General features: G+C 72.4%; 48 protein-coding genes and 5 pseudogenes. 28 read left to right on the top strand and 25 right to left on the bottom strand.

The window, feature by feature from the left end; genetic code table 11:
- Positions 1-262: 262 nt before the first annotated feature.
- From OTB19_RS43705 to OTB19_RS26635, 4 genes and pseudogenes are all read left to right on the top strand, one after another.
- Positions 263-484 carry a hypothetical protein gene (locus OTB19_RS43705; protein WP_420716914.1) on the top strand — a complete coding sequence of 74 codons (222 nt, stop codon included), beginning with the start codon at positions 263-265 and terminating at the stop codon, positions 482-484.
- A 50-nt stretch (positions 485-534) separates the two neighbouring features.
- A pseudogene (entE, locus tag OTB19_RS43700) lies at positions 535-717 on the top strand (2,3-dihydroxybenzoate-AMP ligase); the annotation flags it as partial.
- 72 nt (positions 718-789) lie between these two features.
- Positions 790-1,367 (top strand): annotated as a pseudogene (locus OTB19_RS26640) (isochorismatase family protein).
- Between the two features lie 268 nt (positions 1,368-1,635).
- Positions 1,636-2,115, top strand: a complete 480-nt coding sequence (locus OTB19_RS26635; protein ID WP_267801029.1) for a DoxX family protein — start codon at positions 1,636-1,638, stop codon at positions 2,113-2,115.
- A gap of 349 nt (positions 2,116-2,464) precedes the next feature.
- On the opposite strand, the pseudogene OTB19_RS26630 reads toward OTB19_RS26635, so the two are convergent.
- Positions 2,465-2,707, bottom strand: a pseudogene (locus tag OTB19_RS26630) (iron chelate uptake ABC transporter family permease subunit); the annotation flags it as partial.
- Between the two features lie 137 nt (positions 2,708-2,844).
- On the opposite strand from OTB19_RS26630, the gene OTB19_RS26625 reads away from it, so the two are divergent.
- Entirely contained in the window at positions 2,845-3,081 is a 237-nt protein-coding gene (locus OTB19_RS26625; RefSeq protein ID WP_267801028.1) for a hypothetical protein, read from the top strand.
- Positions 3,082-3,144: 63 nt separating this feature from the next.
- On the opposite strand, the gene OTB19_RS26620 is transcribed toward OTB19_RS26625, so the two are convergent.
- The 3 genes from OTB19_RS26620 to OTB19_RS26610 all read right to left on the bottom strand — a co-directional run bounded on the left by OTB19_RS26620 (position 3,145) and on the right by OTB19_RS26610 (position 4,724).
- The gene (locus OTB19_RS26620; RefSeq protein ID WP_267801027.1) at positions 3,145-3,348 is read right to left on the bottom strand and encodes a hypothetical protein; all 204 of its coding nucleotides are present in this window, start codon (positions 3,346-3,348) and stop codon (positions 3,145-3,147) included.
- Between the two features lie 26 nt (positions 3,349-3,374).
- Complete coding sequence (locus OTB19_RS26615) at positions 3,375-4,394, bottom strand: cation diffusion facilitator family transporter (RefSeq protein WP_267801026.1); 1,020 nt, start codon at positions 4,392-4,394, stop codon at positions 3,375-3,377.
- A 156-nt stretch (positions 4,395-4,550) separates the two neighbouring features.
- Positions 4,551-4,724 carry a hypothetical protein gene (locus OTB19_RS26610; RefSeq protein WP_267801025.1) on the bottom strand — a complete coding sequence of 58 codons (174 nt, stop codon included), beginning with the start codon at positions 4,722-4,724 and terminating at the stop codon, positions 4,551-4,553.
- Between the two features lie 296 nt (positions 4,725-5,020).
- On the opposite strand from OTB19_RS26610, the gene OTB19_RS26605 reads away from it, so the two are divergent.
- Both OTB19_RS26605 and OTB19_RS26600 read left to right on the top strand, forming a co-directional pair.
- On the top strand, positions 5,021-7,408 hold the full coding sequence (locus OTB19_RS26605; RefSeq protein ID WP_420716913.1) for an ATP-binding cassette domain-containing protein: 2,388 nt from the start codon (positions 5,021-5,023) through the stop codon (positions 7,406-7,408).
- 100 nt (positions 7,409-7,508) lie between these two features.
- A complete protein-coding gene (locus OTB19_RS26600) occupies positions 7,509-8,201 on the top strand; it encodes an RraA family protein (RefSeq protein WP_267801024.1) in 693 nt (230 codons plus the stop codon).
- A gap of 92 nt (positions 8,202-8,293) precedes the next feature.
- Here the strand turns inward: OTB19_RS26600 and OTB19_RS26595 are convergent.
- Positions 8,294-8,626: pseudogene (locus OTB19_RS26595) on the bottom strand (DUF4394 domain-containing protein); the annotation flags it as partial.
- Between the two features lie 312 nt (positions 8,627-8,938).
- Between OTB19_RS26595 and OTB19_RS26590 the strand changes: the two are divergent.
- Positions 8,939-9,676, top strand: a complete 738-nt coding sequence (locus OTB19_RS26590) for a VOC family protein (protein WP_267801023.1) — start codon at positions 8,939-8,941, stop codon at positions 9,674-9,676.
- Positions 9,677-9,680: 4 nt separating this feature from the next.
- Here the strand turns inward: OTB19_RS26590 and OTB19_RS26585 are convergent, their stop codons facing one another.
- Positions 9,681-11,093 carry an NADP-dependent succinic semialdehyde dehydrogenase gene (locus OTB19_RS26585; protein WP_267801022.1) on the bottom strand — a complete coding sequence of 471 codons (1,413 nt, stop codon included), beginning with the start codon at positions 11,091-11,093 and terminating at the stop codon, positions 9,681-9,683.
- Positions 11,094-11,272: 179 nt separating this feature from the next.
- Between OTB19_RS26585 and OTB19_RS26580 the strand changes: the two genes are divergently transcribed.
- Entirely contained in the window at positions 11,273-12,517 is a 1,245-nt protein-coding gene (locus OTB19_RS26580; protein ID WP_267801021.1) for an FUSC family protein, read from the top strand.
- Here OTB19_RS26580 and OTB19_RS26575 read toward each other — a convergent pair.
- Positions 12,502-12,876 carry a hypothetical protein gene (locus OTB19_RS26575; protein ID WP_267801020.1) on the bottom strand — a complete coding sequence of 125 codons (375 nt, stop codon included), beginning with the start codon at positions 12,874-12,876 and terminating at the stop codon, positions 12,502-12,504. The two genes, OTB19_RS26580 and OTB19_RS26575, sit on opposite strands and share 16 nt — an antisense overlap.
- 195 nt (positions 12,877-13,071) lie before the next feature.
- Between OTB19_RS26575 and OTB19_RS26570 the strand changes: the two genes are divergently transcribed.
- Positions 13,072-13,917, top strand: coding sequence for an alpha/beta fold hydrolase (locus tag OTB19_RS26570; RefSeq protein ID WP_267801019.1), 846 nt, complete (start codon positions 13,072-13,074; stop codon positions 13,915-13,917).
- Positions 13,918-14,080: 163 nt separating this feature from the next.
- Positions 14,081-14,578 (top strand): heme-degrading domain-containing protein, encoded by a 498-nt coding sequence (locus tag OTB19_RS26565; RefSeq protein WP_267801018.1) that lies wholly within the window; start codon positions 14,081-14,083, stop codon positions 14,576-14,578.
- A gap of 58 nt (positions 14,579-14,636) precedes the next feature.
- On the opposite strand, the gene OTB19_RS26560 is transcribed toward OTB19_RS26565, so the two are convergent.
- On the bottom strand, positions 14,637-14,807 hold the full coding sequence (locus OTB19_RS26560) for a hypothetical protein (RefSeq protein WP_266973237.1): 171 nt from the start codon (positions 14,805-14,807) through the stop codon (positions 14,637-14,639).
- A gap of 416 nt (positions 14,808-15,223) precedes the next feature.
- Between OTB19_RS26560 and OTB19_RS26555 the strand changes: the two genes are divergently transcribed.
- A complete protein-coding gene (locus tag OTB19_RS26555; RefSeq protein WP_267801017.1) occupies positions 15,224-15,907 on the top strand; it encodes a DUF4230 domain-containing protein in 684 nt (227 codons plus the stop codon).
- 86 nt (positions 15,908-15,993) lie between these two features.
- Here OTB19_RS26555 and OTB19_RS26550 read toward each other — a convergent pair whose 3' ends face one another.
- On the bottom strand, positions 15,994-16,974 hold the full coding sequence (locus tag OTB19_RS26550) for an ArsR/SmtB family transcription factor (protein WP_267801016.1): 981 nt from the start codon (positions 16,972-16,974) through the stop codon (positions 15,994-15,996).
- A 156-nt stretch (positions 16,975-17,130) separates the two neighbouring features.
- Here OTB19_RS26550 and OTB19_RS26545 point away from each other — a divergent pair, with 156 nt between their 5' ends.
- Positions 17,131-18,321, top strand: coding sequence for an MFS transporter (locus tag OTB19_RS26545; RefSeq protein WP_267801015.1), 1,191 nt, complete (start codon positions 17,131-17,133; stop codon positions 18,319-18,321).
- 15 nt (positions 18,322-18,336) lie between these two features.
- On the opposite strand, the gene OTB19_RS26540 is transcribed toward OTB19_RS26545, so the two are convergent.
- The gene (locus OTB19_RS26540) at positions 18,337-19,317 is read right to left on the bottom strand and encodes a hypothetical protein (protein ID WP_267801014.1); all 981 of its coding nucleotides are present in this window, start codon (positions 19,315-19,317) and stop codon (positions 18,337-18,339) included.
- A 104-nt stretch (positions 19,318-19,421) separates the two neighbouring features.
- Positions 19,422-20,738 carry a M14 family metallopeptidase gene (locus OTB19_RS26535; RefSeq protein WP_420716912.1) on the bottom strand — a complete coding sequence of 439 codons (1,317 nt, stop codon included), beginning with the start codon at positions 20,736-20,738 and terminating at the stop codon, positions 19,422-19,424.
- A gap of 153 nt (positions 20,739-20,891) precedes the next feature.
- Here OTB19_RS26535 and OTB19_RS26530 point away from each other — a divergent pair, with 153 nt between their 5' ends.
- Positions 20,892-22,175, top strand: a complete 1,284-nt coding sequence (locus tag OTB19_RS26530; protein WP_267801013.1) for a pyroglutamyl peptidase — start codon at positions 20,892-20,894, stop codon at positions 22,173-22,175.
- 102 nt (positions 22,176-22,277) lie between these two features.
- Here OTB19_RS26530 and OTB19_RS26525 read toward each other — a convergent pair whose 3' ends face one another.
- On the bottom strand, positions 22,278-22,649 hold the full coding sequence (locus OTB19_RS26525) for an SH3 domain-containing protein (protein ID WP_267801012.1): 372 nt from the start codon (positions 22,647-22,649) through the stop codon (positions 22,278-22,280).
- 135 nt (positions 22,650-22,784) lie between these two features.
- Positions 22,785-23,420: a TetR family transcriptional regulator gene (locus OTB19_RS26520; protein WP_267801011.1), complete on the bottom strand. Its 636-nt coding sequence runs from the start codon at positions 23,418-23,420 to the stop codon at positions 22,785-22,787.
- A 96-nt stretch (positions 23,421-23,516) separates the two neighbouring features.
- Between OTB19_RS26520 and OTB19_RS26515 the strand changes: the two genes are divergently transcribed.
- Positions 23,517-23,699, top strand: a complete 183-nt coding sequence (locus OTB19_RS26515; RefSeq protein ID WP_267801010.1) for a hypothetical protein — start codon at positions 23,517-23,519, stop codon at positions 23,697-23,699.
- Positions 23,696-24,121: a hypothetical protein gene (locus OTB19_RS26510; RefSeq protein WP_267801009.1), complete on the top strand. Its 426-nt coding sequence runs from the start codon at positions 23,696-23,698 to the stop codon at positions 24,119-24,121. Before OTB19_RS26515 ends, OTB19_RS26510 begins: the two co-directional genes overlap by 4 nt.
- 48 nt (positions 24,122-24,169) lie before the next feature.
- Here OTB19_RS26510 and OTB19_RS26505 read toward each other — a convergent pair whose 3' ends face one another.
- From OTB19_RS26505 to OTB19_RS26495, 3 genes are all read right to left on the bottom strand, one after another.
- On the bottom strand, positions 24,170-25,129 hold the full coding sequence (locus OTB19_RS26505) for an aldo/keto reductase (protein WP_267801008.1): 960 nt from the start codon (positions 25,127-25,129) through the stop codon (positions 24,170-24,172).
- A gap of 42 nt (positions 25,130-25,171) precedes the next feature.
- Entirely contained in the window at positions 25,172-25,522 is a 351-nt protein-coding gene (locus tag OTB19_RS26500) for a PRC-barrel domain-containing protein (RefSeq protein WP_267801007.1), read from the bottom strand.
- Between the two features lie 286 nt (positions 25,523-25,808).
- Positions 25,809-25,988, bottom strand: coding sequence for a CsbD family protein (locus OTB19_RS26495; protein ID WP_420716915.1), 180 nt, complete (start codon positions 25,986-25,988; stop codon positions 25,809-25,811).
- A gap of 204 nt (positions 25,989-26,192) precedes the next feature.
- Between OTB19_RS26495 and OTB19_RS26490 the strand changes: the two genes are divergently transcribed.
- Positions 26,193-26,354, top strand: a complete 162-nt coding sequence (locus OTB19_RS26490; RefSeq protein ID WP_053682363.1) for a hypothetical protein — start codon at positions 26,193-26,195, stop codon at positions 26,352-26,354.
- Positions 26,355-26,768: 414 nt separating this feature from the next.
- Positions 26,769-27,158 (top strand): hypothetical protein, encoded by a 390-nt coding sequence (locus OTB19_RS26485; RefSeq protein WP_267801006.1) that lies wholly within the window; start codon positions 26,769-26,771, stop codon positions 27,156-27,158.
- An 81-nt stretch (positions 27,159-27,239) separates the two neighbouring features.
- On the opposite strand, the gene OTB19_RS26480 is transcribed toward OTB19_RS26485, so the two are convergent.
- Positions 27,240-27,809 carry a hypothetical protein gene (locus OTB19_RS26480; protein ID WP_267801005.1) on the bottom strand — a complete coding sequence of 190 codons (570 nt, stop codon included), beginning with the start codon at positions 27,807-27,809 and terminating at the stop codon, positions 27,240-27,242.
- Between the two features lie 296 nt (positions 27,810-28,105).
- Here OTB19_RS26480 and OTB19_RS26475 point away from each other — a divergent pair, with 296 nt between their 5' ends.
- Entirely contained in the window at positions 28,106-29,431 is a 1,326-nt protein-coding gene (locus OTB19_RS26475) for a cytochrome P450 family protein (protein WP_267801004.1), read from the top strand.
- Positions 29,432-29,457: 26 nt separating this feature from the next.
- Positions 29,458-30,567, top strand: coding sequence for an amidohydrolase family protein (locus OTB19_RS26470; RefSeq protein WP_267801003.1), 1,110 nt, complete (start codon positions 29,458-29,460; stop codon positions 30,565-30,567).
- Positions 30,568-30,669: 102 nt separating this feature from the next.
- On the opposite strand, the gene OTB19_RS26465 is transcribed toward OTB19_RS26470, so the two are convergent.
- Positions 30,670-32,277: an MFS transporter gene (locus OTB19_RS26465; protein WP_267801002.1), complete on the bottom strand. Its 1,608-nt coding sequence runs from the start codon at positions 32,275-32,277 to the stop codon at positions 30,670-30,672.
- 188 nt (positions 32,278-32,465) lie between these two features.
- Between OTB19_RS26465 and OTB19_RS26460 the strand changes: the two genes are divergently transcribed.
- Entirely contained in the window at positions 32,466-33,050 is a 585-nt protein-coding gene (locus tag OTB19_RS26460) for a helix-turn-helix domain-containing protein (RefSeq protein WP_267801001.1), read from the top strand.
- Positions 33,051-33,114: 64 nt separating this feature from the next.
- On the opposite strand, the gene OTB19_RS26455 is transcribed toward OTB19_RS26460, so the two are convergent.
- The gene (locus OTB19_RS26455; protein WP_267801000.1) at positions 33,115-35,256 is read right to left on the bottom strand and encodes a D-alanyl-D-alanine carboxypeptidase family protein; all 2,142 of its coding nucleotides are present in this window, start codon (positions 35,254-35,256) and stop codon (positions 33,115-33,117) included.
- 723 nt (positions 35,257-35,979) lie between these two features.
- Between OTB19_RS26455 and OTB19_RS26450 the strand changes: the two genes are divergently transcribed.
- A complete protein-coding gene (locus OTB19_RS26450; protein WP_267800999.1) occupies positions 35,980-36,507 on the top strand; it encodes a hypothetical protein in 528 nt (175 codons plus the stop codon).
- 69 nt (positions 36,508-36,576) lie between these two features.
- On the opposite strand, the gene OTB19_RS26445 is transcribed toward OTB19_RS26450, so the two are convergent.
- Positions 36,577-37,560 carry an aldo/keto reductase gene (locus tag OTB19_RS26445; protein ID WP_267800998.1) on the bottom strand — a complete coding sequence of 328 codons (984 nt, stop codon included), beginning with the start codon at positions 37,558-37,560 and terminating at the stop codon, positions 36,577-36,579.
- Between the two features lie 102 nt (positions 37,561-37,662).
- Between OTB19_RS26445 and OTB19_RS26440 the strand changes: the two genes are divergently transcribed.
- The gene (locus OTB19_RS26440) at positions 37,663-38,244 is read left to right on the top strand and encodes a TetR family transcriptional regulator (RefSeq protein WP_267800997.1); all 582 of its coding nucleotides are present in this window, start codon (positions 37,663-37,665) and stop codon (positions 38,242-38,244) included.
- Between the two features lie 213 nt (positions 38,245-38,457).
- Positions 38,458-39,156: a L,D-transpeptidase family protein gene (locus OTB19_RS26435; protein ID WP_267800996.1), complete on the top strand. Its 699-nt coding sequence runs from the start codon at positions 38,458-38,460 to the stop codon at positions 39,154-39,156.
- Positions 39,157-39,315: 159 nt separating this feature from the next.
- Here OTB19_RS26435 and OTB19_RS26430 read toward each other — a convergent pair whose 3' ends face one another.
- Positions 39,316-40,098, bottom strand: coding sequence for a hypothetical protein (locus OTB19_RS26430; RefSeq protein ID WP_267800995.1), 783 nt, complete (start codon positions 40,096-40,098; stop codon positions 39,316-39,318).
- 499 nt (positions 40,099-40,597) lie between these two features.
- On the opposite strand from OTB19_RS26430, the gene fusA reads away from it, so the two are divergent.
- On the top strand, positions 40,598-42,733 hold the full coding sequence (gene fusA / locus OTB19_RS26425; protein ID WP_267800994.1) for an elongation factor G: 2,136 nt from the start codon (positions 40,598-40,600) through the stop codon (positions 42,731-42,733).
- Between the two features lie 210 nt (positions 42,734-42,943).
- Positions 42,944-43,621 carry a class I SAM-dependent methyltransferase gene (locus OTB19_RS26420; protein WP_267800993.1) on the top strand — a complete coding sequence of 226 codons (678 nt, stop codon included), beginning with the start codon at positions 42,944-42,946 and terminating at the stop codon, positions 43,619-43,621.
- Between the two features lie 69 nt (positions 43,622-43,690).
- Here OTB19_RS26420 and OTB19_RS26415 read toward each other — a convergent pair whose 3' ends face one another.
- On the bottom strand, positions 43,691-44,470 hold the full coding sequence (locus OTB19_RS26415; RefSeq protein WP_267800992.1) for a S1 family peptidase: 780 nt from the start codon (positions 44,468-44,470) through the stop codon (positions 43,691-43,693).
- Positions 44,471-44,641: 171 nt separating this feature from the next.
- Here OTB19_RS26415 and OTB19_RS26410 point away from each other — a divergent pair, with 171 nt between their 5' ends.
- Positions 44,642-45,454: a hypothetical protein gene (locus OTB19_RS26410; protein ID WP_267800991.1), complete on the top strand. Its 813-nt coding sequence runs from the start codon at positions 44,642-44,644 to the stop codon at positions 45,452-45,454.
- A gap of 94 nt (positions 45,455-45,548) precedes the next feature.
- On the opposite strand, the gene OTB19_RS26405 is transcribed toward OTB19_RS26410, so the two are convergent.
- Together OTB19_RS26405 and OTB19_RS26400 are read right to left on the bottom strand one after the other, a co-directional pair.
- Positions 45,549-46,385, bottom strand: a complete 837-nt coding sequence (locus tag OTB19_RS26405) for a DUF1206 domain-containing protein (RefSeq protein WP_420716911.1) — start codon at positions 46,383-46,385, stop codon at positions 45,549-45,551.
- Positions 46,382-46,831 carry an SRPBCC family protein gene (locus OTB19_RS26400; RefSeq protein ID WP_267800990.1) on the bottom strand — a complete coding sequence of 150 codons (450 nt, stop codon included), beginning with the start codon at positions 46,829-46,831 and terminating at the stop codon, positions 46,382-46,384. Before OTB19_RS26400 ends, OTB19_RS26405 begins: the two co-directional genes overlap by 4 nt.
- Before the next feature lie 315 nt (positions 46,832-47,146).
- On the opposite strand from OTB19_RS26400, the gene OTB19_RS26395 reads away from it, so the two are divergent.
- Positions 47,147-47,626 (top strand): GNAT family N-acetyltransferase, encoded by a 480-nt coding sequence (locus tag OTB19_RS26395; RefSeq protein WP_267800989.1) that lies wholly within the window; start codon positions 47,147-47,149, stop codon positions 47,624-47,626.
- Positions 47,627-47,654: 28 nt separating this feature from the next.
- Here OTB19_RS26395 and OTB19_RS26390 read toward each other — a convergent pair.
- Positions 47,655-48,032 (bottom strand): annotated as a pseudogene (locus OTB19_RS26390) (prolyl oligopeptidase family serine peptidase); the annotation flags it as partial.
- Between the last annotated feature and the right edge of the window lie 90 nt (positions 48,033-48,122).

Genomic DNA, 48,122 nt, shown 5'->3' with positions numbered 1-48,122 from the left:
GCACCCCCGAGGACGCACTCGACACCGCCTGCCACCTCCACCTCACCGGTCTCGACACCTGACACGGGCAAGCGCACGCCAAGCCCGACGTCAACCCCCGAAGGATTTACGACGCAGACCACTAAGTACCAGGTGAGACAGAGGAAGGATGGGAATGTCCGCACCGCAGGCGAACGCCACTCCAGGGGATCGACTCCCGGGCGGAGACCGCGGAGACCGCGGCCAAGTTCCGCACCTTCCTCCAGGCCGTGGGGGCGGCGCTGTGACCGCCGCGGCACCCACCTGGCCCGCCGAGTTCGCCGAGGGCTACCGCGCGGCCGGCTGGTGGCGCCGGGAAACGTTCGGCGGCATGCTGCGCGAGCGCGCCGGCGCGCACCCCGACCGGATCGCGATCGTGGACCCGACCGGCGGCCCCGACGGCGGCCGCCGCACCTGGACGTACGGCGAACTCGACCTGCGGGCCGACCGGATGGGGCCGGGCTGACCGCCCGGGGCATCGGCGCCGGGGACAAGGTCGTCGTCCAGCTCCCCAACGTGGCGGAGTTCTTCGAGGTGGTCTTCGGGCTCTTCCGGATCGGCGCGCTCCCGGTGTTCGCGCTGCCCGCGCACCGGCGGACCGAGATCGGTTACTTCTGCTTCTTCACCGGCGCGGCGGCATACGTGATCCCGGCCACGCACGGCGGCTTCGACTACCGCGAACTCGCCGCGCAGGTACGGGAGGACGCCCCCGAGTTGCGGCACGCGTTCGTGACCGGCGGCGACCCGGGCGCCTTCACCGCCCTGTCCGAGGTGCCCCTCGACCCGGACCCCGAGCCGCCGGTCCACGGCCGGCCCGCGCCCCGGGACCTGCAGAACTACTTCCTGTCCTCGTTCGACACCGCGAGCGAGCCCGTCACCGGACTGCTCCGGCAGGTGTCCCGGCTGCGCGAGGAGGCGATCCGGGCCGACGTACCGATCTTCTACACGGCCCAGCAGGGCGGTCAGAGCGCCGAGGAGCGCGGCCTCCAGCAGGACTTCTGGGGGCCCGGCCTGCCCCTCGACCCGGAGGCGGAGGCCATCGCCTCGGCCGTGCCCCCCGGGCCCGGCGACACGGTCCTGACCAAGTGCAAGTACAGCGCGTTCGTCCGTACGGACCTGTTGGAGCGGCTGCGGGCGCTCGGTCGCGACCAGCTGGTCATCACCGGCGTGTGCGCCCACATCGGGGTGCTGATGCGGCGTGCGACGCCTGGATGCAGGACGTGCAGGCCTTCGTGGTCGCCGACGCGATCGCGGACTTCTCGGCGCACGAGCACCGGATGGCGCTCGAATGGGCCGCCGGGCGCTGCGCGTACGTCACCACGACCGACCGGGTCTGCGAGGCCTGGTGAGAACGGGGCCGGTCCGCCCGCGTCCGCTGCCGGGCGCCCCGTCGGCACGGCGCCGCGGTCCGGCCGGCCCCCGTGTCGCATGCCCGGGCGGTCCTGCCGGTCCCGCTGCCGCCCCGGCGCCCCGCCTCGACCGAGAATCCCTCTGACGGACCAGGCAGCAACTTGCCAACTTGGGCGTGCCGGCTGTGCTGCGGCGCGCGGCGGGAGTCAACTTGAGCCACGTACGTCACCCCCACTTCGGGACCCGTCCCCAACCGAAGGAGTCACCGTGAACGACCGTCTCTCCACCGCCCAGCCATACGCGCTGGGTCTGTTCCGGATCGTCACCGGCCTGTTCTTCGCCTGCCACGGCGCCGCCTCGCTGTTCGGCGTGCTCGGCGGCGCCCACGGCGGCGGCACGGTCCCCGTCGGCACCTGGCCGGGCTGGTACGCGGCGGTGATCCAGCTCGTGGCCGGCACGCTGGTGCTGTTCGGGCTCGGCACGCGCAGCGCCGCCTTCATCGCCTCGGGCTCGATGGCCTACGCCTACTTCACGGCCCACCAGCCGAACGCGCTCTGGCCGATCCAGAACAACGGCGAGTCCTCCGCCATGTTCTGCTGGGCCTTCCTGCTCCTGGTCTTCACCGGCCCGGGCGCCCTCGCCGTGGAGCGGCTGCTGCCCTCCCGGACGTCCGTCGGCGCACCGATCGTCTCGCCCGCGTCCGACACCGCCGGCGACGACCGGCGCACCAGCCCCGCCACCGCCTGACCCACCCGGCCGTCCCGCCTGCGGGTTGCACGACGAACGGGCCCGCCCCCTGCGCACGGGGCGGGCCCGTTCGTCGTGCGGGGGGGCGAATCCTGACCCCTGAATGGGAGCGGTTTGGCCTCACGATTGGGTGACAGTGCCGTTGCCGTCGCCCGCGAGAACCCGCTTCTCCCGCGGCACGGTGGTGACCCTGTTCGCCGGCCTGCTTCTGGCGACGGGGGTGATCGCGAGTGTCGGCTACGGCGCACGCGACATCTCGGCGCTGGAGACCGTCAAGATCCTGCTCCACCCCCGCGGCGATCGCCGAGCCGACGAGCGCCAGCCAGAAGAAGCCGCTCGCGTCGCTGACGTCGAGGAAGAGGATGCCGAGGACCACGAACATCGCGGCGCCCTGCTCCACTCCCAGGATGCCCGGATCGGAGAGCGGGTTCATCGTCAGTGCCTGCATCACGAGTCCGGAGGCGCCGAGCGAGGCGCCGACGGCCAGACCGAGGAGGGTGCGGGGGATGCGTTCCGTCCACAGAACGTCGTGGTTGTATCCGCCGCCCCCGGCTACCCGGACGCGCTGAACGCGCCGTGGGCGGTCGAGCACCTGACCCCGCTCCTCGCCAAGGCCGTCCCGGCCAGTAGGCGACGGCCCTCGATCTGTCGCTTTCGGGTCTCGCCGAGACCCTGTGGAGCGGCAAGGCCGGCTACCGCACCCTGTCCGGCCTGCCGCTGGCGGAGGCGATGGTCGACGACGAGCGGCTCGGCGGTTCGGCCCGCGAGGGTGTGGATCGCGCCCGGTGTCGCCGGCGGGTACGACTGGCGGCGCTGAACCAGTTGTGGCTGGCGTCGGCGTTCGGTTCGGGGGTGCGCTCGGAGGCCGCGTTCGCGGAACTCGTCGCGCGCGCCGGACTGTCGGTCCGCGAGCTCACGGACATCGGCTGGGACCACCGCCTGTGGGTGCTCGCCCGGCAGGGCTGATCCCGCGATCGACCAGGACCTGATCCGAGGGACGGCCCTGGGGCCTGATCCAAATGACAGGCCCTAGTCGCGCAGGAAGAGGTCGGCGCTCTCCACCCGTGCCCAGCGGCGCGGTGGGGAGGGCGGGCGCGGGATCTCCCGGCCCTGTTCGCGCCACTGGCGCACGACGGCGTCGTAGATGGGGGTCCCCGAGGGCCGGGCGTGCTCGCCGGTTCGGGGGCTGAGGCCCGGCCAGGGTGCCGGAACGGTTCTTCTCGTCTCGTTCACGACGTACCCAACGACGGGAGGCCGCTTCAGGCAACCCTCGGCCGCGCCCCGACCGGCGTGTGGTCGGTGTGAACGGTCGCGGCGATCAACCGCGGCACGGCGTGCACGAGGGCGTGCTCGGCGGCTTCGGCCAGCTCGTGGGCCTGCACCACCGTCAGGTGCGCATCGACGACGATGTCGGCCTCGGCGCGCAGGGCGTGGCCGATCCAGCGCATCCGGACCTGTCCCACGCCCCGCACACCGCCGACCGAGCGCAGCGCGTTCTCCGCGCTCTCCACCAGGCCGGGGTCGACGCTGTCCATCAGCCGCCGGAACACCTCCCGCGCGGCGCCGAGCAGCACGTACAGGATCGCGACGGTGATCAGCAGCCCGATCACGGGATCGGCGGCCTTCCACCCGGCGGCGGAGCCGGCCGCGCCGAGGAGGACCGCGAGGGAGGTGAAGCCGTCGGTACGGGCGTGCAGGCCGTCGGCGACCAGGGCCGCGGAGCCGATCCTGCGCCCGGTACGGATGCGTTGGCGGGCCACCCACTCGTTGCCGGCGAACCCGACGAGCGCGGCGGCGGCCACCGCCCACAGGTGGGTGACGTCGCGGGGATGCAGCAGCCGGTCGACGGCCGCCCATGCGGCGAGCGCCGCGGAGGCGGCGATGGTCGCCACGATGAGCATCCCGGCCAGGTCCTCGGCCCGGCCGTAGCCGTAGGTGTAGCGCCGGTTCGCGGCGCGCCTGCCGAGCACGAACGCGATGCCGAGCGGGACGGCGGTCAAGGCGTCGGTGGCGTTGTGGACGGTGTCGCCGAGCAGGGCCACCGATCCCGACAGGGCGACGATCATCGCCTGGACGACGGTGGTCGCCGCCAGGACGAGCAGGGAGAGCCACAGCGTGCGCATGCCCTCGCGCGAGGTCTCCATGGCCGTGTCGATCCTGTCGGCCGCCTCGTGGCCGTGGGGGCGGATCAGGTGCGCCAGGCGCCGACCGAGCCCCGCGTGCTCGTCGTGCTCGTGGTCGTGCCGGTCGTGCTCGTGTACGTGCCGATTCCCCTCCATGACCCCACGGTGGCACATCGCACGCATTGCGGCTACAGCCGTCATACGCCCTGTGACCAGGTGCGATTCACTCGCATGTGCGGCCCCGGAGCAGCCACCCACCGGTGCGGTCCCCGGACCCGCGCGGACGGGGCGGACGAACGGCGGGGACGACGGTCAGGACGGTTCTTCCGCGAGGATCCGGTCCGCCGCGTAGTGCGGGCACCGCTCCGCGTGCCAGGTCACCGTCAGGAAGCCCGGGCCCGCCGCGATCGTCCGTGCCACGCCGTCGACGGGCCCGGCCCCGCAGTATCCGCACACGAGTGTTCTCGGAACCGGCAGCTCCACCATGACCGCTTCCTCCCACCGAACCGGCGCGCATCCGAAGCACCCACATTTATCAAACCCGCACACGATCCGGTCGGGTACCGACGGGTAGTGGCCGACTTCCGTACACATCGGCCGGGGGACGCGGGTACGGCGCGTACGAAGGCGAGGCGTCGAGGATCCGCGTGCCCGTGCCACCGATCAGGATCGGAGAAGCGCGGCCCGCCCCGCCGGCCGTAGCGTGAAGGCCACGGGCATCGAGCCCCGCGGGCAGGGAACGAGGCGCCCGGCCCCGATCGACGGATGGAGACACGATAAGCATGGCCAAGAGGACGGACACGCGGTCGTCCGCGCCGCACGACGCCGACAGCCACGACCTGATCAGCGTGCACGGCGCGCGCGTGAACAACCTCAAGGACGTCAGCGTCCAGATCCCCAAGCGGCGGCTGACGGTGTTCACCGGCGTCTCCGGGTCGGGCAAGAGCTCGCTGGTGTTCGGCACGATCGCGGCGGAGTCGCAGCGGCTGATCAACGAGACGTACAGCGCCTTCGTCCAGGGCTTCATGCCGACGCCGGCGCGGCCCGAGGTCGATGTCCTGGACGGGCTGACGACCGCGATCATCGTGGACCAGCAGCGGTTGGGGGCCGACCCCCGCTCCACGGTCGGCACCGTCACCGACGCCAACGCGATGCTGCGCATCCTCTTCAGCCGCCTCGGAAAGCCGTACGTCGGCGGGCCCGGCGCCTTCGCCTTCAACGTCCCCTCGGTCCGGGCCAGCGGGGGGATCACCGTCGAGCGCGGCGCCGCCACCAGGACGGTGAAGGCGACCTTCAGCCGCACGGGCGGCATGTGCGTGCGCTGCGAGGGCCGGGGCAGCGTCTCCGACATCGACCTCGCCCAGCTCTACGACGACTCCAAGTCGATCTCCGAGGGCGCGTTCACCATCCCCGGCTGGAAGTCGGACAGCTGGTGGACCGTGCGGCTCTACGCCGAGTCGGGCTTCCTCGACCCGGACAAGCCGATCCGCAAGTACACCAAGAAGGAGATGCAGGACTTCCTCTACCGGGAGCCGACCAAGGTGAAGGTCGAGGGCGTGAACCTCACCTACGAGGGCCTCATCCCCAAGATCCAGAAGTCGTTCCTGTCCAAGGACAAGGAGGCGATGCAGCCGCACATCCGGGCGTTCGTGGAGCGGGCGGTCACCTTCACCACCTGTCCCGAATGCGACGGCACCCGGCTCAGCGAGGAGGCCCGCTCCTCGCGCATCGACAAGCTCAACATCGCCGAGGCCTGTGCGATGCAGATCAGCGACCTGGCGGGGTGGGTGAGCGGGCTCGACGAGCCGTCGGTGGCGCCGCTGCTCTCGACCCTGCGCGGGACCCTGGACTCGTTCGTGGAGATCGGGCTCGGCTACCTCTCGCTCGACCGCCCGTCGGGCACGCTGTCGGGCGGCGAGGCGCAGCGCGTCAAGATGGTCCGCCATCTCGGCTCCTCGCTCACCGACGTCACCTACGTCTTCGACGAGCCCACGACGGGTCTGCACCCCCATGACATCCAACGGATGAACGACCTGCTGCTGCGGCTGCGCAACAAGGGCAACACGGTGCTGGTCGTGGAGCACAAGCCCGAGACGATCGTGATCGCCGACCATGTCGTGGACCTCGGGCCCGGCGCGGGCGCGGCGGGCGGCACGGTCTGCTTCGAGGGCAGCGTCGAGGAGCTGCGGACCGCGGGCACCGTCACCGGCCGCCACTTCGACGACCGGGCCGCCGTCAAGGACACGGTACGGACGCCCACCGGCACGCTCGAGATCCGCGGCGCGACGACGCACAACCTGTGCGACGTCGACGTCGACATCCCGCTCGGGGTGCTGACCGTCGTCACCGGTGTCGCCGGCTCCGGAAAGAGCTCGCTCGTGCACGGGTCGATCCCCGCCGGCGAGGGTGTGGTGTCGATCGACCAGGGCGCGATCCGCGGTTCGCGCCGGAGCAACCCGGCCACGTACACCGGCCTCCTCGACTCGATCCGCAAGGCGTTCGCCAAGGCCAACGGCGTGAAGCCGGCGCTGTTCAGCGCGAACTCGGAGGGTGCCTGCCCGAACTGCAACGGCGCCGGGGTCATCTACACCGACCTGGCCATGATGGCGGGCGTCGCCATCGTCTGTGACGAGTGCGAGGGGAAGCGGTTCCAGGCGGCGGTCCTGGAGCACCACCTCGGCGGCCGCGACATCAGCGAGGTGCTGGCGATGTCGGTGACCGAGGCGAAGGAGTTCTTCGGGGCCGGGGAGGCGCACACGCCGGCCGCGCACCGGATCCTCGGGCGTCTCGCCGACGTCGGACTGGGCTACCTCAGCCTCGGTCAGCCGCTGACCACACTGTCGGGCGGCGAGCGGCAGCGGCTCAAGCTGGCGACCCACATGGCCGACAAGGGCGGGATCTACGTACTGGACGAGCCGACCGCCGGTCTGCACCTCGCGGACGTCGAGCAGTTGCTGGGTCTCCTCGACCGGCTCGTCGACTCCGGCAAGTCGGTGATCGTGGTCGAGCACCACCAGGCGGTCATGGCACACGCCGACTGGATCGTGGACCTGGGCCCCGGGGCCGGCCACGACGGCGGCCGGATCGTCTTCGAGGGCACGCCCGCCGATCTGATCGCCGGCCGCTCGACGCTCACCGGCGAGCACCTGGCGGCGTACGTCGGCGCCTGACCGGGACGCGCGGACCCGGCGCGGCGGGCCGGAGGGGGCGGCAGGGCACGATGAGGGCGGTACTCGATCGAAACCGTTCTTTTCGAGAAGGAGAGAGGGCATGCTGCAAGCCTTCGCCGACCTGTCCACCCCGCTCCTGGCCGATGCATGTGTCCGTACGAACACGCCGCTGCGCGTCGCACCGCCGGGCATCGGCGCGGTCGTGCAAGGGCACCGGGTGGCGGGGCCCGTGCTGCCGGTGCGTCACTTCGGGAGCGTGGACGTGTTCCTGGAGGCCTACGGCCGGGCCGAGGAGGGCGACGTCCTGGTGATCGACAACGGCGGCCGGTCGGACGAGGCGTGCGTGGGTGACCTGGCGGTGCTGGAGGCCGCGGCGGCGGGGGTGACGGGCCTGGTGGTGTGGGGACTGCACCGCGACACCCCGGAGCTGGCCGAGATCGGGCTGCCCGTGTTCAGCTACGGCGCCTACCCGCCCGGACCCGTACGGCTGGACGAACGGGAGGCCGATGCCCTGGTCACCGCCCGGTTCGGGGCGCACCTCGTGGACGGCCGGGACTTCGTCTTCGGTGACGTCGACGGCGTGCTGTTCGTCGCCGCGGAGCACGTCGAGAAGGTGCTGACGACGGCCGAGCGGATCCGCGAGACGGAGCGGGAGCAGGCGCACCGGATCCGATCGGGCGAGACGTTGCGCCGGCAGACGGCCTTCGAGGACTACCTGGTCCTGCGGGACGCCGATCCCTCGTACACCTTCCGGCGGCACCTGCGGCGCATCGGCGGGGCCATCGAGGAGTAGGTCGCGCACGTGTCGCGGCGCTCCCCCGGTCTGCGCGGGGACCGCCGCCCGCGCGGTGGGCCGGTCCGCCGAACGGCCCACCGCGCGGTGGATCAGTTCTGGCCCAACGGCAGGGCCAGGTCGGTGACCTGCTGCTTCGCGGGGAAGGCGCCGAGGTCGCGGGCCGCTCCGGTCAGCACGTCGATCTGGTAGAGGCGGGAGCCGCGGCCGGTGTCGAGGCTCGCGAATCCCTGGTTGGTGCCGTGCTTGGCCGAGTAGTGGATGTCGAATCCGGCGTCGGGAGCGGCGTTCACACCGAGGTTCCCGGTGGGGGCGAGGGTGCCGGCGTTGGCGGGTGACTGGAGGGAGACCCGGTCGGCCGTGGTGTCGAGGTCGAAGAGGGTGGTCCCCGTGGCGGCGTTCAGGTCGTTGTTGGTCGCCGCCGTCGGCGGACGCCAGGACGACGGACGCGGCGATGGCGATCTTGCGCGTGCGCATGAGGCTCTCCAGGGGCAAGGGTTTCGAGGATGCCCGCCCGGGGTGTCGGGCGGGTTCGCGTCTGTTTCGACGGCCGGGCCCGCGCGGACGGGTCGATGCCCGCGATCCCACCCCAATGGCGGCACCGGGCGCGCGGCCGTGTCTCGCGGCCTGGCGCCGACAGCGGGGCTACGGTGGGCGCCGGGTGAGCGTCAGAGAGGTCGGTGCCGGTGTCGACGTCAAGCCATGAGGTGTTCGGTGCGCCGTGTTGGGTGAGCCTGATGACCCGCGACATGGAGAACGCGCAGGCGTTCTACGGGGCCGTGCTCGGGTGGACCTTCCGGCCGACCCGGCTCGGCGAGGGTTTCTCGGTGGCGATGCGTGACGGGGTGCCGATCGCGGGCATCGGGGCGCTGGCCGGTCGGCTGGGCGTCCCGGTGGCCTGGACCCCGTACTTCGCCGTCGACGACGCCGACATCACCTCGGCGCGGGTCCGTGAACGGGGCGCGACCATGGCCGTGGGCCCGCTGACCTTCGGTACCGGGCGCGCCGCGCTCGCCGCCGACCCGGACGGAGCGGTCTTCGGTTTCTGGCAGGGCGAGGTCATCCCGGACTGGACGGCGCACCGCCACCGCGCCGCAGCGTGGCTCGAACTGCGCACGCGTGACGCGTTCGCCGCCGCCGTGTTCTACGGGGACGTCCTGGACTGGGCGTGCGAGCGCCCGGGGTGCTGCGACGTCTCGTACGAGCACGACCACGTGGTGATCCGGCGCGGTCACGACACCGTCGCCCGGATCAGCGGCGGGGCCGTGGAGGAGGCTCCCGACCCGCAGATCCGCCCGCGCTGGCACATCCACTTCGACGTGCCCGACCTGGAGGCGGCCGTGGACACCGCCGTCCGGCTCGGTGGCCTTACGGCCTCTCCCGTCCAGACGTCGGGCGACAGCCGCCGGGTCGCGATCGGGGACCCGGACGGCGCCCTGTTCACGATCGTCTCGCCGCAGGGCGCGTCCGGTTGAGCGGCTACGCGGGCTTGTCGGCCGGTTCGGCCGCGTGCCACACCGTCGTGGTGTTGCAGAACTCGCGGATCCCGTGGCCCGAGAGTTCCCGGCCGTAGCCCGAGCGCTTCACTCCGCCGAACGGCAGTGCGGGGTGGGAAGCGGTCATGCCGTTGAAGAAGACACCGCCCGCCTCGATGTCCCGGACGAAGCGTCGCTGTTCGGCCTCGTCGCGGGTCCACACGTTCGAGCTCAGGCCGAAGGGCGTGTCGTTGGCCAGGTCCACCGCCTCGTCCAGGTCGCGGACCCGGTACACGGTGGCCACCGGGCCGAAGGCCTCCTCGTGGTGGATGCGCATGTCGGGGGTGATACCGGTGAGGACCGTCGGCGCGTAGAACCAGCCCTCCGGGTGCGCCTCGGGCCTGCTCCCGCCGCACAGGGGCCGGGCTCCTCGGCGCACCGCGTCGTCCACGAGTCCTTCGACGTCGTCGCGGCCCTGTTCGGTGGCGAGCGGGCCGACGTCGGTGGACTCCGACATCGGGTCGCCGACGGCCAGTTCGGCCATGCGGGCCGTGAAGATCCGGGTGAACTCGTCGTGGACGTCGGTGTGCACGATGAAGCGCTTGGCCGCGATGCAGGACTGGCCGTTGTTCTGTACCCGGGCCGTCACCGCGATCCGCGCGGCGCGTTCGACGTCGGCCGACGGCATCACCACGAAGGGGTCGCTGCCGCCGAGCTCCAGGACCGTCTTCTTGACCTCGTCGCCGGCGATCGCGGCGACCGCGCGGCCCGCCGGCTCGCTCCCGGTCAGCGTCGCGGCTGCCACCCTGGGGTCGCGCAGGATCCTCTCGACCGCGCCGGAGGAGACGAGCAGCGTCTGGAAGGCCCCCGTGGGGAACCCGGCGCGCCGGAAGAGGTCGCCCAGGTACAGCGCGGTCTGGGGCACGTTCGACGCGTGCTTGAGCAGGCCCACGTTGCCGGCCATGAGGGCGGGTGCCGCGAAGCGGACGACCTGCCAGAGGGGGAAGTTCCACGGCATCACGGCCAGGACGACTCCCAGCGGCCGGTAGTGGACCCGGGCGCGGGCGGCCCCGGAGTCCGCCACCTCCTCCTCGGCCGGGAACTCGTCGGCGAGCAGGCTCTCGGCGTTGCGCGCGTACCACCGCATGGCCTTGGCGCACTTCGCCGCTTCGGCGCGGGCCGCCGCGATCGGTTTGCCCATCTCGGTGGTCATCGTGCGGGCGATGTCGTCCTGGTCCTCGTCCAGGAGGTCCGCCGCGCGGTCGAGGAGCCGGGCGCGCTCGGCGAACTCCGTGATCCGGAACGTCCGGAACGTCTCGGCGGCGAGCGTGAGCCGTTGTTCCACCTCCTCTTCCGTCAGTTCGTCGAACGTGCGGAGCGTCTCGCCGTTCACGGGGTTGATCGTCGCGATGGCCACGTGGGGCTCTCCTCTTCCTCGGTGCACCGGTCTCCGATGATGCAATCGCCTGCGGGCGGGGGGCCGGAAGCGCGCCGGACCTCGACGCGCGCCGTTCCGCTCCGTTCACGTGTGCCCCGCGCGGGCCGGGTGACCGGTGCGCTTGTTGATCACGCCGAGGACTGGGCAGGGGCGGGCTTATGACACTGGCAATCACACCTCTCCGTCGGCTCGCCCACCGCTCTCGGGAACCCGCGGTCGTCCAGGCGATCCGTTCGACAGCGGCTGCCGTCGTCTCGTACGTCGTCGCCCTGGCCGTGAGCGACGAGCCGGCGCCCCTGACCGCGCCGCTCACCGCACTGCTCGTCGTCCAGGTCACGCTCTACACCACGCTGACCACAGGCATCCGCAGGGTGAACTCCGTCGTCGCCGGCGTGCTGATCGCGATCGGCTTCAGCGCCCTGGTCGGACTGACCTGGTGGAGTCTCGGTCTGATCATCCTGGCCTCGCTCGTCATCGGCCGCGTGGTGCGGGCCGGCGAGTTCGTCCCGGAGGTCGCGATCAGCGCGATGCTGGTCCTCGGCGTCACGAGGGTCGCCGACACCGCCTGGGACCGTGTCCTGGAGACGCTGATCGGCGCCGCGGTCGGCCTCCTCTTCAACGTGCTGTTCGTGCCGCCCGTGTGGATCCGTCCCGCCTCCGATGCGATCACCGGTCTCGCGGCGGGCATGAGCACCCTGCTGACGCACATCTGTGCGGAACTCGGCGGTCCCACCACGGTGGAGAAGGCCGCCGCCCGGCTGCACGAGGCACGACGCCTCGACAACGACATCGCGCTGGTCGACGCCGCGCTCCGACAGGCCGAGGACAGCCTGCGGCTGAATCCGAGGGTCCGCGAGGGGCTCCTCTTCCGGTTGGTGCTGCGCACGGGGCTCGACACCCTGGAGATCTGCGCGGTGGTGCTGCGCGTGTCCTGCCGGACCCTGACCGATCTCGCCAAGACCCGGCCGGCGGACACCCTCTTCCCGCCGCTCGTCACCCAGGCCCTACAGGAGCTGTACGGCCACCTGGCGATCGCGATGGAGAGCTTCGCCGAACTGATCACCGCCCAGGTCAGCGCGAACGCCGAGGAGGCCGAGAGCCGGCTGACCCGGGAACTGGAGATCGCCCGGATGAGCCGCGACCGGCTCGCCGTGCTCTTGCTGGAGCGGGTCCGCGCCGAGCCCGGGATGTGGCAGTTGTACGGGGCGCTGCTGGCCGAAGCGGACCGCGTACTGGACGAACTCGGCGTGGACAAGCGCTCCCAGCGCCTGATGGAGGAGCTCGACCAGCACTCCCGTCTGCGGCTGGAGCGGTACCCGCGCTGGCACCGTCTGACGCGCCGGCTGCGCTCCCTCAGGTCGGGCCGGGGCCGGTCCCGGGACCGCGATCAGGTCTCGGAGTAGCTGAAGTCCCCCATCGTCCACGCGCTGACGTCCTTGATGGCGATCCGGTACATGCCTCCGGTCTCGGGGATGCCCATGGTGCCCTGGAGGATCCTGGCCACGTGGAAGTGCAGGTAGGAGGGCGACTCCTGGCGGGAGGCGGGGTCGGCCGTATCGGTGTCCGCGAACAGCGGGGCGAACGGGCTGAGCCGGTCGGAATCGATCAGGACCTCGGCCACGCGCCGGCGCCACACGCTCTCGGGAGCGAGGCGGCCCGTGACCACGGCGCCGTGCACCAGGACGGTCAGTGACATCTGGTTGGTCTGCTCCGATTCCACCGCGGCGGCGATGGCGACGAGCAAAACGTCAGGCTTCGACATGAGCACCGATGCTACAAGGCGCCGGTCCCCCCGGCGGGCGTGTTCACGCCGCGACGGTCCCCGCGTCCGCTCATCGCGTGGCGGATCGACGCCCGCCGCAGGGCGAGGGGCGGGGCGTGCGGCGGTCGCGGGGCCGGTACCTTGACGCCACCGGACGGCCACGGCCCGACCCGTCCGCACCTCGGAGGGACCGTGATGAACGAGAGCGACCTGCGGCTGGCCGACGGGCGCGTCCTGCACGTCCACGACACCGGAGCGGGGCGGTCCGCCGACGGCCCCACCGTGTTCTGGCAGCACGGCACGCCGAACATCGGGGCGCCCCCCGCGCCGCTCCTCCCCGCCGCCGCCCGACTGGGCATCCGGTGGGTGTCCCACGACCGCCCCGGATACGGCGGCTCGACCCCGTGCCCGGGGCGGAGCGTGGCGTCCGCGGCGGCGGACGTGCGGGCCGTCGCGGACGCGTTGGACATCGACCGGTTCGCGGTCATGGGCCATTCGGGGGGCGGGCCGCACGCGCTGGCCTGCGGTGCGCTGCTCGCGGACCGGGTCCTCGCCGTGGTGAGCGTGGCGGGGTTGGCGCCCTTCGACGCCGAGGGCCTCGACTGGTTCGCCGGCATGATCCCGTCCGGCGCGGCGTCCCTGCGTGCCGCCGCGCACGGGCGCGGGGCGAAGGAGCGGCACGAGGCCGGTGCGGTGTTCGACCCGGAGATGTTCACCGCGGCCGATCACGCCGCGCTGGCCGGTCCCTGGTCCTGGTTCGCCGATGTCGTCGGCCCGGCCTTGGAATCCGGCCCCGGGGGCCTGATCGACGACGATCTCGCCTACGTCACGCCCTGGGGCTTCCGGCCCGCTTCGATCACGGTGCCCACGCTCCTCCTGCACGGCGGGCGGGACCGGGTCGTGCCGAGCGCGCACGCTCGGTGGCTCGCCGACCACATCCCGGGGGCGGAACTGCGCACGAGCCCGGACGAGGGCCACATCTCGGTGTTGGGCGGCGGCGAGGGCGCCCTGGAGTGGCTGGCGGAGCACCGGGGCGCGTGAGTCGGGAACTGCGCGGGCCGGGGGCCGCGTCGCCCTTGCCGACCTGCCCGTTTGCACTTCGACAACAGTGTTGCCAAAGTGGCGGCATGATTGCCTCGACCGCTGACCTCACCACCCTCGGCAGGGCCGCCGGCCCTGCCGCCGCCCGGACGGAGGTGACGCCGTGAGCGCTCCCGCCCCCGACGTGGCCGAGCTGGAGGCCCAGGAGGCGCGGCTCACGCTGCCCCGCTTCACCCACGACGACGCCTGGGAACTGGGCTCACTGCTCGTCGCCCTGGCCCGCGAGCGGTCGGCTCCCGTCGCCGTCGACATCCGACGCGGCGCCCAGCAGCTCTTCCACTGCGCGCTCCCCGGGTCGAGCGCCGACAACGACGCCTGGATCGAGCGCAAGCGTCGTGTCGTCGAACGCTACGGCGCCTCCTCGCTGTTGATCGGAACCCGCTTCCGGGCCCGCGGCAAGGACTTCGACACGGACGGACGCCTGGACCCGGACCTGTACGCCGCGCACGGGGGTTCGTTCCCGATCGCCGTCGAGGGCGCGGGGGTCATCGGCGCCGTGACGGTGTCCGGGCTGCCACAACTCGACGACCACGCCCTCGTGGTCGAGGCACTGGAGCGCTTCCTTGAGCGACCCCGCGGCGAGGACCACGGGGCCCGCTGAGCGTCGACCCGGCCGAGCCGGGCGGAGTGCCCTCGTCGGAGGGGCACTCCGCCCGGCGTCAGTGGGCGCTGCGGCGGTGGCCGCCACGCTGCGGGGGAATCGTCCGCAGCCGGCGCGCCTGGACGCCGCGTCGGGGCGCGTTCGACCGGACGGGAGCCGCAGGGGCAGCCACGAGAAGGGCGATCAGGGCTCCGACCGCGACGAGAATCACCACGATGGACATCGACATGCTCGTTCCTTTCGTCGGGCGCTGACAACGTGTCACTACCTAGTGTTACCTGAAGCTTGGTCATCAAACACGGTGAGTGACATGGGCGGGGTTTGCCTGGATCTCACCGGCCCGCGCGCACGACGCCGCACGGACAACGCGCACGACCCGGCGCGGACAACCTGGCGCACATCCGGGTGCGTCGATCCCTCCGGGGCGGGCAGGCGCGGGAGATGACATCCAATCAGCTCCTCGCGTTCACCCCCACCCCCGGGCCCGCCTGGCTGCACCTCCTCGTGATGGCCTTCGCACTGTTCGTCCTCCTGCGGACCCTGACGAGGCAACGCTGAACGGCCCTGCGCAGACTTCTTGTTGAGGCCTATGCGGGCGCGCACCGGAACCGGTGAGGCCGCCGCTTTTCGGGGCATCCGCAGGGCATGGACAACTCATCGCTCGGTTCGGAGCGGCAGGACGACCCAAGACGTCCGCGACGTCTGCCCCTGTGGGGACGGATCGTCGGCGTACTGGCGGCGCTGGCCCTGCTGTTCGTACTGGTCAGCCGGTTCGACCTGATCCCCGGCTTCGGTGACCTCTTCGGCGAGAAGACGCGGGACCGCACCGGCCCCGTGCTCCTCAAGTCGATCCAGGACATGCATCGTTACGAGGGCGCGGCGGGCAACTTCCAGGTCGTGGTGGACCTGGAGAAGGACGCCAAGTTCCTCCCCGACTCGATCCGCGGCACCCGCACCCTGTACGTCGGAGCCGGCAGCGTCAGCGGCTATGTGGACCTGGGCGCCCTCGACGAGCGGAGCGTCACGGTGAACGAGGACCACACGAAGGCCACGCTGCGCCTGCCGCACGCCGTCCTGGGCCCGGCCGCCCTCGACCTGGACCGCTCGTACGCGGTGTCCCAGCAACGCGGCCTCCTGGACCGGCTCGGGGACCTGTTCTCCGACAATCCGGCCGGAGCGCAGGGCGTACAGCGCCTGGCCGCCGAACACATCACCGACGCGGCGCGCGACAGCGGACTCGTCGAGCGCACCGAGAAGAACACCACCGCCATGCTGGAGGGACTCCTGCGCTCTCTGGGGTTCCAGGAAGTGACGGTCGGCTACGAGTGACGGTCGACTACGAGTGACGCGCGCCGCCCCGCGAAGAGCGGGGCGCCCGTCTCGCGCCCCGGGGCGGCCTTCGCCGCGCCGGTCAGTCAGTGCCCGCCGGCCAACCGGTCGCCGAGCGGACTGCGCCGGTACAGGACCTGCCGTCCGTCGCGCGCCCGGGTCAGGAGGCCCGTGGCGTGCAGCACGCGCAGGTGCTGGGACACGGCGCTCGGGGTGACCCTGAAGCGACGGGCGATCTCGACCGTGGGCAGCGGTTCGTCCAGGAGGTCGAGCAGTCGGGCCCGGGTCGCGCCGAGCAGCGAGACGAGGGCCGCCGAGTCGGCTTTCGCCGGTTCGGTCCAGAGCGTCGCCACTCCACGACTGGGATAGACCAACAGCGGCGCCTCCCCGGGGTCGACCGGGGGTGCGGGCTTGTGGGCGAAGACGGACGGCACCAGCAGGAGCCCTCGCCCGCACGCCTCGGCACGGTGGCTGTCGATCATCCGGTCGATGTGCAGTACGCCGTTCTCCCAGCGCAGGTTCGGGTGCATGCCGGCGAACAGGCGACGGGCGCCGCCGATGGCCAACTGCCGTGCCCGGTAGGTCATGTCGGCTTCCAGCAGGAGTCTCATCCGCGGCCATGCCGGCTCGACGGCGAGCTCCCAGTAGCGGCGCAGTAGATCGCAGACGGCGTCGCGGAGCACGCCCACCGCCGCGTCGTCGGCGCCCGCGGCGGCGCGCAGGGCCTCGGGAAGCGGATCCGGCGCGTGGGCGGCGGTCAGGTCGCGGCGCACCCGGTCGGGGGGCGTCGCGCGGACGGGGGCCAACTCCTCCTCTAAGGTCGGGGCGAAGCCCGGCGGTCGTGGCGTCAGGAAGTCGGGGAGGGTGAGTCTGCGCGCGACCAGTGACATCAGCAGACCGGTGTCGAGCGCCCCGAGCCGGCCGAGCACGGACCTGCGCCAGGGAAGGTGCAGTGCGGACAGCCCCGGGTCACGCAGCACCCGAAGGCTGAAGACCGTCTCGCCCAGCGGCGAGAGCGCGAAGCGCGTGTCCGCGAGGTCCTCGACACCCAACACGAAGCTGATCATCAAGCCATACGCTACATCCATTGGAGGCCGCCGGAAGGTGCCGTGAACTCGGCACATGACACCGACCGCTGCCCGGCAGCACCCGAAGAAGGACCCGGCCCCGACGTACGGCCCCGGGCGTCGCCCGCGCGCCGCGGGCGGGTCGGCGGACTTCGCGTGAGCCGCCGGCTGCTCCTGCTCCTGGCCGTGACCTGCGGCGTCGCCGTCGGCAACATCTATTTCCCGCAGGCCGTCGGCCCGCTGATCGCCGCCGGCCTGCACGTGTCCCCCGACGAGGCCTCGCTCGTGGTGACGGCCACGCAGATCGGTTACACGCTGGGGCTCTTCCTGCTGGTTCCGCTCGGCGACCGGCTCCCGCACCGTCGGTTCCTCGTCACGCTGCTCACCCTCACCGGGCTGGGCCTGCTCGCCGCGGGCTGCGCGCCCACCCTGCCGTTCCTCGTCGCCGCCTCCCTCGCCGTCGGGGTCTCGACCGTGGCCGCCCAGGTCATCGCGCCCCTGGCCGCGGGGCTGGTGGCCGACGACGGACGCGGCGCGGTGATGGGCACCCTGTTGAGCGGATCGATCGGCGGCATGCTGCTGGCCCGTACCTTCAGCGGAACGCTGGGCGAGTGGCTGGGATGGCGGGCCCCGTATCTGGCGGCCTCGGCCGTCGTGCTGCTGCTGGCGTGGGTCCTGGCCCGTACGCTGCCCGTCACCGCTCCCTCCGCCCGCGGCCCGTACAAGGCGATGCTGACCGCGTCGCTCGCCCTGCTGCGCACCGAGCCCGAACTGCGGCGCTCCTGCTTCTACCAGGCGACCGTCTTCGCCGGGTTCTCGGCCGTCTGGACCTGCGTGGCGCTGCTCCTGACGGGCCCCCGCTACGGCCTCGGCGCCTCGGCGGTGGGCCTGTTGGCGCTGGTCGGAGCGGTGACCATGCTCTGTACCCCGCTCGCCGGACGGCTGGTGGACCGCGAGGGGCCGGACCGGGTGAACCTGGTCTCCCTGATCGGGGTCCTCCTGTCCGCCGCGATCCTCGCCGCGGGCGCCGCCGGCGGGGTGGCGGGCCTCGCGGCCCTGACGCTGGGGACGGTACTGCTCGACGTCGCGATGCAGTCCGGGATGGTCGCCAACCAGTCCCGGGTCTTCGCCCTGCGCCCCGACGCGCGCAGCAGGCTCAACACCGCCTACATGACCTGCGCCTACCTGGGGGGCACCGCGGGGTCCTGGCTCGGGGTGCGGATCCACGACCGGGCCGGTTGGGGAGGCGTGTGCGTGCTCGTGGCCCTGCTCGCCGCACTGGCCCTGGCCCGCCACCTGGTCATGCCGCGCCCCTCCCGCCTCGGGGAACGACCGAGGGCGCGTTGACCCTCGGGGGGGGTGTCAGCGGCGCAGGGCCGTGCGGAGCGTGAGCCCGTGGTGGCGCCGCAGCCGGTGCAGCTCCCACCAGGACAGGGCCGTCACCGTCACCGGGGCGCCGAGGATGAAGGCCACCCGTGCACCCGCCGGAACCTCGCCGTAGGACCCGGTGATCACGTCCAACAGTGCCATCTCCCACACCAGGACGCCGGCGAGGATCGGCGGCAGCACCTCGTGGATGTCGGCGGTGCGGAAGACGTGCACCAGCGACAGTCCGATGCCGTAGAGGGCGAAGACGATCGACCACAGGCACAGCACGACCATGACGATCTTCCCCGGCAGTCCCACGGCGTCCCGCACACCGGCCAGTTCCGGGGCCATGGCGAGGGCGGCGGTGCCCATGGACGCCATCATGGCCAGGACCGAGCCGAGCGGGCGCAGGGCCCGGCGCAGGTACACGCGGCGTAGCCCGTCCCGCGCGGCCGCCACGAAGGCGCCGACCACCACGGGGAAGGTGCACACGAGGACCAGGACGCTGGACCAGCTCTGGTCGAGGCGTTCGCTCGCGACGCCGTGGACGTCGGCGGCGCTCGCGACGGCGTTGTAGGTGACCATCAGGCCCACCCAGGCCACGAGTCCCAGGCCGGTCCGCCACAACTGGAGCTTGCGCACCTCCCGGTCGTCGACGATCCCGGGGCGCGAGGGACGGAAGGTCCGCTGGGCGGCGTACAGGGGGTTGTAGAGCCCCCGCAGGATCTTCCGCGCCCGTGACTGCTCGACGCGCGGGGGCGGGCCCGGCGGGAAGGGCGGACCGTACGGGTATCCGGGCGGCGGTCCGGGCTGTGCGTACGGATACCCCGGCGGGGGGCCGGACCGGCCGTACGGGTACCCCTGCGGGGGAACCGGTGGCGTGTCGGGGGGTCCTGGCGGCGGGTGCGCGGCGCCGCCGCCCGCCGGATCTCCGTACCCACCGCCGCCGTACCCGCCACTGCCGTAACCGCTCATGTCACGTTCCCCCGATGTGCCGCCCTGCCGAACCCAGGCATCTTAGGGGGTGCCCGCGGCGGGGCCGGTCCGATCCTCGGTGGAGGGGCGCGCGGGAGGCGACCTCAGCAGCCGAACACCGGCTCCCCCGGCGTGAGATGGTGCGCGGCCCGGCCATCGAGCAGCAGGGGGACGAGGGTGCGCAGGGATTGGCGCAGGGGAACGAACGCGCCCGTGCCGGAGGTGGTGACCCGTACCCCGTGGAGGGCGAGCCGCTCCCGCACCTCGGCGTAGCGGGCGGCGGTGAGGCGATATCCGCACGGCGGTGCGGTCAGGGTCTCGGCCGGGGACGCGGGCCGGTTGTCGGCGCCGGCCCAGCGGATCGCCCCCTCGTCCCGGTATCCGGCGGCTCGCGCCCTTTCCGTGGCGGCCGCGAGCGGCCGGGCTTCTCGGACCGTGTAGCGGAACAGGCCTCGCAGTGCAGTGAGTTGGGTGTCGACGCGGCGCCGATGGTTGAGGGTGGGGTCGGCCTTCTCCGCTTCGCCCGCCGGCTCCAGGCGGCTTTCGACGAGCAGGGTGACGGCGTGTTTGAGGCCGGCCGCGTTGCGCAGGATGTGTTCCTGTCCGTCGCCCGCCGTCTGCCCGATCGGGGCGCCGGTGACGGGGTCGGTCCGGATTCCGTAGGTGCCGGTCGAGTATCCGGCGGTGCGGGCCGTCTCGCGCACGTGTGCCTCGGAGAGCAGGCGGGAGTGGGCGTACACGGCGGGATCGGTGTTGAGGTTGCGCGGCCAGAGGTCGAGGAGGTCCTTGTCGTAGGTGCCGGTGGTCGCCCGGTACTCGTGCAGGTCGAACACGACGTCCGGGCGCCGGTCGCGCAACACGCCCGCGACCGCCCGCGCCTCGGGTGAGATCAGGGCGACGTGGTCGCGGTTGACGTCGACGCCGCCGGCGTTGGCGCGGGTGCCGGCGGCCCGGCCGTCGGGGTTCGCGTTCGGGACGACCAGGACCGTGGCGGTGGCGAGGAGGCGCAGGGTCGCGGGGTCGCGTGCGTACGCGAGATCGCGCACGGTGGTCAGACAGGCCTCGCGTCCCGCCGGTTCGTCGCCGTGCTGGCCGCACACCAGCAGCACCGTGACCGGCATCCTGCCGTCGCCGACGCCGACCATCCGCAGCGGACGGCCCTGTGGGGTGGTGCCGATCCGGAGGAGGGCGGCCCGGCCGCTGCCCCGGTCGACGGCGTCGAGGAAGTCCCGCTCCTGCGCCTCGCTGGTCCAGCGTGCGCCGGCCGTCGTCTCGAAGCCGGTGCGGGGCGGGGCTTCGGCGCCCTGCGCCGGGCCCGCTGTCAGGAGCAGCGCCGTCAGCGATCCGACGAGGCCGCCCCGCACGTCGAGCCGCCTCACGGGATCGCCGCTCACGGCGTCGGCTCCGGCACGGTCTGCCACAGGATCCCTCCCGGTGTCTGGGGGGCGAACGGTCGCGCACAGTCTGTCGCTTCGGGGGGCGTGACCGCGTGGAACGCCTCCGTGTCGCGCGGCCGGTCGGTTCCGATCGGTTCCGGCGCGAAGGTGCCTGTCGGGGGCCGGGGAGCCTGCGTAATGTCACATCGCATGATGTTCTTACGGCGTACCGCGTCGGCCGCGGCCCTGCTCGCCACCCTGATCCCGTTGACCGTCGCCACCGCCGCCACGGCGGACGAGCGCTCCCCCTGCCCCACCTCGCCCTCCGCGCCGCTCGACGCCGAGCAGGCACGTCTCTCGGACTCCCGGACCACGGCCCTGATCGAGCGTGCCGGGTTGGGTGACTTCGTACGACGGTTCCCCGCCGCGCTGTGCGGGGTGCGCGGCCCCGACGAGGCCGAACGGCTCCTCGGCGGCTGGGGCGAGGCCCTGTGGCAGTCGGCCGTGAGCCGGGCGCAGGGGCAGCGGCCCGGCGGTGATCTCGCGACCGGCGACGACCGGCCGTTGTACTGGACCCGGCTGGCCATGACCGCCGCGCTCGCCCGCTGGGAGCCCGGCTTCGCCGTCGACCGGCGTGCGCTGCGGGCCCGCTTCGAGGACGCCTCCCGGGGTCTCACCGACAACGGGTTCCGGGCGGCGCCCGGCGTACGGCGCGTGTTCATCAGCGGCTTCGACCCGTTCGGGCTGGACGCCGAGATCCGCCGCGCCAACCCGTCCGGATCCGCGGTCCTGCGCCTCAACGGCCTCCGCATCACCCTCGCCGACGGCAGCCGCGCCGAGATCCGGGCCGTCGTACTCCCCGTGCGCTACGCCGACTTCGACTCCGGAATGGTGGAACGGGCCTTCACCCCGCACCTGGCCGCCGGTGCCCAGAAGGCGGACGTCATCACCACCGTCAGTCAGGGGTACCCGGGCATCTTCACCCTGGAGGACTGGGCGGGGCGCGCACGCTCGGCCGACCCGTACCCGGACAACGTCCGCGCCCTCTCGGGGGGCACCCGCGAGCATCCGGTCACGGCTCCCGGTCTGGGCCGGGGCGCGGAGTTCATCCGGACCACCCTGCCGGCCGACGCGGTCACCGCCGCCGTGCAGACGCCCTATCCGGTGCTCCTCAACCGCGCCGTCACCGAGATTCCCGCCGGTGGCGCGGCGCCGGTGGACCGTACCGACGGTCCGACCGCGGGGTCGCGCGCCGTGGAGGGCGGTGGTGGCGGCTACCTCTCCAACGAAGTGGCCTACCGCTCCAACCGGTTGCGGACCGAACTCGCACCGGGGATGCCCGGCGGACACCTGCACACCCCGGTGCTGACCGGGCTGCCGGCCGATCCCCGGGTCCTGACCGGCGCCGAGTTCGAACGCAACGAGAGCGCGATCGCCTCCGAGGTCCGGGCCGTCCTCGAACACGCCGCCGTGCGGCGGTGACGTCCGCGCCGGCCCCGGTTCCTGGTGGCCGGTGCGGTGGCGGTCATCGGTCCGCCGGCCGGGCGACACCGCCCGGCCGGCGCGACCCGTCCCACGCTCGGATCAGCAGGGCTTGATCGGCTGGAGGTTGTGCACGTAGCGGGCCGCGACCCAGCCGTTGACCCCGTGGACGCGGTACCAGATCGGGTTGCCGTCGACCCACTTGCCCCGCTTCTCACACACCAGGCCGATGCGCTGCCGGGGGGCGAGCGTCTTCACGACCTTCGAGTAGACGGTGGGCTTGCTCCGCACGTTGACGCCCCACCGCGACACCACGACGCCGAAGGTGTAGACGGGCTTCGGCGCCGCCTCCACCCCCGCCCGATGGGCCGCACCCGCCGCGGTACCCGCGCCGGCCGCCCAACCCGAGGCCCCCAGGGGCCCGATCAGCAGGCCTGCCGCGAGCACGCACGCCGTCGCCGTCCTCTTCACCATCGCTCAACACTCCCGTCGCCCTGGCCAGCCGTAGGCGGTCGCTCCAGGCGCCGCCGGACCGACTATCACCACGGCATCGGCCTTACGGGTGCTTGACACGCCTGCCCGTCACCCGGTCGGCCCCGCCCCGTGTGGTCACGGCCGCGTCCCGGCGAGCCAGTTCAGTCGCCCCCGGTGGATGAGCCGCAGCTGACGGCGGGCGGTGTCCGTCACCTCGGCCCACTCGTTGTCCTCCAACGCCGCGGCCAGGTAGGCCGAGGCCGTCATCACCATGTGGTCGACGTACAGGCGGGCCAGCATCAGGAGGTCGGCCGGGTTCCAGCCCGCACCGAGCGGATCGGAGGCGAGCCTTTCGGCCACTTCCCGGGCGAAGGCGTCGAGCCGACCGGCGATCGCCTCCCGCACCCCGCGCACCCCGCCGTGTCGTTCCCGGACGATGAAACGCAGGTGTCCGGGGTACGTGCGCACCAGCTCCGCCATCAGATCGACGGCCTCGTCGAGGCGCCGATCGGCTTCCTCCGAGGTCTCCAGGAGGGAGCGGACACCGCCGTGGAGGTTCTCCAGAGCCTCGTCCACCAGGGCGATCCCCAGTTCCTCGATGTCCGCGAAGTGCCGGTAGAAGGCGGTCGGCGCCACGCCGGCGGTACGGGCCACCTCCCGCAGGCCCAGGCTCCCCAGGCTCTGTTCCTCCAGGAGCGACAGGGCGGCGTCCAGCAAGGCCCGGCGGGTGCGGTGGCGTTGGGCCTGACGGGCCCCGACGGTCTGACTCATGTCGGAAAGTAAACCCCGATCCCCCGGCAATCGCATGCCACCATTTAGACTGGGTAGTCAGTGAACAACTGTCACCCATTTTTGGGAGGAAGCACGATGCTCTTCCTCGTCGCGGCCCTCATGTTGTTGGGGGTCCTGCTGGGAACCGTGGCCCACGTCCCGGCGCCGGTCACCCTGGCCGGGACGGCCGTGATCGCCGCCTGGCTGCTGATCTTCGCCGTACGTGAACGGACCACGCGCCACCACCGATCCGCGAGCCGTCAGGAGGGTTCCTCATGACATCCCACCGCACGACCCTGGACCGCACCGCCCACGAGCACGCCGACCTCGACGACCGTCGAGTCGACGTCACCACCGCGGCCGGCGGCGACACCGCCGCCCGTGACACGGCACCCGGATCCGCCCACGGGCCGGCCGGCCGCGCCGACGCCGCCGACCGCGAGGCCGGGACCGGACGCACCGGGACCACCCGCGAGGCCGACGACATGGCCGTCGTCTCGTTCCTCTCGGGCCTGGTGGGTCTGCTCGTGATGAACCTCGTGCTCGGGCCGATCGCGATCGTCCTCGCCGGGCTCGCCCTGTATCGCGGCACGAGCCGACCGGGCCGCGCCCGCCTCGGCCTCGCGCTCGGCGTCGCCGACCTCGCGATCCTGGCGTACCTGATCAACGCGGACGGCACCTGGTCGTGGAGCGTCGGCTGAGGCCGGCGCCGTCCGGATCCCGCCGGGGCCCACTCCATGCCGTCTCGATCAGGGCAGGGGAACGCCGCGCGCCGTGAGCCACAGCTCGTACCACTCCTCGTGGCTGAGCTCCGGGTCTCGTCGCGCGGCGTCCGCACAGGCCCGGATGCGCTCCGGGCGGCCGCTGCCCACCACCGGCACGATCCCTGCCGGATGCCGGCGCAGCCACCACAGCAGAATCGTTTCCGGGGTGGTGCCCTTCTCACCGGCGAGCTTGGCGATGAGGCGCGCCGTCGCGTGCTCCCGCTCGCTCTCCTGACGGCCGGTGAACCGGCCCTGCGCCAGGGCCCCCCAGGCCTGGAGGCGAACGCCCCGCGTCAGGCAGTACTCGATCGCCCCTGTGGGGAATCCGCTCTGCGCCGCGGCGGGCGTGTTCACGAGCACGCCGTCCTCAAGCCAGTCCCGACGGTCCAGGCTCATCTCCAACTGATTGGCGATCAGCGGGAATTCGAGGTGGGACTGGAGGAGCGCGATCTGGGCGCCACTCATGTTGGACACGCCGAACTCCCGGACCAGCCCCTGTCGGCGCAGCGAGGTGAGCGCCTCGGCGACCTCCGCCGGGTCCGCCAGCGGATCGGGGCGGTGCAGGAGGAGGACGTCGATGACGTCCGTGCGGAGCCGGGAGAGGCTCTCCTCGACCCGCCGCACGATGGTGGGGCCGCGCAGGTCGTAGATGCCGGGGCGATCGCCCTCGGCGAGGCGGATCCCGCACTTGGTCTGGAGCGTGATGCGTTCCCGCAGACCGGGGGTGCGGGAGAGGACCTCGCCGAACACCGCTTCGGCCTTGCCGTGCCGGTAGATGTCGGCGTGGTCGAATCCCGTGATGCCGCTGTCGAGGGCCGCCTCGATCGCCGATTCGGCCGCGTCGATGTCGCCGGGCCCGTACGGCTCCGTGTCCCATCCGCCGCCGAGCGCCATGCATCCGTACAGCAGCCGGTCCCGGTCCACCTCGTGAGCCTTGATCACCATGGGGCACAGCCTACGGGCGCGGCCGAGGTGTCGGTCCGGGTGTCAGCCGAGGAAACCGCCGTAGTAGCCGCCGATCCGGCTGTAGTAGTCGCTGTCGCCGATGTGCTGCTCGCTCACGAACTCGGGAGCCGACTTGATCTGCTCCTTCGTGCGGTCGACGTAGATCTTCTCCTGCGCCACGTCGACGTGGATGACCGTGCCGGCGGGCAGGAGGACCTCCCGGCCGAAGATCCACGGGCCGGTGTCCACCACGATGTAGGAAGACCCCGCGTCGTCGGAGTGCTTGCTGACCTTGCCGATGTCCCCGTCGGCCGCCTCGACCTTGAATCCGGTCAGGTCGATGGCCTCCAGTCGGCCCGAAGTCTCGCGGTATCCCCACACGTTCACGTTCACGAGCTGCTCCCTCATCTCCGGATCGACGCGTCCGCCCTGCCCGACCACCGCGCGGCGGGGGCGGCGGACGCCTTTGATCACCGCCTGCCCAGGGCCCCGGTTCTCACACGTGCGCCGATCGCGGCGCCGCCGGAGCACCCGGGAGCCGGGTCACCCGCGGGTGGGGGCTGGGGACGGCAACAGGGGCCGGACCCCTCGGAGGGAGGTCCGGCCCCTGTGGTGGGCGCGGTGTCGGTCGACGCTTCGGCCCCTGCGCTTTCGGCCGGCGCTTCGGTCAGTGCTTCGCTCAGTGCTTGAAGGTGTCCTTCAGCTTTTCCTTCGCCTTGCGGGCATCGCCCTTGACCTGCTCGGTCCGGCCCTCGGCGGTAAGACGCTCGTTCCCCACCGCACGGCCGGCGATTTCCTTCATCTTGCCCTTGGCCTGCTCGGTCTTGGCCTTTGCCTTCTGGTCACCGGACACGGTCATCACTCCCATGCGGTTGAAAACGCTTACCCCGCGGCACCTGACCAGAAAATCGGACTTCAAACGCCCCGGCTTCGCTTTCACCGGTTCCATTCCCGTGTCGACCAGGCGGGTGTATCCACCCGCCTGTCCGGCATAAGAATCGGGTAAGAAGAGAAAATGCCGAACACATGGTCGGGCAGACGGACATTCGGAGGTCGATAAACCATGGTTCCCCTTCTTCTCGTGCTTCTGCTCGTACTGATTCTTTTCGGTGCGGGTTTCGCGCTCAAGATCCTCTGGTGGGTCGCGATCATCGTCCTGATCCTCTGGCTGATCGGCTTCGTCGCCCGGCCGAAGGGCAGCAGCGGACGCTGGTACCGCTGGTAGCGCCGCCGACCACGCCGTACGTCACGTGGGCCCACCCCGCACTCCGGGGTGGGCCCGCGGTCGTGCCGGCAGGGTCCGGTGCGCCCACGTCGGCCGACATCGCCCGCCGGGAGGAGACGCGGTTCGTCGCGGCGGCGCTCCTGGGGGGCCTGGGGGTCCTGTTCCCGGTGTCCCCCGGTCGGTCGGTCGTCCCCTGGACTTCGCGGCGGCGCCCGAGACGCGTCGGCGCCGGGCGGAATCGAGTCGCCCCACCGCCGGGATTCGCCCCCTCAGCGGTCCGATCGGCCGGCGTTCGAGGGGCTCACAGGGGTGAAGGTGACTCCATCATGACAGGTCAGACGGCTTTTCAGTAGGACTGACGACACAGCCGATCTCCCTTGTTCGGGGGCCTGTTCGGATCTGAGAATCTCCCTCATGAATCCCTCGGCGCACATCAATCACCACGCGGTCCTTCGAGCACGAGTGGCTCTCCTCGGTTCCGGGAAGCCGCCCCTCGGCCAACGGGTCGCCGCCTACCGTGTGCTCGCCCAGGTGAGCCCCCTGGCGTATCTCCCGCTGCTGGCTGTCGCCTTGGGCAAGTACGCGCGGCGGGAATTCGCCGATCGCCCCGACATCGCGCTGGCCCTCCACATGGAATCGGTCGCCGCCGCGCGCCGCATGTGCGCACTGGAGCCCGAGCGCGTGGAACTCCTCGTCCATTCGCTCACGTTGTACAGGGAGCAGCTGATCCACATGGACCGTCAGGAGGAAGTCCGCACGGTGGAGAAGGAATTGACCACCCTCTTCCAAGCCGATCAGCGGTAGTGCGGCGATCCGCTCGGCGGCCGGCCGCCGAGCGGATCGAGCCACCCCGGACCCGGGTCGGGTCCGGGGTCGGGTCCGGAGTCAGGTCCGGGGCTTCGGGCGGGTGGTGCCGGGGAGGCAGGTCACCGCGGGGTTGTAGGTCTCGTAGGTGCCCTTGGGGTTCTCCTTCCACAGCCACATGTGCAGGGCGTAGTGGACGGGCTGGCCGGGGAAGTGGCCGCGCAGCGGGCCCGTGAAGGACCTGCCGAAGAGCTTCGGGCGGTCGTCGTCCGTGGTGAGGTCCTGGTCCTTGTCGTAGACCAGCCACTGGACCCCGGTGAGGCGCTTGCCGCCGCGGCCGTCGTCCTCGTAGTACAGCGCGGCGGGCTTGGCGGGATCGACGGAGTTGTCGTACCCGTGGTTGAAGTGCGGGTAGCCGAGGGCGCCCGTGCCGGCCGGGTCGGCCACGCAGTACTTGTCCGGGACGTAGCCCGCCTTCACGCCGCCGGCGTGCCGGAGATAGGGGGCGGTCGCCCGATAGGTGACGGCGCGGTCGGCGGCTGCCCTGCCGGTGTCCGCGCCGGAGGCCGCGGACGCGACGGTGGGGCCGGCGGCGGCCGTCAGGGCGAGTGTCGCGGTCGTGATGAGGACCAGGGTGGTGCTGCGAGCCATGCGCGGACTCCTCGATGGCGGGCTGGTTGCTCGACGAGCAGCATGATGTCCCGGGCCGTCGGACCCGCCACGCGACCCGTCCGCGCGGCTGACCGGACGACGGACCGCCAAACGGCCGAGCGGTGACGTGGGGACGGTCGGCCCGGCCCGGGCCGGCGGTGGCGTGCGGGCGGTCGGCCCGGCCCGCGCATCCGGCGGAGGCCTCCTGACTCGAACGCACCAAGGCCCGTTTTGCGAACGCTCCCGTCGGGGAACCGCTGAGTCCACACAGGCGAGTGGCACGGAGGGTGCGGAACATGACGCAGGAGAACGCGACGACACCGGACGGCGCCGCCGCCGTGCACGACCTCGTGGCGGCCGTGTCCAAGGGCGCGCCGGAGTACCGCTCGTGTCCCCACCCCGTCTACGCCGCTCTGCGCGAGCGGGACCCGGTGGCCCGGTTGACGCCTCCGCACGGCGTCGCGACGTACCTCATCACCCGCTACGACGACGCCCGCGACGCCCTGTCCGACCCGCGGTTCAGCAAGAACATGCGCGGGGCGATGGACATCTACCACGCCGTGTTCGGGGACTTCTTCGACGCCTTGGACGACAACGTGCTGTTCTCGGACCCGCCCCGGCACACCCGGTTGCGCCGTGTCCTGCGGAGCGCCTTCACCCCTCGGCGGGTGGAGGAGATGCGGGCCGGGATCACCGAGATCGCCGAGCGGCTCCTCGCCGAGTGCCGCAAGAGCGACTCGGTCGACCTGATGTCCTCGTTCGCGTTCCCCCTCCCGATCTCGGTCCTGTGCGAACTGATGACGATCCCGGAGGCCGATCGGCCCGAGATCCTGGAGCAGTTCGCGGTGGTCACGCGCTCCCGGTTCAACCCTGCGGCCAAGGCCGAGTTGAAGGCCGCCGAGGAGTGGCTGCAGGATCGACTGCGGCGGCTGATCGCGCACCAGCGGGCGAACCCCTCGGACTGCTTCCTCGGGGACATCATCAGGGCGGAGGAGGCCCTGGACGACGCGGAGCTGGTGTCGTCGCTGTGGGTCCTGTTCTTCGCCGGGCACAAGACCACCGCCTACCAGATCGGGAACTCCGTACTCGATCTGCTGCTCCACCCCGATCAGCTGGCGACGCTCCGCACCGACCCCACGCTGATCCCCCGGGCGGTCGAGGAGATCGTGCGCTTCGAGGGGTCGGTGGAGACGTCGACGTTCCGCTACGCGACCGAGGACGCGGAGATCAGGGGCACGGTGATCCCCAAGGGGTCGCTCGTCCAGATCGCCCTCTCGTCGGCGAACCGGGATCCGGAGAAGTTCGACCGCCCCGACGACCTCGACGTGACGCGCGAGGGACTCCAGGGCACGCACCTCGGCTTCGGGCACGGGACGCACTACTGCCTGGGCGCGCCACTGGCACGACTCGAACTCGAGATCGCGCTCTCCTGCCTGCTGCGGGAGTTCCCGGAGATGGAGATCGCACCGGACGAGGAACCCGCGGGGGCGTGGCTCAAGGGGCCGATGGCGGCGTTCCGCGGGCTGGAGCGGCTGCGGCTCGTCCTGGAGCCGTCGCGGCCGGTCGAGGCGCTCGCCCCGACGCACCTGTCGCCCGCGACCTCCGTTTCCGCCCACAGGTGACCTGATCCGAGGGACGGTGATTTGGCATGCAGAACCCCATGAACACCACCTCCGGCCTGCGCTTGGTGCGCGCGCCCGCCGAGGGGCTCCTGATCCCCCCGGTGGCCACGGGTGACCTCGTCGGTGACCTCGCCCGGGTCGCCACGGCCGATTCCCCGCCGGTACTCGGCACGGAGCACGGGGCCCGGCCGAAGATCGACATGCACCACCACTACTGCGCCCCGGAGTGGCGCGAGTGGGCCGAGCGCCACGAGCTGATCGATCCGAGGCAGTTGCCGCGTTGGGCGGGGCTCGGCATCGAGGAAGCGGTCCGGTTCATGGACGGCGCGGGCATCACGACGGCGGTGCTCAAGCCGATGCTGCCGGCCCACTACCGGTCGTCGGCGCAGCTCCGTGAGGCGATCACGATCACGCTGCGCTCGATGGTCGAGGTGAGCGCCTCCCATCCGGGCCGCTTCCTGCACTACGTGCCGCTCTTCCTGGACGATCTCGACTCGTCGTCCTGGGCCATCCGCCGCGGACTCGGGCAGCTCGGCGCCGTGGGCGTGAACGTGACGGCGAATTACGGCGGCGTCTACCTCGGAGACCCCTCCTACGACCGGGTGTTCGCCGAGCTGAACGAGGCCTCCGCGGTGGTGGACACCCACCCGCACCACCTGCCGGGTGGTCCTCCCGGTGCGCCGACGGTCCCCGGGATCCCGAACTTCATGTGCGACTTCCTGTTGGACACCACACGGGCCGCCGTGAACATGATCAGCAGGCGGACGCTGGACCGTTTCCCGGACATCTCGGTGATCCTGCCGCACGCCGGCGGCTTCCTCCCGTACATCGCGCCGCGGCTGGAGGCTCTCGGACGGTTCTGCGATCCGCCCATCGAGCCCGCCGCGGTCCGCGACCACCTCCGGCGCTTCTACTACGACACGGCGGGGCCCATGGCGCCGGCCGCGACCCTCCTCGCCCATGCGCCCGCCGACCACATCCTGTTCGGCACCGACTGGCCCGCCGCGCCCGCCGACACGGTGCTGGACCTGGCGCTGCCCGCGCTCGACGCGGACCCGGCCCTCACCCCCGAACAGGTCCGGGGGATCCACCACGACAACGCGCTCCGCCTGATCCCGCAGTTGGCCACGGCCTGACGGTGGCGCCGCGCCCGCTCGCGGCCCTCCCGCACCGCCGCCCACGCACGCTCGTGGGCGGCACGTGCCGGTCGGGCCGCAGCGGACCCGGCCGGTGGGTGGTCAGCGCAGGCCCGTGCCGGGGTCGGTGGCCGCGCGGGCCGGCGGCGTCCCCGCCGCGCCGGGGGTGGTGTCCGTCCCGTCGGGGATGGTGTGCGTACCGTCGGGGATGGTGTGCGTACCACCGGGGCCGGTGTCCGTACCGGCGGTCGCCCGCGACGCGTACGCCCTCGCGAGGAAACCGCCGCCCGTCACGAGGGCGAGTGCGCAGAGGATCAGGGCGGCCCCCACCGCGAAGGTGAACCGCACACCCGTCGCCACGGCCTGCGGGCTCGCCGTCGTGACATCGTCCGCGGCCGAGGCGAACGTGAACACCGCGCCCATCACGGACGCACCGGTGACGAGCCCGAGATTGCGCGAGAGGTTCACCAGCGCGGAGGTCACGCCCCGACGCTCCGGGGCGATCTCCGCCATGACGGCGGTGTTGTTGGCCGTCTGGAACAGCGCGTAGCCGGCGGTGACCACCACCAGCGGGACGACGTATCCCACGACCCCCGACGACACCCGTGTCATCGACAGGGCGCCGGCTCCGGCGACCATCGCGAGGAGCCCCGCGCAGATCGTGCGACGCGCTCCGAAGCGGTCCACCAGCCGCCCGGCCGGTACACCGGTCAGCGCGGCCACCACCGGCCCCGCGGCCAGGACGAGTCCGACGAGGGCGTCGTCGAGCCCGAGCCCGCGCGAGAGGTGGAACGGCCCGACCACGAGCGTCGCCATGATCACGGTGGAGACGAGCGTGCCGGCGGCGAGGCCCGCGCTCAGGACCGGGTCGCGGAACGCCGCCACCCGGATCAGCGGGGACGCGACGCGCCCCTCGACCCGCACGAAGAGGAGCACCCCGAGCGCGGCGACCGCCAGCAGGGCCGCGTTCGCCGCGCCGAACCCGCCGTGCCCCAGGGTCATCGCGAGGGCGTAGGCCCCGAGCGTCAGGGCCAGCAGCGCCATGCCCGCGCGGTCGAAGCCGGACCGTGCGCCGGCGGGCTCACGGACCTGCCGGTCGACCGGGAGGTGACGGCGGGCGAGGAGCAGGGTCAGGATGCCCAGCGGTGCGTTGACGAGGAAGAGCGCCCGCCATCCGAGGCCGGAGATCAGCACGCCGCCGAGCGAGGGACCCAGGGCGGTACCGATCGCGGACATGGTCCCGAGCATTCCCATGGCGCTGCCGATCCGCGCCTTCGGCACCGTCTCGGCCACGAACGCCATGGTGAGCGCCATCATGACGGCCGCCCCGAGGCCCTGCGCCGCCCGGGCGACGATCAGCATCCAGAGCCGGGGCGCGCCGGCGCACAGCAGCGAGGCCACCGTGAACAGTGCGATCCCGGCGAGCAGCAGCCGTCGGCGGCCCACGAGGTCGCCGACCCGTCCGGCGCCGACGATCAGGGCGGTGACGGCCAAGAGGTAGGCGAGGACGACCCACTGGACCTGCGGGAAGGAGGCCGTGAACACGTGCGCCAGCGTGGGCAGGGCGACGTTGGCGCTGCCGGCGCCGAGCGAGGAGAGCACCATGGCCAACGAGAGCGCGGCGAGCGCCCCTCCCGGCGAGGTCGTTCCCCCTGCGTCCTCGGCGCCGCCGGCGCCGACCTTCCCGCGTCCCTCGTCGATCGGTCTCAACACGAACTCCGTTCTCTCACGGCCTCCGCCGGCCCAGCCGCCGGGTGGCGGCGGGGGGGGCGGGAGGCGGCGTGGCCGGCGGCCCGGGCCGGTGTTCGGCCTCGGTGCGCTGCCGGGGAGCGTGCGCCGGCCCTCGTGGGACGACAATCTTTGTTGCCGGTTCCGGGACAACGGTATGGAATGCCCCCATGGACAGACCACAGCCCTACCGAGCGGTCCTCGACGAGGTCGGCCCCCGGCTCAGGCGCGTGCGCGCCGCGCGCGGACTCACCCTTGCGGCTGTCTCCGAGGCGACCGGCATCTCGAAGAGCACCCTGTCCCGGCTGGAGTCCGGGCAGCGCCGCCCCAGTCTGGAACTGCTGCTGCCGCTCGCCGGCACGTACCACGTACCCCTGGACGACCTGGTGGGAGCGCCCGAAGTGGGCGACCCCCGGGTGCGGTTGACCTCCCACGCCCTGCCGAACGGCGGGGTGTACGTGCCCCTGTCCCGCACCCCGGGTCCCCTTCAGGCGTACAAGATGATCATCACGGACCGGGGCGCCGACCCTTCCCCGCGGACCCACGAGGGTTACGAGTGGCTGTACGTGCTGAACGGCCGGTTGCGCCTGGTCCTCGGCGAACACGACCTGGTTCTCGGCGCCGGCGAGGTGGCGGAGTTCGACACCCGGGTGCCCCACTGGTTCAGCAGCGCGGACGGACGGCCCGTCGAGGTCCTCAGCCTCTTCGGACGGCAGGGCGAACGCATGCACGTACGCGCGAAGCCCCAGTCCTGACGCGCCGATCCGGCGCGCGGGGTCACCACCCGGGGCAGCCCGGGCGGTGACCCCGCGGGGACCGTCAGCCGAGTCGGGTGAGCCTGTTCACGAACGAGGGCTCGGCCAGATCGACGCCCACCGCCACCGGTACGGTCTTGGCGCCGGCGCCGTCACCGACCGTCAGCACCCCCACCTCGGCCCCCGCCTTCGCGGTGTGGGGCAGCGCGGCAGCACCGCCGCCGAGCGTGAGTCGCAGTTGCTGGCCCGGAACGCCGATCGCGTTCAGGTCCTTCGTGGCGACGAGCGGGGTACGGCCGCCGAGTCCGTCGTCCACGTGACCGACGACCTGTCCCTTGTGGATGACCGGAGTCGAGGCGAGTGCCTTGCGGACGGCTTCGATCACCTTCCGGCTGTTCTCCTTCACCAGCTTCAGGCTGTCCCCGCCGTTCAGATCAGGGCCGTCCGCGTGCTGGTCCATCATCGTGCCGAGGATCAGGGGCGTCTCCTCGCCCACCGACTTGAACGAGGCCCACAGGAGCGTGCCTCCGGCCGCCGTACTCGACCCGGTCTTGATGCCCTTGACGCTGAGGTCCGCCGCCGTGAGCAGGCTGTCGTTGTTGTTGTAGATCGGCTTCGGCAGCCCCGGGATGGTCGCGTTGGGCAGTTTGACGATCGCGCGGAAGGCATCGTTCTTCATCACCGCCTCGGCGAGCCTCAGTTGGTCGACGGCGGTGCTGACGGTCGCCTTGTCCAGGCCGCTGGGGTCCGTGTAGACGGTGTCCTTCATGCCGAGTTCGGCGGCGGCGGCGTTCATCTTCGCGACGAAGGCGTCCTGCGAGTCCGTGCCGGAGTCCCAACGCGCCAGCAGACGGGCGACGTTGTTGCCCGAGGGGATCATCAGCATCTTGAGCATGTCCTGCTGGCTGTACTTGGCTCCCGCCTTGAGCCCCTCGATGCGGGACTCGTCCTCGGAGGTCCCGTCCGCCACCGCCGCCGCGTCGACCGTGATGTCGGGGCCCTTGTCGGTGGGCTTGGCCAACGGGTGGTCCTTGAGGATCACGTAGGCCGTCATGACCTTGGCGACGCTCGCGGTCGGGACCGGCCTCTGTTCACCGAACACCGCGATGTCACCGGAACCGGGCACGCGGATGGCGCCCTGCCCCTCCGTGGGCCAGGGCAGGGTGAGCTGTCCGTCGACGGTGTGGACGGAATCCGCGGCGACGAGCTTCGGTTCGGGCAGGGGACGCATCAGCTGGGCGCCGGTGAAGCAACCGGCGAGGACCAGCACGATCGGCGTCCAGATCTTGACGCGGCGCAGCGCGGTCCGGCGGGTGGTCTCCGTGGGCGGCGGGGTGTTGGTGAGCTCGGCCAACAGGTCCAGCGGGGGCTGCGGGGGCTGCGGGACTTCCCGGGTGCGCTCCGGGACGAGGGCGGCCGGGGCGGGAGCCGTCGGGGCGGGTGCCATCGGGGTGCGAGCGGGCACGGGGGTGCGGGCGGGGGTCGGGGTCGGGGCTTCCAGTGCCTTCAGGGCGACGAACTCGCTGGTCCGCTCGGCGTCGTGCGCGTTCTCCCGCGCCCACGACGGCACGCGTACGGGCGCGGACGCGGAGGCGGGCGCGGGCGATCCGCCGCGCGGCCCCGTCTTCGGGGCTGCGCCCGGGCCTGCCTTTGGTCCTGCGTCCGGGTCTGCAGCCGGTGCCGCTGTCCGTGCTGCCTTCGGTGCCGCCTTCGATCCTGCGTCCGGGCCCGTTGCGGCTCCCCCGGTCCCCTCGCCGGCGGAGCCTTCGCCGGCCTTCGGGGTCGTCGGGGCTTCCGTGCTCTTCGGGGTCGTCGGGACGTCCGGGGTCGTCCCGGCGTCCGGAGCCGCGGGTTCGGTCCGCGGCTTCCGGCCGGGCTCGGAGGGCGACTCCGGGGCAGGGCTCGTCTCCTCGGAATCGGTCGACCGCGCGGGCTCCGGCGTCCCCTCCGCCTCCGGTGCCGGGTCGGGGTCGGCCGCGTCCTCGGAGTCGGCCGTCCGGTCGTGGTCGGACGCGTCCTCGGAGTCGGCCGTCCGGTCGTGGTCGGGCGCGTCCTCGGGGTCGGCCGTCCGGTCGTGGTCGGACGCGTCCTCGGAGTCGGCCGTGGCCTCGCGGTCGACCGGTCGCTCGGGGCCTGCCGCGTCCTCGGGGTCGGCCGCCTGGTCGGGGCGGGCCGTCTCCTCGGTACCGGCCGGTCGCTCGGGCACCGCCGCTTCCTCGGGCTCACGCGATGCTCCAGGCCCTACCGGCGCCGCGGGCTCCGGCGTCGGCTCGGGCTCCTCCCGGCCGCCGCCGGGCGTCGCGGCCCGCCCCGAGGGCTCGGGCGCGTCGGCGCCCCCGGCCTCCTCGGGACCGTCTTCGGTCGAACCGGCTTCCCCGGGCCCGACCCCTCTCGTGTCGCCGCCGTCCCCCCGCACGGGCGCGACGGCGGGCGCCCGGCCCGCTCCCGCTTCCGAGGTCTGCGGGTGCGTCTCGGGCTCCGTAGTGCCCGAAGTCTCCGGAGCCTGCGCAGGGTCCGAGGAACCGTCCGCCACCGTTACCGCCTTCATCCCAGCCCCGCCTTGACATTCGCCTCCGGCGGCCGCTCCATCGCCCACGCGATGACGGCGGTCCGCCGGCTCTCGCCGATACCGTTCACCGGCGGATCCCACGGAACCCGCCGGACGTCTAGATGCGCGACGGACCCGGGGCGTTCCCCCTCCCCCATCCTGTGACCGTTCGGTCATACTCCGACGTCAGAGCGGGTGCGGGCGGTGCCCCGACGGGCAGGTGGACGAGGCTGTGGCGAGGGTGGCCGCACGGCTCTCGGAGTGACCGGTCTCACGTCACCGTCGGCCCTGCCGCTGCCCTCGGACGCCGTCGTGCCCTGACAGACTCCCTCCTTGATCACGGGGGCAAGGGGCCTTCGTACGGGCGGAATCGGGAGCGTTGTGCGCAAGGTGAAGTGGGTGGCCGCGGCCGCCGGTGTGGTGTTGCTGGTCGCGGGTTGTGGCAGCGAAGGCGGCGCCGACAAGGGCAAGGGCGGCGGTGAGGCACCCGCGTCCGGTGCGGCGACCCCGGCGGAGCAGGGAGCGGGCACCCTGGACGCCGCCTCGGTGAAGAAGGAGATCGCGGGCGCCGCCACGGGCGCCGGATTCACGGAGAAGTCGGGTGACGACGTCCCCGCGAGCCTCCAGGCCTGCATGGTGTCCTGGAGCCCGGACGGCAAGAAGGTCGCCGATTCCAAGCAGTCCTTCGACGGCACCGTCGCCGCCCTCGTGAAGGGGGGCTGGAAGGAGACGCGGACCTCCGACCAGCCGATGTCCGTCATCAAGTCGCTGGACAAGAGCGGCTGGACGCTGAAGGCGAGCCACCAGGGCAAGGCCGGCAGCCTGCTGGTCATCTCCTTCATCGCCGTGGACAACGGCCCCACCTGTGCGAAGGCCTTCCAGGAGGACCTGGCCAAGAACAAGCAGTAGCCCCGCGTCGCCGTGTCCGCCCCCGCGGGACGGACACGGCCCGCCCGGCGAGCCGGCCGGCTCGGCCGGTCAGCCGTTCAGTGCGGCCATCAGCTCGGGCGCGTACCGGTCGCCGGAGACCACGCCGTGCGGGGCCACGGCGTCGATGGCCGCCAGCTCGGCGTCCGTGATCGTCACGGTGGTCGCGGCGACGTTCTCCTCCAGGTAGCGGCGGCGCTTGGTGCCCGGGATGGGCACCGCGCCCCGGCGCAGTGTCCAGGCCAGGGCGAGCTGCGAGGGGGTGACGCCCTTCTCGGCGGCAAGGCGGCGGACCTGGTCGACGACGGCGAGGTTGCGGTCGAAGTTCTCGCCCTGGAAGCGGGGGTCCGTACGCCGGAAGTCGTCCGCCGCGAAGTCGTCCGGGCTGGTGACGGCGCCGGACAGGAACCCCCGACCGAGCGGCGAGTACGCGACGAGCCCGATGCCGAGCTCGCGCAGGACGTCCAGGACGCCGTCGTGCTCGATGCCCCGCTCGAAGAGGCTGTACTCCGTCTGTACGGCGGCGAGCGGGTGGACTGCGTGGGCCCGCCGGATGGTGGTGGGCGCGACCTCGCACAGGCCGATGTGGCGGACCTTGCCGGCCGTGACGAGCTCGGCCATCGCGCCGACGCTCTCCTCGATGGGCACGTTCGGGTCGACGCGGTGCAGGTAGTACAGGTCGATGTGGTCGGTGCCGAGGTGGCGCAGGGACCGCTCGGCCGCGCGGTGGATGTACTCCGGCGTGCCGTTGTGGCCCCGGAAGGCGCCATCGTCCGTGAACTCGACGCCCGTCTTGGTGGCGATCACGGCCGCCTCGCGGCGGCCGGCCAGGGCCTTGCCGAGGAGCTGCTCGTTGACGAAGGGGCCGTAGCCCTCGGCCGTGTCGAGCAGTGTCACCCCCAGCTCCAGCGCCCGGTCGATGGTGGCGAGCGACTCGGTCTCGTCGGTGGCGCCGTAGTGGGCGCTCATTCCCATCAGCCCGAGGCCCTCGACGCCGACCTCGAGTCCCTGACCGCCCAGTGCACGAATCTCCATGACATGCCCCTCCACAGGTAAGTAACTAACTGGATAGGTCAACCATGCATCCGGCCGCCGGAGAATGTCAATAACCAGATAGTTACTTGCTAGGCTGCGGGCATGGCACGGGATTCCAGCGCAACCAAGGCACGTCTGCTCGACGCGGCCTTCTCCGAGTTCGCGACGTACGGCATCGCCGGTGCGCGGGTGGACCGCATCGCCGAGGCGGCGCAGGCGAACAAGCGACTCATCTACGTGTACTTCGGCAACAAGGAGGAGCTCTTCGACGCGGTGCTCCTGCGGGCGCTGGAGTCGGGCGCGGAGTCCGTCCCGTTCGACGCCGACGACCTGGCGGGGTACGCCGGCGCGGTCTTCGACCACCTCGTCGAGTGGCCGTCACTGATGCGGCTCGTACTGTGGAAGCAACTGGAGCGCCCCGGCAGCACGGACGTCGAGGCGGAGTCCTACCGCGACAAGATCGCGGAGGTGGAACGGGCCCAGCGGGCCGGTCGCGTCGACCCGTCCCTGGATCCCGCCGACGTGCTGACGCTGGTGATGGGACTCTCGCAGGCCTGGTTCGGCGCGGTGGGCGGCCCGGCGGCCGGTGGCCAGGGCGTCGACTGGCCGGCCGAGCGCCTGTCACGGCATCGCGCGGCGGTGGTCGAGTCCGTACGCCGGGCCACGGCCGCCCCCAACGCGTGAGGTCCGAGGTCTGACACACCCCCGAGACCACTCCCGAGCCACCCCCCGGGCCGATCACATCGGGTGATGGAACGGATTCTTCCGGTCACGTCCACACCCCTACGGCATGCGTACGAGGCGATTTACGGCACCCGGATCCCAACCGGCGGCGATGGCCTGTACGTTCCGCCTCACAGGTGGGAACAACCCCATGGGGAGGCCGATGTGAAATCCATGCGCATACGTACGAGCCGAAGGACCGCGGCTGTGGTCGGCGGGGCGGTGGCGCTGGCGGCGCCGCTGGTGGTGGCCGGTGGCGGGACGGCGCAAGCCGCCACCTGCAACGTGACCACCGGCCCGTACCAGCGACAGGTCGAGCAGTTCCTGGGGCGGCCCGTCGACGGGGTGCAGTCGTCCGCCGACTGCACCGCCATCCGGTCGTTCCAGGCGACCCACGGCATCACGCCGACCGTGGGTTACGCGGGGCCGCTCACCTGGCGCACGATGAGCACGATGTTGGACCAGCGGGCGGCGGGCACCACCCCCAACAAGGCGGGCAAGTGTCCGACCAATCTGGGGCGAATAGCCTGTGTCGACCTGACGCGACAACTCAGTTGGATCCAGGACGGGGCGAAGCTGGTCTACGGTCCGGTGCCGGTGCGCACCGGCAAGGACGGCACGGAGACCCGGACCGGCCTGAAGAAGATCTACTACCGCAACATCAACCACTGGTCGACGATCTACAACGTCGCCATGCCCTACTCACAGTTCTTCGACGGCGGCATCGCCTTCCACTCCGTGGACAAGAGCATGTGGAACCCGCCCGGGTCCGGTGGGTGCGTCAACATGCGGATCGCGGACGCCAAGACGTACTGGAACATGCTGAAGAACGGCGACGACGTCTACGTCTACGGGAACAAGCCCGGGACCTGACAATCACCTCGGCGCCCCCGGCAGGGGGCGCTCAGGCCAACGGGGCCTCGCGCGTGCGGCATTGACTTATGTCATGCCGCACCCGGGAGGAACTCACGGCAGAGGGATACGGCCCGCCGGGGCGGCACGGCTGATCAGGCACGCGATCGGCGGGGCGACTCAGAGCCGGTGAGCCGCCCGCGCCCCGAACGCCAGGCCCAGCGTGAGCAGGGCCAGCGCCCCGCAGAACGCCGGGGGCGACCACATCAAGAGACCCGGCCCGAACAACGCAATCGCCATGGCCACCATGGCCCAGGGAACGGCCAGCCCGTAGAAGTCGGACCGCCGACCGCTCACCAGCGCCCACGCGCCGACCCCGAGACCGAGCCAGAGCAGCAACACCCGCCACCACAGGCCCGATTCCGACGCAGGCGGATAGGTGCGGACGTGCCCGTCGATCTCCAGTCGGACCACCTGTCCCTTCCAGGTCCGCAACCGTGCGCGATCGCCCGCCCTGGCCTCCTCGTAGGTCTCCGGGGCCACCCCCAACCAGTCGGAGCCACCGCTCCAGGCCACCTTCACGTCGTGGTACCTGGTGCAGCTGGTGCCGGCGTTGCCGCCCCCGCCCCCGATGGTCACGGGTGCGCCGCCCGCCCCGCCCGCGCCGGCGGCAACGCCGCCGATGGTCGCCGGCGCCCCGCCCGCGGTCGTGCCGCCGCTCGTGCCGTTCGACGTACAGGTCTCCCCGGTCCTGCGGTCACGTACCTCGCCCGTTTCCTCGTGGAGGCACTCCTCGCCGCCGCACACGAACGCCCGCTCGTACGTGACGGTCGCGTCGTGGCCCCGGTCGAGGGCCCGCGCCGAGAAGAGGACGGCGAGAACCGCGCCGAGGACGACCAGCGCCCGTAACCAGGGCGGGAGCGCGTCCCCGTGCCGACCGCCCCTGTACTTCCCGGACTTCACCAGGACGTGATGCCCGGCGCCGGGGCCTGATATGCCTGTCGGAAAAGGTGATGCACCGTCGGACGCGCGTCCCTAGACTCACCCGTGTGTGCCACGAAGAGCGCGGCGCGTGTTTCGTCGAACCAGTCCACGAGGGGAGCCCGGCCATGTGTCACCGCACCGCCGTCCACGCTCCCCGGTCCCGGTACGACGTGATCCTGGTGTCTTCGGTTTCCCGGTAACGGCTGCGCGGCCGTCACCGGATGTCCGAGACGAAGTGACGAAGAAGACCTGATCCGCCCGGCGAACGAGCCGGTCGCGCGGTGTGCGCGGCCCGCCTTCGCGGCGCCCCGGCCCCCTGCATGCGGCATGCCGCCACCACGCGGCATGCGCCGCCACGCAGGCACGCCGGTACGCCCGTACGCCGCCATGCCCTGCACGCGGATCCGGGCCGTCTTCCGTCGCCTCCTCCACCCATCGCGCCGCCCTCACTCCCCTGCCCCATGAAAGGCCTCGGGCCATGCGCACCACACCTCTGACCACCGTCCGCAACCTCGGCATCCTCGCCCATGTCGACGCCGGCAAGACCACGCTCACCGAACGGGTCCTGTACGCGACCGGGACCACCCACAAGCGCGGCGAGGTCCACGACGGGACGACCGTCACCGACTACGACCCCCAGGAACGCGACCGCGGCATCACCATCTTCGCGGCCGCGGTGAGTTGCACGTGGAACGAGCACCGGATCAACCTGATCGACACCCCGGGACACGTCGACTTCGCCGATGAGGTGGAGCGTTCGCTGCGCGTCCTCGACGGCGCCGTCGCCGTCTTCGACGCCGTCGCGGGCGTCGAACCGCAGAGCGAGTCGGTGTGGCGCCAGGCGGATCGACACGGGGTGCCCCGGATCGCGTTCGTCAACAAGATGGACCGGGTCGGCGCGGACCTCGACGCCGCCGTGGCGTCACTGCGCGACCGGCTCCACGTCGTTCCGCTGGTGGTGCAACTGCCCATCGGGCGGGAGGACGGCTTCACCGGAGTCGTGGACCTCGTCCACATGCGGGCCCTGGTGTGGAACGCGGCGGCCGGCGGCTCCGGTTCCGGTTCCGGAACGTTCGAGGTGGGCGCGGTCCCCGACGCCCTGCGGGAGGAGGCGCTGCGGCGCCGCCGGCTGCTCGACGAGCGGGTGGCGGAGCTGCACCCGGCCGCGCTGGAGGAGTACTGCGCCACGTCGGCGCTCTCCCCCTCCACGTTGGTCGCCGCGCTGCGCGAGCTGACGCGAGGGGGTGAGGGCGTGGTGGTGCTGTGCGGATCCGCCTACCGCAACCGTGCGGTGGAACCGCTGCTCGACGCCGTCGTGGACTACCTGCCCTCGCCGGCGGACATGCCGCCGGTGCGCGGCACCGCGCTCCGCGGGGTCCGCGCGGAAGGGGCGGAGGAGCGCGTCGCCGATCCGGCGGCCCCGTTCGCCGCGTTGGCCTTCAAGGTGAACGCGACGGCGACCGGGCGGCTGACGTGTCTGCGCGTCTACTCGGGAACGATGCGGAAGGGGGAGACGGTGCTGGACGCGACGGCGGGCCGGACCGAGCGGATCGGCCGCATCCTGCGCGTCCAGGCCGACCGCCACGCCGAGGTGGAGCAGGCGGTGGCCGGGGACATCGTCGCCGTGGTCGGGCTCAAGTCCACCCGCGCCGGGACGACCCTGTGCGCTCCGGACGCGCCGCTGGTCCTCGAACCGCCCACGGTCGCCGCGCCGGTGGTGTCCGTGGCGGTCGAGGCGGGCACCCGGGCCGACATCGGTCGACTGTCGTCGGCGTTGGCCCGGTTGGTCGAGGAGGACCCCTCCCTGGCCGTGCGGACGGATCCCGAGACGGGGCAGACGGTGCTGTCGGGGATGGGAGAGCTGCATCTTGAGGTCGCGGTGGAGAAGATCCGGCTCAGCCACGGGCTGCGCGTCGAGGTGGGTCGTCCCCGGGTGGCCTACCGGGAGACGGTGGCTCGCGGGGTGTCCGGGCTGGTGTACCGGCACGTCAAGCAGGACGGTGGCGCCGGCCAGTTCGCCCATGTGGTCATCGACGTCGACCCCCTGGACGACGAGATCGCCGACCCGTCCGGCGCCGGCTCCGGTGGTGCGGGCGGAGCCGACGGCTTCGTGTTCCGGTCCGTGGTCGTCGGCGGGCGGGTGCCGCAGGAGTTCGTCCGTGCGGTGGAGGCGGGTTGCCGGGACGCGCTCGCCGAGGGTCCCCTCGGCGGTCATCCGGTGACGGGGCTGCGGGTCACGCTGACCGACGGCGCCACGCACTCCAAGGACTCCTCGGAGATGGCGTTCCGGGCGGCGGGGCGGTTCGCGCTGCGCGAGGCGCTGCGCGCCGCGACCATGGAGCTGCTGGAACCGGTGGTCGAGGTCGTGGTGACCGTTCCCGACGAGGCCGTCGGCGGCGTGCTCGGTGACCTGGCGGCGCGGCGCGGTCGGGTCGCGGGTTCGACCACGCGGACCGGCACCACCTCGATCACGGCGGCCGTTCCGCTGGCCGAACTGTTCGGGTACGCGTCCCGGTTGCGCAGTCGCAGCCAGGGCCGGGGCACCTTCACCTCCCGGCCCGTGGGGTACGCCCCCGTGCCCGCGGCGGTGTACGCCCGGGGCGCGTCCGACTGACGTGTGGCCCCCGACCGCCCCGGCGGTCGGGGGCCCTCCCCTTGGGGCCTCCCCCCGTCGGACCGGTCTCCTCGGGCCTCCCCCGTCGGACCTCTCCCGTCGGATCGATGCCCGTCGGATCGATGCCCGGCGGGTCGTCGTCCGCACGGGCGGCGTCCGCCGAGGGCGTTCCGGGGACGGCTTCGGGGCCGGCGGATAGGGTGTTCGGCCATGACCGGATCGGACTTCCTCGACGCAGCCCGGGTGTTCTACGACACCGTGGCCCTCGACTACACCGAGCACTTCGGCGACTGGCTGGTCGACAGACCGCTCGACCGCGCGATGGTGGCCGGGTTCGCCGAACTCGTGAGGGCGGGCGCCGCCGGGCCGGTGGCCGACATCGGCTGCGGCCACGGGCACCTGACGGCGTACCTGGACGGGCTGGGGCTGTCCGCGTTCGGGCTCGACCTGTCGTCGGCCATGGTCGCGTTGGCCCGCAGGACGTATCCGCACCTGCGGTTCGAGGAGGGTTCCATGACCGCCCTGGACCTGGCGGACGGTTCCCTCGGCGGCCTCCTCGCCTCGTACTCGATCATCCACGTCCCGCGGGAGCGGCTGCCGGGGGTGTTCGCCGAGTTCCATCGGGTGCTGGCCCCGGGCGGTCACCTGATGCTGTCGTTCCAGGTCGGCGACGCTCCCTTGCGCGTGGACCGGCCGTTCGGCCACGAGGTGGCGCTCGACTTCCGTCGGCAGCGGCCGCGGTGGATCACCGAGGCCCTCGACCGGGCCGGGTTCTCGGTCCGCGCGCGGCTGCTGCGGGAGCCCGAGGAGGGTGTGGAGAAGGTGCCACAGGCCTACGTCGTCGCCCGCAAGCCGGTGGTGCCCGCCTCCCGTCCCGCCGCGTCGTGAGGCGCGGTCCCGGCTCTCCCGCCCTGGACGGGGGAACCGGGAGCGCCGTGCCGGCCGACGCCGGCCGCGCTATCCGACGGGGAGGCCGAGTCCCGCTGCGACCGCGCTGACCCGGGTGAAGACGGAGACCGGGTACTGGTCGTCGCAGTACTTGTTGCCGGTGGAGACGATGCCGATCACCTTGCCGCCGGCGACCAGCGGGCCCCCCGAGTCGCCCCGGCAGATGCTGTCGTCGGTGCCGGGTGCGGAGGCTCCGCAGACCTTCAACGCGCGGGACTCGCCGGGCTCGGTGTAGGGCTCACAGCTCTTCAGCGGCGCCACGGTGAGGACGGCGGACTTCAGTCGCGTACCCGGGGTGTCGGTGTCGGTGCGTCCCCAGCCGACCACCTTCGCCTTCGTGCCGAGGGCGTAGAGGGCCGAGTCCTTCGGGCCGGCCACGGCCATCGGCCGGTAGGGCATGGACCCGGTGAGGGTGAGGACCGCGGCGTCGTGGGTGAGAGTGCCCTGGGCGTACTTCGGATGGATCCTGACCGAGGCGACGTGCCGGACGGTGCCCTTGGCGCTGCCCGTGTCGGTGCGCCCGCCGATGACGAGGAGGTCGCGCGGAGCAGGCACGTCGGCGACGCAGTGCGCGGCGGTCAGCACCTTCCTCGGGGCCACGAGCGTGCCCCCGCAGACCTGTGCGCCCTCCGCCGTCGCGATGATCATGGCGTACGGATGCTGCGCCGCGGTGGTGTTCTGCCCGCCGTGGATGGCGGCGGCCGGCGCGGCGCCGGCGGCGAGGCCGGCCACGGCGAGGGCGGAGGCGGTGAGTACCGCGGCCGCGGTACGCCTGTGGAACGTGAGCATGTGATCCCCCCGGAGTCACGGCGCGGCGCCCGGTGGCGGCGCGTCCTTGCCGTGAACCACGACGCGGAGCCGCCGGGGTGCGGTTCCCCGAGGAGCCGGCGGACCGGAGCTCCGCACGAATGTAGGCTCGTCATAAAGATGAACGACGGATGGTCGGCAATAGGGGTGGGGATGAAGGCACGCAAGGCTGCCGCGGGTGTCACCGCGGCGCTGTTCATGACGGTGGGTGTGGTGGGCTGTTCGGCGAGCCCGGTCGCCAAGCAGGCGGCGGACTCGGCGGAGGCCCTGGTCGCGGCGCTGTCGCAGGCGTCCGACGAGGCGTCGAAGGCCGGTTCGGCGGACATAGACATGACCGTGACGTCGCCCGACACGGGTGGCAAGCCGGTCTCCATGAAGGGCGTCTACTCCTGGGGCAACGGCCTCGCGATGGAGACCGAGATGCCGGCCAAGGACCTCCAGATGGAGGACCTGGTCGCGGACGGCACCATCACGATGCGCCTCGTGGACGGGGCGTACTACTACGGCGTCGACCCGGCGGAGGCGGGCCCGTTCAAGGGCAAGACCTGGTTGAAGATCGAGGCGTCCGCCGTTCTCGGCGAGGCGGGCGCGGCCGGCATGACCCAGGCGGAGAGCGACCCGACCGCGGGCCTGAAGTCGCTGAAGTACGCCCGGGGCGTCACCAAGGTCGGGACGGAGGACGTCAACGGCAAGAAGGCGGTCCACTACCACGCCTCGGTTCCGGCGGACAAGCTCGGCGACGCGGCGGCCGCCTACAACGCGCTGGGCACGGGCGGAGAGCTCGTGGCGGACGTCTGGGTCGACGACAAGGGCATGCCCGCCCGGATGAACCAGACCTTCGGGACGACCACCGTCAGGATGGACTTCCTGTCCTTCGGTGTCGCGCAGGCGATCACCGCCCCGCCGGCCGGTGACACGGCCGACATGACCGAGATGGTCAAGAACGGTTCGGGCGGCCCGGCCTGACGCCCGAGGCCACTGACCCCCATGGGGGCCAGTGGCCTCGATGACGCCGGTCGCCCGGCTGTTGCCGCCCCGGAACGAGCCCGGGGCTCCGTACTCAGACCTTGCGCCACCGCGCCATGGCCCACGAGAACACACCGAACAGCACCAGCCCGATGGCCACGGCGATGAGCAGCCAGGGGCCGGCCGGGGTCTGGGTGAAGGTCTTCAGCGTGTCGTCCATGCCCTTCGCCTGGCTCGGGTCGTAGCGCCACGCGGCGTACAGGACGAATCCGCCCGCCGCCGTGAAGACCGCGCCGCGGGCCACGCCGCCGGTCACCCCGAGGACGTCCACGACCTTGCGCCAGTGGTCGGCGACCCCGACCATGTCCAGGTGCTTGCGGAACGTGCGGCGGGCCGCGCGCACCGCGATGATCACGCCCGCGACGGCGACCCCGAGTCCGACGGCGCCCACCAGCCACCGTCCGGCGGGGAGTTCCATCGCGGACGCCGTCAGGTCGCGCGACTGTTCGTCACCGCCGGAAGTGCCCCCTCCGGAACCCGTCGCGAAGGACAGCACCGAGAACGCGGCGATCGCGTAGAAGACGGCGCGCCCAGCCGCCGTGAGACGCTTCGTGGCCTTGTCGCCCTTCGGGCCGGCCGCGCCGAAGGCCGCCTCGGACAGGCGCCACAGCACCATCCCGATCAGGCCGATGCCGACGGCCCAGACGAGGACGCTCCCGAACGGCTTGCCGGCCAGTTCCTGGAGCGCTCCCTGCCGGTCCGCCTCGCCGCCGCCCTTGCCGAAGCCGACGCGGACGGCGATCAGTCCTATGAGGATGTACAGCGCGCCGCGCGCCACCAACCCGCACCGGGCCGTGACGGATCGGGCCGTACCACCGCGCGAGGCGGACCGGACGCCCTCGCCCACCACGCCCGCTTTGGCGGTACTCACACCTCACCGCGCCAGGCACCGGTCTCGGTACCGCGAGACTCGATGAACACCTTGAACCGCTTCAGGTCGCCGCTCACCCGGCGCTTGACGAGGCCGAGCTTGTCGGCGGCGTTCTCGGCGAGGCCGTCGGGAATCCAGTTCATGTGCAGGGACACCTGGGTGGTGGTCGCGTCGACCGCCTCGAAGGTGACCAGTCCGGCCTGGCGGGTCTCACCGTCCACGGTCGTCCAGGCCACGCGGCGGTCCGGGACCTGTTCCGTGATGCGTGCGTCGAACTCGCGCTCCACGCCGTTGACCTTCGTGACCCAGTGGGTGAGGGTGTCGTCGCGCTGCTCCACCCGGTCGACGCCTTCCATGAAGGCGGGGAAGCTCTCGAACTGTGTCCACTGGTTGTAGGCCGTCCGAACAGGGACGTTGACCTCCACGTACTCCTCGACGTGCGCCATGAGTACCCCTTCCATACAGGTCGGTGCCGGAGCGCCCGATCCTCCGGGCGTCGGTGCGCCGGGTCGGCCGCTCCGAACACGCGGTTACCCGAACCCTCTTCCTCCATGCGGCCGCGCACGGCCGAGCCCGCTGCCCGGCCCGCGTCGTCCCGTCATCCGGCCGCGGTGGCGCACCGCGGGGCCGTCGTTGGACACCCCGGCGCGTTCGGCGGCCTCGGTGTCGACGATGATCGACGGGCGAGGACGACGACGGCGGTGCCGCGATCGCCGCCGCACCCCACCGCAGTGCCCGTTCGAGCAGAGGAGACACCCCCCATGGCAGCCGACGCGAACCGCGGTTCGAGCACCGTCCACGTCCGTGCCGCACGGCCGGCGGACTTCGCGCAGTGGCGTGTCCTCTACCGCGGCTACGCGGACTTCTACCGGGTACAGCAGACCGAGGAGGCCGCCGCGCTGGTGTGGTCGTGGGTGCACGACCCCGCGCACGAGGTGGAGGCCCTGGTCGCCGAGGACGGCGAGGGCCGGCTCGTCGGCCTCGCCCACTACCGCCCGTACGCGCGTCCCCTCTCGGCGTCCGTCGGTTGCTTCCTCGACGACCTGTTCGTCGCCCCCGAACACCGCGGCGGCGGCGCCGCCGACCTGCTGCTGGCGCGGCTGTCGGAGATCGCCGCCGAGCGCGGCTGGAGCGTGGTCCGCTGGATCACCGCCGACGACAACCACCGGGCCCGCTCCAAGTACGACCAGGTGGCGACGCGGACCATGTGGGTGACCTACGACATGCCCCCCGCACGCTGATCCCGCGGGCCGCCCGGGGACGTTGCCCTCACCCCAGGCGGTTCCAGAGGAAGGTGTGGGTGAGCGCCTCGTTCACGGCGGCCTGGGCGTTGTCGCCGGCGCCCGCGTGTCCGCCGCCGGCCGTCTCGTGGAAGTGGACGACGTGCCCGAGCTCACGCAGCCGGGCGGCGGCCTTGCGCGCGTGCCCCGGGTGGACCCGGTCGTCGCTGGTCGCGGTGAGGAGCAGGATCGGCGGGTAGGGCCGGTCCGATCGGAAGGCGTGGTACGGGGAGAGTTCCTCCAGGTGGGGGCGGTCCTCGGCCCGGTCGGGGTCTCCGTACTCGGCGGTCCAGGACGCGCCCGCGAGGAGCCGGTGGAAGCGCAGGAGGTCGAGGATCGGGAAGCCGATGACGACGGCGCCGAAGAGCCGTCACCCCATCGGTGTGGTGCCGACCGCCCCCGCCTACGGGCCACGGGGCGGTCGGGCCGGTGGTGGGGGCTCGGCGTACGCCGAGCC

The organism is Streptomyces sp. H27-H5 (assembly GCF_026627505.1).
Taxonomy (GTDB): domain Bacteria; phylum Actinomycetota; class Actinomycetes; order Streptomycetales; family Streptomycetaceae; genus Streptomyces.
This window is presented reverse-complemented; position numbering and strand designations above follow the sequence as displayed.

Bases quoted from the DNA above. Each gene is read 5' to 3' on its own strand.
- OTB19_RS26610 (WP_267801025.1), bottom strand. From the start codon at position 4,724: ATGGTGGAGCTGCCGGTTCCGAGAACACTCGTGTGCGGATACTGCGGG.
- OTB19_RS26615 (WP_267801026.1), bottom strand. From the start codon at position 4,394: ATGGAGGGGAATCGGCACGTACACGAGCACGACCGGCACGACCACGAG.
- OTB19_RS26395 (WP_267800989.1), top strand. From the start codon at position 47,147: ATGGCAGCCGACGCGAACCGCGGTTCGAGCACCGTCCACGTCCGTGCC.
- OTB19_RS26625 (WP_267801028.1), top strand. From the start codon at position 2,845: ATGGTCGACGACGAGCGGCTCGGCGGTTCGGCCCGCGAGGGTGTGGAT.
- OTB19_RS26520 (WP_267801011.1), bottom strand. From the start codon at position 23,420: ATGAGTCAGACCGTCGGGGCCCGTCAGGCCCAACGCCACCGCACCCGC.
- OTB19_RS26540 (WP_267801014.1), bottom strand. From the start codon at position 19,317: ATGAGCGGTTACGGCAGTGGCGGGTACGGCGGCGGTGGGTACGGAGAT.
- OTB19_RS26575 (WP_267801020.1), bottom strand. From the start codon at position 12,876: ATGTCGAAGCCTGACGTTTTGCTCGTCGCCATCGCCGCCGCGGTGGAA.
- OTB19_RS26605 (WP_420716913.1), top strand. From the start codon at position 5,021: ATGGCCAAGAGGACGGACACGCGGTCGTCCGCGCCGCACGACGCCGAC.
- OTB19_RS26525 (WP_267801012.1), bottom strand. From the start codon at position 22,649: ATGGTGAAGAGGACGGCGACGGCGTGCGTGCTCGCGGCAGGCCTGCTG.
- OTB19_RS26495 (WP_420716915.1), bottom strand. From the start codon at position 25,988: ATGACCGTGTCCGGTGACCAGAAGGCAAAGGCCAAGACCGAGCAGGCC.
- OTB19_RS26460 (WP_267801001.1), top strand. From the start codon at position 32,466: ATGGACAGACCACAGCCCTACCGAGCGGTCCTCGACGAGGTCGGCCCC.
- fusA (WP_267800994.1), top strand. From the start codon at position 40,598: ATGCGCACCACACCTCTGACCACCGTCCGCAACCTCGGCATCCTCGCC.
- OTB19_RS26515 (WP_267801010.1), top strand. From the start codon at position 23,517: ATGCTCTTCCTCGTCGCGGCCCTCATGTTGTTGGGGGTCCTGCTGGGA.
- OTB19_RS26555 (WP_267801017.1), top strand. From the start codon at position 15,224: ATGGACAACTCATCGCTCGGTTCGGAGCGGCAGGACGACCCAAGACGT.
- OTB19_RS26410 (WP_267800991.1), top strand. From the start codon at position 44,642: ATGAAGGCACGCAAGGCTGCCGCGGGTGTCACCGCGGCGCTGTTCATG.
- OTB19_RS26505 (WP_267801008.1), bottom strand. From the start codon at position 25,129: ATGGTGATCAAGGCTCACGAGGTGGACCGGGACCGGCTGCTGTACGGA.
- OTB19_RS26510 (WP_267801009.1), top strand. From the start codon at position 23,696: ATGACATCCCACCGCACGACCCTGGACCGCACCGCCCACGAGCACGCC.
- OTB19_RS26530 (WP_267801013.1), top strand. From the start codon at position 20,892: ATGTCACATCGCATGATGTTCTTACGGCGTACCGCGTCGGCCGCGGCC.
- OTB19_RS26550 (WP_267801016.1), bottom strand. From the start codon at position 16,974: ATGATCAGCTTCGTGTTGGGTGTCGAGGACCTCGCGGACACGCGCTTC.
- OTB19_RS26480 (WP_267801005.1), bottom strand. From the start codon at position 27,809: ATGGCTCGCAGCACCACCCTGGTCCTCATCACGACCGCGACACTCGCC.
- OTB19_RS26600 (WP_267801024.1), top strand. From the start codon at position 7,509: ATGCTGCAAGCCTTCGCCGACCTGTCCACCCCGCTCCTGGCCGATGCA.
- OTB19_RS26590 (WP_267801023.1), top strand. From the start codon at position 8,939: ATGACCCGCGACATGGAGAACGCGCAGGCGTTCTACGGGGCCGTGCTC.
- OTB19_RS26470 (WP_267801003.1), top strand. From the start codon at position 29,458: ATGCAGAACCCCATGAACACCACCTCCGGCCTGCGCTTGGTGCGCGCG.
- OTB19_RS26485 (WP_267801006.1), top strand. From the start codon at position 26,769: ATGAATCCCTCGGCGCACATCAATCACCACGCGGTCCTTCGAGCACGA.
- OTB19_RS26415 (WP_267800992.1), bottom strand. From the start codon at position 44,470: ATGCTCACGTTCCACAGGCGTACCGCGGCCGCGGTACTCACCGCCTCC.
- OTB19_RS26475 (WP_267801004.1), top strand. From the start codon at position 28,106: ATGACGCAGGAGAACGCGACGACACCGGACGGCGCCGCCGCCGTGCAC.
- OTB19_RS26420 (WP_267800993.1), top strand. From the start codon at position 42,944: ATGACCGGATCGGACTTCCTCGACGCAGCCCGGGTGTTCTACGACACC.
- OTB19_RS26440 (WP_267800997.1), top strand. From the start codon at position 37,663: ATGGCACGGGATTCCAGCGCAACCAAGGCACGTCTGCTCGACGCGGCC.
- OTB19_RS26570 (WP_267801019.1), top strand. From the start codon at position 13,072: ATGAACGAGAGCGACCTGCGGCTGGCCGACGGGCGCGTCCTGCACGTC.
- OTB19_RS26435 (WP_267800996.1), top strand. From the start codon at position 38,458: ATGCGCATACGTACGAGCCGAAGGACCGCGGCTGTGGTCGGCGGGGCG.
- OTB19_RS26445 (WP_267800998.1), bottom strand. From the start codon at position 37,560: ATGGAGATTCGTGCACTGGGCGGTCAGGGACTCGAGGTCGGCGTCGAG.
- OTB19_RS26400 (WP_267800990.1), bottom strand. From the start codon at position 46,831: ATGGCGCACGTCGAGGAGTACGTGGAGGTCAACGTCCCTGTTCGGACG.
- OTB19_RS26580 (WP_267801021.1), top strand. From the start codon at position 11,273: ATGACACTGGCAATCACACCTCTCCGTCGGCTCGCCCACCGCTCTCGG.
- OTB19_RS26560 (WP_266973237.1), bottom strand. From the start codon at position 14,807: ATGTCGATGTCCATCGTGGTGATTCTCGTCGCGGTCGGAGCCCTGATC.
- OTB19_RS26490 (WP_053682363.1), top strand. From the start codon at position 26,193: ATGGTTCCCCTTCTTCTCGTGCTTCTGCTCGTACTGATTCTTTTCGGT.